At 58.4% G+C, this 57,671-nt stretch carries 41 protein-coding genes and 1 other RNA gene (1 of these 42 only partly in view); 20 read left to right on the forward strand and 22 right to left on the reverse strand.

The annotated features are described in order from the left end of the window. Positions 1 to 2,881 carry the 5' portion of a triple tyrosine motif-containing protein gene (locus DRW39_RS07520; RefSeq protein WP_116106417.1) on the reverse strand. The gene continues 221 nt to the left of window position 1, outside the view, so 2,881 of the gene's 3,102 nt are visible here — the first part of the coding sequence; the start codon lies at positions 2,879 to 2,881; its stop codon lies off the left edge, out of view. A gap of 98 nt (positions 2,882 to 2,979) precedes the next feature. Next, a complete protein-coding gene (locus DRW39_RS07525; protein WP_157975988.1) occupies positions 2,980 to 3,552 on the reverse strand; it encodes a DUF6992 family protein in 573 nt (190 codons plus the stop codon). Positions 3,553 to 3,628: 76 nt separating this feature from the next. Between DRW39_RS07525 and DRW39_RS07530 the strand changes: the two genes are divergently transcribed. The 3 genes from DRW39_RS07530 to wrbA all read left to right on the forward strand — a co-directional run bounded on the left by DRW39_RS07530 (position 3,629) and on the right by wrbA (position 8,704). Continuing rightward, positions 3,629 to 4,558, forward strand: a complete 930-nt coding sequence (locus DRW39_RS07530; protein ID WP_116106419.1) for a YheT family hydrolase — start codon at positions 3,629 to 3,631, stop codon at positions 4,556 to 4,558. Between the two features lie 102 nt (positions 4,559 to 4,660). Beyond that, positions 4,661 to 7,942 (forward strand): hypothetical protein, encoded by a 3,282-nt coding sequence (locus DRW39_RS07535; RefSeq protein WP_116106420.1) that lies wholly within the window; start codon positions 4,661 to 4,663, stop codon positions 7,940 to 7,942. Positions 7,943 to 8,071: 129 nt separating this feature from the next. Next, on the forward strand, positions 8,072 to 8,704 hold the full coding sequence (gene wrbA / locus DRW39_RS07540) for an NAD(P)H:quinone oxidoreductase (protein WP_116106421.1): 633 nt from the start codon (positions 8,072 to 8,074) through the stop codon (positions 8,702 to 8,704). 70 nt (positions 8,705 to 8,774) lie between these two features. Here wrbA and DRW39_RS07545 read toward each other — a convergent pair whose 3' ends face one another. From DRW39_RS07545 to DRW39_RS07560, 4 genes are read right to left on the reverse strand one after another with little or no spacing between them, the layout of a single operon-like run. Continuing rightward, positions 8,775 to 9,686: a WD40 repeat domain-containing protein gene (locus tag DRW39_RS07545; protein ID WP_157975989.1), complete on the reverse strand. Its 912-nt coding sequence runs from the start codon at positions 9,684 to 9,686 to the stop codon at positions 8,775 to 8,777. Beyond that, on the reverse strand, positions 9,658 to 11,670 hold the full coding sequence (gene pulA / locus DRW39_RS07550) for a type I pullulanase (protein ID WP_116106423.1): 2,013 nt from the start codon (positions 11,668 to 11,670) through the stop codon (positions 9,658 to 9,660). Before pulA ends, DRW39_RS07545 begins: the two co-directional genes overlap by 29 nt. A gap of 20 nt (positions 11,671 to 11,690) precedes the next feature. Beyond that, positions 11,691 to 12,476 (reverse strand): alpha/beta hydrolase, encoded by a 786-nt coding sequence (locus tag DRW39_RS07555; protein WP_116106424.1) that lies wholly within the window; start codon positions 12,474 to 12,476, stop codon positions 11,691 to 11,693. Positions 12,477 to 12,498: 22 nt separating this feature from the next. Further along, positions 12,499 to 12,678 carry a hypothetical protein gene (locus tag DRW39_RS07560; RefSeq protein ID WP_116106425.1) on the reverse strand — a complete coding sequence of 60 codons (180 nt, stop codon included), beginning with the start codon at positions 12,676 to 12,678 and terminating at the stop codon, positions 12,499 to 12,501. 85 nt (positions 12,679 to 12,763) lie between these two features. On the opposite strand from DRW39_RS07560, the gene DRW39_RS07565 reads away from it, so the two are divergent. Together DRW39_RS07565 and DRW39_RS07570 are read left to right on the forward strand one after the other, a co-directional pair. Beyond that, the gene (locus tag DRW39_RS07565) at positions 12,764 to 13,984 is read left to right on the forward strand and encodes a sulfite oxidase (RefSeq protein ID WP_116106426.1); all 1,221 of its coding nucleotides are present in this window, start codon (positions 12,764 to 12,766) and stop codon (positions 13,982 to 13,984) included. After that, positions 13,981 to 14,406 (forward strand): hypothetical protein, encoded by a 426-nt coding sequence (locus DRW39_RS07570; protein WP_116106427.1) that lies wholly within the window; start codon positions 13,981 to 13,983, stop codon positions 14,404 to 14,406. The genes DRW39_RS07565 and DRW39_RS07570 overlap by 4 nt, the downstream gene beginning before the upstream one ends. On the opposite strand, the gene ettA is transcribed toward DRW39_RS07570, so the two are convergent. The 3 genes from ettA to yidC are packed head-to-tail and all read right to left on the reverse strand — an operon-like array spanning position 14,396 to position 18,832. After that, complete coding sequence (gene ettA / locus DRW39_RS07575) at positions 14,396 to 16,078, reverse strand: energy-dependent translational throttle protein EttA (protein ID WP_116106428.1); 1,683 nt, start codon at positions 16,076 to 16,078, stop codon at positions 14,396 to 14,398. The two genes, DRW39_RS07570 and ettA, sit on opposite strands and share 11 nt — an antisense overlap. An 18-nt stretch (positions 16,079 to 16,096) precedes the next feature. Further along, positions 16,097 to 16,894, reverse strand: a complete 798-nt coding sequence (locus DRW39_RS07580; protein WP_116106429.1) for a hypothetical protein — start codon at positions 16,892 to 16,894, stop codon at positions 16,097 to 16,099. 54 nt (positions 16,895 to 16,948) lie between these two features. After that, entirely contained in the window at positions 16,949 to 18,832 is a 1,884-nt protein-coding gene (yidC, locus tag DRW39_RS07585; RefSeq protein ID WP_232830094.1) for a membrane protein insertase YidC, read from the reverse strand. A gap of 88 nt (positions 18,833 to 18,920) precedes the next feature. On the opposite strand from yidC, the gene DRW39_RS07590 reads away from it, so the two are divergent. Continuing rightward, entirely contained in the window at positions 18,921 to 19,355 is a 435-nt protein-coding gene (locus DRW39_RS07590) for a DUF3293 domain-containing protein (protein WP_157975990.1), read from the forward strand. Here the strand turns inward: DRW39_RS07590 and DRW39_RS07595 are convergent. Genes DRW39_RS07595 through DRW39_RS07610 form a run of 4 tightly spaced genes read right to left on the reverse strand, consistent with a single transcriptional unit; the run spans position 19,341 to position 23,141 of the window. Next, positions 19,341 to 20,375: a Gfo/Idh/MocA family protein gene (locus DRW39_RS07595; RefSeq protein ID WP_116106430.1), complete on the reverse strand. Its 1,035-nt coding sequence runs from the start codon at positions 20,373 to 20,375 to the stop codon at positions 19,341 to 19,343. The two genes, DRW39_RS07590 and DRW39_RS07595, sit on opposite strands and share 15 nt — an antisense overlap. A 34-nt stretch (positions 20,376 to 20,409) precedes the next feature. Beyond that, the gene (locus tag DRW39_RS07600) at positions 20,410 to 21,003 is read right to left on the reverse strand and encodes an acyltransferase (protein ID WP_116106431.1); all 594 of its coding nucleotides are present in this window, start codon (positions 21,001 to 21,003) and stop codon (positions 20,410 to 20,412) included. After that, complete coding sequence (locus DRW39_RS07605; protein ID WP_116106432.1) at positions 21,004 to 21,936, reverse strand: UbiA family prenyltransferase; 933 nt, start codon at positions 21,934 to 21,936, stop codon at positions 21,004 to 21,006. Positions 21,937 to 21,968: 32 nt separating this feature from the next. Next, positions 21,969 to 23,141, reverse strand: coding sequence for an acyl-CoA dehydrogenase family protein (locus DRW39_RS07610; RefSeq protein ID WP_116106433.1), 1,173 nt, complete (start codon positions 23,139 to 23,141; stop codon positions 21,969 to 21,971). Positions 23,142 to 23,451: 310 nt separating this feature from the next. Here DRW39_RS07610 and DRW39_RS07615 point away from each other — a divergent pair, with 310 nt between their 5' ends. From DRW39_RS07615 to DRW39_RS07655, 9 genes are all read left to right on the forward strand, one after another. Next, positions 23,452 to 24,531 (forward strand): hypothetical protein, encoded by a 1,080-nt coding sequence (locus DRW39_RS07615; protein WP_116106434.1) that lies wholly within the window; start codon positions 23,452 to 23,454, stop codon positions 24,529 to 24,531. A 13-nt stretch (positions 24,532 to 24,544) separates the two neighbouring features. Next, positions 24,545 to 26,248 carry a DUF6909 family protein gene (locus DRW39_RS07620; RefSeq protein ID WP_232830095.1) on the forward strand — a complete coding sequence of 568 codons (1,704 nt, stop codon included), beginning with the start codon at positions 24,545 to 24,547 and terminating at the stop codon, positions 26,246 to 26,248. A gap of 43 nt (positions 26,249 to 26,291) precedes the next feature. Beyond that, positions 26,292 to 27,146, forward strand: coding sequence for a phosphatase PAP2 family protein (locus tag DRW39_RS07625; protein ID WP_116106435.1), 855 nt, complete (start codon positions 26,292 to 26,294; stop codon positions 27,144 to 27,146). A gap of 57 nt (positions 27,147 to 27,203) precedes the next feature. Next, positions 27,204 to 28,058 carry a phosphatase PAP2 family protein gene (locus DRW39_RS07630; protein ID WP_116106436.1) on the forward strand — a complete coding sequence of 285 codons (855 nt, stop codon included), beginning with the start codon at positions 27,204 to 27,206 and terminating at the stop codon, positions 28,056 to 28,058. A gap of 71 nt (positions 28,059 to 28,129) precedes the next feature. After that, on the forward strand, positions 28,130 to 30,088 hold the full coding sequence (gene nagB, locus DRW39_RS07635; RefSeq protein ID WP_116106437.1) for a glucosamine-6-phosphate deaminase: 1,959 nt from the start codon (positions 28,130 to 28,132) through the stop codon (positions 30,086 to 30,088). A gap of 55 nt (positions 30,089 to 30,143) precedes the next feature. Continuing rightward, the gene (locus DRW39_RS07640; protein WP_116106438.1) at positions 30,144 to 32,999 is read left to right on the forward strand and encodes a gliding motility-associated C-terminal domain-containing protein; all 2,856 of its coding nucleotides are present in this window, start codon (positions 30,144 to 30,146) and stop codon (positions 32,997 to 32,999) included. Positions 33,000 to 33,015: 16 nt separating this feature from the next. Beyond that, positions 33,016 to 33,747 carry an SDR family NAD(P)-dependent oxidoreductase gene (locus DRW39_RS07645; RefSeq protein ID WP_116106439.1) on the forward strand — a complete coding sequence of 244 codons (732 nt, stop codon included), beginning with the start codon at positions 33,016 to 33,018 and terminating at the stop codon, positions 33,745 to 33,747. A 136-nt stretch (positions 33,748 to 33,883) separates the two neighbouring features. Then, the gene (locus DRW39_RS07650) at positions 33,884 to 36,748 is read left to right on the forward strand and encodes a gliding motility-associated C-terminal domain-containing protein (protein ID WP_198664819.1); all 2,865 of its coding nucleotides are present in this window, start codon (positions 33,884 to 33,886) and stop codon (positions 36,746 to 36,748) included. A 149-nt stretch (positions 36,749 to 36,897) separates the two neighbouring features. Further along, positions 36,898 to 39,768, forward strand: a complete 2,871-nt coding sequence (locus DRW39_RS07655; protein ID WP_157975991.1) for a gliding motility-associated C-terminal domain-containing protein — start codon at positions 36,898 to 36,900, stop codon at positions 39,766 to 39,768. Here DRW39_RS07655 and uxuA read toward each other — a convergent pair. Next, entirely contained in the window at positions 39,752 to 40,894 is a 1,143-nt protein-coding gene (gene uxuA / locus DRW39_RS07660; RefSeq protein ID WP_116106442.1) for a mannonate dehydratase, read from the reverse strand. The two genes, DRW39_RS07655 and uxuA, sit on opposite strands and share 17 nt — an antisense overlap. Before the next feature lie 308 nt (positions 40,895 to 41,202). Beyond that, positions 41,203 to 42,366 carry a Gfo/Idh/MocA family protein gene (locus DRW39_RS07665; protein ID WP_116106443.1) on the reverse strand — a complete coding sequence of 388 codons (1,164 nt, stop codon included), beginning with the start codon at positions 42,364 to 42,366 and terminating at the stop codon, positions 41,203 to 41,205. A gap of 223 nt (positions 42,367 to 42,589) precedes the next feature. Here DRW39_RS07665 and DRW39_RS07670 point away from each other — a divergent pair, with 223 nt between their 5' ends. Beyond that, positions 42,590 to 43,501, forward strand: coding sequence for a metallophosphoesterase (locus tag DRW39_RS07670; protein ID WP_116106444.1), 912 nt, complete (start codon positions 42,590 to 42,592; stop codon positions 43,499 to 43,501). 131 nt (positions 43,502 to 43,632) lie between these two features. On the opposite strand, the gene DRW39_RS07675 is transcribed toward DRW39_RS07670, so the two are convergent. From DRW39_RS07675 to DRW39_RS07685, 3 genes are all read right to left on the reverse strand, one after another. Continuing rightward, positions 43,633 to 43,818 (reverse strand): hypothetical protein, encoded by a 186-nt coding sequence (locus DRW39_RS07675; protein ID WP_116106445.1) that lies wholly within the window; start codon positions 43,816 to 43,818, stop codon positions 43,633 to 43,635. After that, positions 43,805 to 44,020 carry a hypothetical protein gene (locus DRW39_RS07680; protein ID WP_116106446.1) on the reverse strand — a complete coding sequence of 72 codons (216 nt, stop codon included), beginning with the start codon at positions 44,018 to 44,020 and terminating at the stop codon, positions 43,805 to 43,807. Before DRW39_RS07680 ends, DRW39_RS07675 begins: the two co-directional genes overlap by 14 nt. Positions 44,021 to 44,330: 310 nt before the next feature. Beyond that, positions 44,331 to 45,347, reverse strand: a complete 1,017-nt coding sequence (locus DRW39_RS07685) for a hypothetical protein (protein WP_116106447.1) — start codon at positions 45,345 to 45,347, stop codon at positions 44,331 to 44,333. Positions 45,348 to 45,876: 529 nt separating this feature from the next. Here DRW39_RS07685 and DRW39_RS07690 point away from each other — a divergent pair. The 4 genes from DRW39_RS07690 to DRW39_RS07705 all read left to right on the forward strand — a co-directional run bounded on the left by DRW39_RS07690 (position 45,877) and on the right by DRW39_RS07705 (position 54,078). Beyond that, the gene (locus DRW39_RS07690; protein ID WP_116106448.1) at positions 45,877 to 49,008 is read left to right on the forward strand and encodes a DNA polymerase III subunit alpha; all 3,132 of its coding nucleotides are present in this window, start codon (positions 45,877 to 45,879) and stop codon (positions 49,006 to 49,008) included. Positions 49,009 to 49,073: 65 nt separating this feature from the next. Next, positions 49,074 to 50,210, forward strand: a complete 1,137-nt coding sequence (gene dinB / locus DRW39_RS07695; protein ID WP_116106449.1) for a DNA polymerase IV — start codon at positions 49,074 to 49,076, stop codon at positions 50,208 to 50,210. Positions 50,211 to 50,967: 757 nt separating this feature from the next. Then, the gene (locus tag DRW39_RS07700; protein ID WP_116106450.1) at positions 50,968 to 52,359 is read left to right on the forward strand and encodes a M28 family metallopeptidase; all 1,392 of its coding nucleotides are present in this window, start codon (positions 50,968 to 50,970) and stop codon (positions 52,357 to 52,359) included. A gap of 72 nt (positions 52,360 to 52,431) precedes the next feature. Beyond that, a complete protein-coding gene (locus DRW39_RS07705) occupies positions 52,432 to 54,078 on the forward strand; it encodes an amidase (RefSeq protein WP_116106451.1) in 1,647 nt (548 codons plus the stop codon). Here DRW39_RS07705 and rdgB read toward each other — a convergent pair. From rdgB to DRW39_RS07725, 4 genes are all read right to left on the reverse strand, one after another. Then, on the reverse strand, positions 54,041 to 54,649 hold the full coding sequence (gene rdgB / locus DRW39_RS07710) for an RdgB/HAM1 family non-canonical purine NTP pyrophosphatase (protein ID WP_116106452.1): 609 nt from the start codon (positions 54,647 to 54,649) through the stop codon (positions 54,041 to 54,043). The genes DRW39_RS07705 and rdgB overlap by 38 nt on opposite strands. Positions 54,650 to 54,707: 58 nt before the next feature. After that, an RNA gene (gene ffs, locus DRW39_RS07715) (signal recognition particle sRNA small type) lies at positions 54,708 to 54,804 on the reverse strand. A gap of 89 nt (positions 54,805 to 54,893) precedes the next feature. Then, positions 54,894 to 55,598, reverse strand: coding sequence for a gluconate 2-dehydrogenase subunit 3 family protein (locus tag DRW39_RS07720; protein WP_116106453.1), 705 nt, complete (start codon positions 55,596 to 55,598; stop codon positions 54,894 to 54,896). Next, positions 55,598 to 57,319 (reverse strand): GMC family oxidoreductase, encoded by a 1,722-nt coding sequence (locus DRW39_RS07725; RefSeq protein ID WP_116106454.1) that lies wholly within the window; start codon positions 57,317 to 57,319, stop codon positions 55,598 to 55,600. The genes DRW39_RS07720 and DRW39_RS07725 overlap by 1 nt, the downstream gene beginning before the upstream one ends. Positions 57,320 to 57,671 lie beyond the last annotated feature (352 nt).

The following is a 57,671-nucleotide window of genomic DNA, read 5'->3' on the forward strand; positions in this document are numbered from 1 at the left end:
CGATCTCCACGTAGGTCGCGTCGCTATGCCGGGCAATGTTATTGACCGCTTCCTTATAGATGAAGTACAGATCCTGGCGGATATTCCCGGCTAGTTCTTGCTCGATGACGAATCCGGAAGCGCGAAAGTCATAGCGGATATCCAGTGGAAGCAATACCTCGTCCGCATGTTCCTGCATACGCTGCAGCAGGTTCCCTACGTTGTCGCGCCGACTGTCGATGCTCCAGATGACGTCGCTCATCTTGGACATGGCGTTACGTCCCGCTTCGCCTACGGTCTGCAAGCGCATGCGCAGTTTTTCATCCTCGGTTCGGTGTTGGAGTAGTTCTGCCTGGAGCGTGATCCCCGCCAGCAATCCACTTACCTCGTCGTGAATATCGCTGGAAAGCTGCGTCCGCAATTGCTCGTTACGGAGCCGCTCGCGAAGCTTCGCCTGTAGGACGAAAAAGAAGAGGCCGACGATGACCGTCGCAATCACGAATTGAAACCAGGTTTTCTCGATCAGGTACTGGCGAACGCGGATCGGCAAGCTTAGATAATCCTCCCCGTAGTTTCCGTTCGCTCCCGCCGCCTGCACCATCAACGTGTACTGTCCGGAGGGTAGGTTGTTATACCGTACGGTACGTTCGTTTCGTAATTCCTGCCAGTCTTCGTTAAAACCGTCCAGCTTTACCCGGAACTGGGTCAGGCTGGGATGCTGCCCCACGGGCAGGGCAAAGGATACGGCAATACTCTTCTCACTGGCCAGCACCGTGATGTCTTCCTGCTTGTCGAGATTGCGTACGATCGTCCTGGTCTCGCCACGTCCGTAGATGATGATTTCGGTGAGCATGACGTCCGAGCCCGCACTTTGGGCACTCAGATCGTCGTCGCGGAAAACGGAGAGCCCGTTGTCCCCCCCGAAGAAGTACCGCCCGCTATTATCCCGCAGGGCACAGAAAGGGTTGAAATCGTCGTTGATGAGCCCATCCTCTTCGTAGTAGCGACGGAAAGTACCGTTATCCGGATCTTTGGGTATGTGGACAAGGCCATTTCGGGTGGATAACCAGTAACCCCCGGTGGAATCCGGCACGACTCCCACCACGTCGTTGGAACTCAGTCCATCCTGTCGCTCGTAGCGGTTCAGCGTGCTGTCGATGGAATTGTACACCCGCAGTCCGGAATCCGTACCCAGCCACCAGCGGGCACCGGTGTCCTCGTAAATCGAGTTGATGGTGATGGCGGTAAAAGCTACTTCGGCCGACTCACCCGTAGTCTGAAATATCTTGTACGACTGGGTGGCACCCGTCAACGGATCGTGACCGATCAATCCCTGATTACGTGTTCCCAACAGTAACTCTCCGGTTCGCGAATACACCAGGTAATTGATGCGTACCTGGTCCAGTAAACGCTCCGTCTCGTCAGCATCGTGCAGACGCTCGAAGGCACGTACTTGCGGGTCGAAGGCCAGAAGCTTGCCCCCACCCGAATCCGAAGCGCCGAGATAGAGTTTGCCGTCCGGGGCAATGGTAACACACGACAGGGAAGAAGAAGATGAATAGGTCGTGGTTATCCCGCTAGCCACATCATAGCGGTAGAGCACGTGCCCCCTCGCGTAACCGGTGGGTTCGGCCAGCCCCCATATGGCATTCCGGGGCCGGTCGAAGATCAGCTGCCGGTTATTCCGTAACGCCACCGGCGTACCGGTAGAATCAACAAGGGGCAGCCGCTTAAGAATGTACGCGCCGCGTTCCATCGTATGCACCATACCGTTACTCTGCGAGATGTATACGGTACCATCCGCATCCTCGGTGATGCCGCCTATGGCTGTCTGGTACATATCGCCTTCCTTGTTATCCAGAAAGTTTCGGATGGATTTTACGGGCCGCCCAGTTACCCCCAACCCCTCGCGGAGCCCCAGGTAAACGGTTTCATTGAAGTCCTTGGCGGCTACGCTGCTGACGTAGCGGTCAATCGGGAGTTCGCGTTCGAATAAGCCGAAGTTTCCCGCGGTATCCACCAGGTAGTATTCGTCGGGGTATTTCTTACCGAGGATGTCTTCCGTCCCGACAAACAGTAACTGCCCGAGACCGTCCTTAAAGACGTTCATATAGCGCAGCCCACCATCCAGCTTGTTGACAGGAACGGCCCGCCCCCGCCGGTCGGGATCGTACCGATAGATCGGAAAACCATCGCGGAAGCTGAGGTATACCGTGCCATCATTCGCCTCCTCCATCACGTAGAAGGTACGCTGACTTGAAAGTCGGGGAAACAAGGTATTCAGCAGCTTACCGTGGGCACTGATGTGGCGAAAACCCCGGTCCTCATCGTAGAGGATAAACTGGCCGTTGCTGAGCGGTTTTAGTTCCACCCGCGGCGAAACGCTGTTCCAGACATCGGTTGTATCCCGGAAGACGACCTGAAATCCGGTCGACGTGTATTCATAGAGGACCGTGCCCTGATCTCCTATCGTGACGATGAAGGTCCTGCCCAGTGCATCCGTTTCGATAGCCCGTGGATAACCCTCCACCCCGGTACTGGGCAGCAGGCGTACCTGTTCAATACTGAAATCACGCGGATCGAAGCGATCGAAGACCGCGTAGGATTTGGTATACGTCAGGATAAGCCGACCGTCATTGGCGGCACTAACCGAAGCGATCGATCCGTAACTGAGGCCCGGTTTTTCCCGCGTGGTCTGCCCGAACGACAGGAAGGAATGGCCGTCAAATCGGTTCAGTCCGTCGAGCGTGGCCACCCATAGATAGCCGTCATTACCGATATGTAACTCGCTGATATCACGGGTAGACAAGCCATCCGTCATCGTGAAATACTCGATACGCAAGGCCTGCCCGCTCAGACAGCTACCCCAGGCGGCTAACAGGATGGGTAGCCAGATTTTCACGGTGCGTCTAAGGATTAGGTGATACAAGGAAACGGATTGCACGAGAGACAAGTTATACACAAGGTAATTCTTGTCCGGGGCTACCACCAATTTATGCCTCAGAATGTCAGAAGTAACCCTAATCCGTCGCCCCCGCCACCCAGCAGCAGCCTATAGTCGGCATCGTGCCGTTGCGCGATCAGGTAGTTCGCTACGTCGAAGAGAAAGAGGAAGCCCCCCTGCAGGATAATACTGCGTCCGTGGCCCTTCAACCGGTTCGCATCCGCATCCGGCCGCCGCGACCGTTCCATCAGGTAAAGGCCGCCGAGTACGTAGCCGACATCAAGCCCCGCATTAAAGAGAAGAATTTTCTGGAAGCTGCCATTCTCCTGCAACCCATCAATTGCCGTTCCGGCGGCTTCCCCCAGCGTGAAATAACTCAGCCCGGCGATACTGAGATTGACCACGTTCCAGATCGCATTCATCTCGTGGAAGCGCCGGGTACTCCCCTCCGTCCGGCTCCTCAGGGCCATCCCCAAACCGATATTGCCGACTGCCCAACCGCCAAGCACGAGCATGGCCTTGCGCTGATGCTCCAGGCGCGCGTTTTCTACCTCCGGGAGGCTAAGGGTTTGCGCCGGAGCGCAGGTAGTAAGCAAAATCGTGAAGAGTAAGGTCGCAACGTATTTCATGCTTCGGTCAGTGGTCGGCCCGCTGTCCAAACCCGGGCCGGGCTAATTGGTTGTTAGGGCACGCTTCCCACCATTTATGCTAGAACGATTTCTCGGCCACTACCAAACCATCGTCCCCCACCTGCGGGACGGCCTGCGGGTCGACTACACCCGCGAACGCATTCACACCCCCGACGATGACTTCCTCGATCTCGACTGGCTCTCGGAAGCAGGGTGCAAGAGGCTGGTGATCCTCAGTCACGGCCTGGAAGGCGACAGTAGCCGCCCCTACATCGTGAGCGCCGCCCGCTACTTCGCGCGCCGGGGGTGGGACGTCCTGGCCTGGAATTGCCGCAGTTGCTCGGGTGAGATGAACCGCACCCGTAAGCTTTACAGTCACGGACAGAGTGAGGACCTGGAAACCGTGGTTAACCATGCCCTTGCTTCGCGTGGTTACGACCGGATCGTACTGGTAGGTTACAGTATGGGAGGGAACCTGACCCTCAAATACCTCGGAACCATGGCACGAAACCGTCCGCCGCAGGTCACGCATGGCGTTGCCTTCTCCGCCCCCTGCTTCATCGAACACAGCGTGGATAGCCTGGAACGCCGCGATAACTTCATCTATAAGCGCAAATTTTTTCGCTCGCTGTCGGCCAAAGTCATCGCCAAGGAAAAGCAGTTTCCGGGCATCGTGGACATCGACGCCCTACGCAGCGTGCGCGTGTGGCGCGATTTCGACCGGGCCTTTTCGGCGGTGATCGGCGGATATACCGATCTGCAAGCATATTACGATTACCTCTCGTCCGGAAACTACGTGGCGGAGACGACCGCCCCGGTCCTACTGGTCAATGCGCTCAACGACCCCATTATTCCGGAAGCGTGTACCCCCGTGGACCTAGGGAGGAAACACCCGCTGATTACGGTCGAACAGCCCAACCGGGGCGGGCACGTAGGCTTCCCGCTGCGAGGTAAGGACTACAACGCCATGGACGTCCGGGCTTACGATTTTATCGAACAGGAGTAAGTAGAACCAAGCGGCCGGGAATCCGGTGAGCGTTAAAATTTCCGGCAGCGGGTGCGGTAATATATATTTACTTCTACCCACTCACGCTCCACCGGTTTATTCATGTTGTTCCGCTCGCTTATCCCCGCGCTACTGGCGTGTTTCCCGGCTCACCTTACCGCCCAGGTAAATATTCAGGTCGAAAGCGGCAATATCCTGCCCAGCGTGACGGGCAGGGTGTACGAGGGCGGAAGCTGCGTAGAGTACGAGACGAAGGGCACCGATGGTCGGTCCAGCATCGATTTGCGGGTCACGGTACCCAGTGTCCAGGACATGACCGTCAATTACCTCCTGAACGGAGACAAGCCCGGTCTGAGGGATATTCTGAAGCCCTCGATCACGCCCATTCTGAACTGCGAAACGGAACTGATGAGCGTACGGGGCATCATTAATAGTTACCTCGTCTGGTCGCAACCGCAAAGCATCTTTCGGGAAGCCATAACCGGAAAGCTTGACTTCACCGACGAACTGGAGGTGTATTCTCCGGTAGCGACCACCCTGGAGCTGCCCTTTCACGCCTCCGCCGCGCTGGCGGCCGTGCAGACCTTTTGTGATCCGGGAGATTCCAGGGCCAACGCGCGGGCGCGAGTCAACGTGTCATTGGGCAATTCGAAGGCCTCCACCGGTGGCGAAGTAGAAGTGAGGGGTGCCTTCCTGGACAATGAGTTGTACAGTGGGCAGGCCGTAGCCGTCGTCGATGTAGCGCCCGGGATCAATCGGTTCACGCTCCACGTCACCGGGGAACTTTACGTCGAATCCAAAGTCAAGGGAGTGGGATGGGCCCTGATGTGCGGATCGCACGCGGTAGCGAGTTCCGGTAATTCACTGGTCATCTCACGCTTCACCGGCGCGGAAGGTGGGCCTCTGGCTCGGGGTATGCGCATCACCGGCCTGCGCACGGGCATTGATTATCTAAACATAGGGGCAGCAGAGAATTGCGCCAACCTTCCTACACCGGTACTAAGCACTACTCCAGCCTCCTGCGGATTGGCTAACGGTTCGGCCGTGCTCGATACGAGCGGCACGGGGATTACCGAGCTGAGTTGGAGTACGGGGCAACGGCTGACGACCGCTCGTAACTTGGCGGCGGGCACCTATTCCGTGCTGCTCACCTACGCCGACAGCTGTTCCAGTGTCCTGGATTTCGAGATCGAGGACCCTACCCTGCCGGCGATCAGCCTGCCGACCGACACGCTGCTGGGCGATGGCGATTCCCTCCTGCTGGATGCTTCGGTCAGCGGCCAAAACCTTTCTTACGCCTGGTCTACGGGCGCCACGGAAGCAAAAATCTGGGTGACGACGCCGGGTAAGTATTCGGTAACGGTTACGGACGCCGGGGGCTGCCAGTTTACCTACACAGCGAGGGTCATTTCGGATCGCGCCTACTTCATCGGTCCGCAACGCATTACCTTATCCTCCGGCCAGTTTTACGATGACGGCGGTCCGGAGGACAACTACCGTGATGACCGCAACTACGTGACAACCATCTGCCCGGAGGATCCGAATCAATATATCGAACTTGACTTCTCGGCGGTAGACATCATAAGCCGCGACGATCAGGACGAACTGAGCGTATTCGACGGTGACGGGTCGATCTGCCCTTTGGATGCCTCCGTTACCGGGCCGGGCGTGTATCGGTCCTCCACCCCCGGCGGTTGCCTGACCGTTCGCTTTCGGTCGACCTCTTACAATGGTAGCGCCGCAGGGTGGGACGCCGTTATCAGCAGCGTGGCCCAGCCCGCTACACCGGCGTGCATCCAGCCGATTACGTGTGGCCGGGACTTTACCGACCCCGGGGGAGCCGAACCCTATCAGCCCGGCGAGTACCGGGTGTATTACCTATGCCCGGAAGCGGAAGAAGCGATGGAACTGACGTTTCAAGAATTGGATCTTGGGCGGGAAGACGTGCTCGCGATCTACGACGGTTACGGTACCGATTGTCTCCTGACCACGCAGCCTACTGCGGGTGAGGTATACCGCTCCTCCTCAAACGGGGGCTGCCTGACGGTCATCCTTGACGCGGCGAGCGGAGGCACGGCAACGGCGGCCGGCTGGGTGGCGGACATAAACTGTAGCGAAAGGTCCACCAACTCCGGGGGTAGCTGCCGCTGTGACAACAATCCGGAACCGGGGAATACCTGCTCCGAAGCTCCGCTCATCAATAATCTACAGGCCTTTTGTGGCTCCAGTTCCATCCGGTATACTCCCGACGCCCCGGGCAACCTGGAGGCTGCCTTCACCTGTGGGGTGGTGCATAATAATTCCTTCTTCCGCTTTATACCCACCGCCACTACCGCTACCATCCAGTTCGCCGCGGACGGGGGGAACAGCGTGCTCTGTGAAGGCTTCCAGTTGGCGGTATTTTCCGTGCAGGGCCGCTGCGACAGCCCCGACTCCCGGTGGAATCAGCTGGCCTGCACCAACGCCGAAGACGGCCTGCGCAGTAACGGTTCACTATCGGTGCGGAATCTCGTCCCCGGCCAAACCTACTACCTGATGATCGATGGTTCCTACGGTAGTGAGTGCCGGTATACCCTCAATGCCCTGGATGGAATAGAGACCTGCCCCCTGCGGACGGAACCGGAAACGACCTACTGCACCGACGGCTCTTTCTACGTCGACATTCCCCTGGCAGGTGACGGCGGCGGTCGACAGTACAAGATCTATGAATCGGGTGATTACTTCGGAGAACTGGATACCCTGACCTACGTGGACGATGGTAGCGCACAGGTAATAACGGTCGGTCCTTACCGGCAGAAGGCGGACTACGATATCGCTATTGTTGGTGGGGAAGGAAACGCCGCCTGTCAATTACGGGTAACGGGACGGGGACCATCGTGCGAAGCAAACTGTGAGATCGCGTCGGCCATCATCATAAACTGTTTGGATCCGGTAGCGGGCACCTACCTGCTCGAAGGAGAAATTATGAAGTCGAAGGCACCCGTTTCCGTGTACGCAGAAGCCTACCAGCAATTTTTCCTACCGGGTGAGGCCCTTGTGTTCCGTGATACGCTCCGTGATCTCCCGGCGGGTGGACTGACCTTCGAGGTTACCGACTACAATTATTGTAACCTGAGCGAAACGGTTCCCGTCCCAGATCAGTGCGAGCTCACCTGCGATCGGTTTACATTCAGCCCCAACCCTGTCACCACGTCCCTTCGCGTCGGTGGGCTGTGCCGAACCACGGACTACCGCTTGTATGATGCGGGTGGTCGCCTGATTGGTGAAGGGCGGTTAGATCCAACTTCGGATGAGATAGACGTTCGGCGGATGCCGGTGGGCATCTACTCGATCATATTCCACGGACAAGATGGGGACCAGGTTCTTCGCTTTGCCAAATTTTGACCGTGCCGGATAGGCTTTTTACCTGCGCACCGCCGCCCGAATTACCGGGAATTTCCGGGGGCAGCCTGAACCATTCCGGGTGGGTACCGTAGTATAGACACCACAACAAATAATGTAACTACAAGACCCATGAGCGCCAAGATCCTAATTACCTTCTATTCTACCTACGGACACACCTTCAAACTCGCGCAATCCGTCAAGGCGGGTGCGGAAGCGGCCGGTGCCGAGGTTCGCCTGCGTCGCGTCGCGGAACTCCCGCAGGCAGCCGCGGCCATGAAGAACGACGAGAATTACCAGGCGGCTCAACAGTCGATGGCACACTTGGAAGAGGTGACCCACGATGACCTTCGCTGGGCGGACGGTATTGCCTGGGGCACCCCCACCCGCTACGGGAACATGGCCGCGCAGGTCAAGCAATTTATCGATACGACCAGCTCGCTTTGGTCGAAGGGCGAACTGGAGGACAAAGCCGCGGGTGTATTCGTTTCGACGGCTACCCAGCACGGTGGTCAGGAGTCGACGATTCTGTCGTTCCACATCCCCCTGCTTCACCTCGGGATGATTATCGTAGGATCGCCTTACGGCCAGAATCCGACCCTCTTCAACGTGGAGAACATTCACGGTGGTAGCCCCTACGGTCCGAGCACGATCGCCGGTGGTGACGGATCGCTCCAGCCCATGGATGGCGATCTGACCATGTCCAACAAGCTGGGAGAACGCCTTTCGAAAGTAGCCGACCGACTCAGCGTGCTGCGTTCCTAGTCAGCTTGCCAGAAGGCGGTGGTCTTTAGCCGTCGATTCAGTACTATAGTTTCGCCGTTTCCGGTGGTGGCTACAAGTTGGCTTCCTCCCGGTGACCATGCCATACCCCACACGTAGCGGTCGCGAAGGCCGTGGCGAAGTTCTTTGCCGTCCACCGACCACAGTCGCACCCCATCGCTGGCGGAGGCCAACACCTTACCGTTCGGATCCCAGCTGAGATTCCGATACTCGGCCCGGCTAGTGGTATCCTGCCACAGCAGGGTGTTGTTTGCCGACCAGAATTGCAGTACAGGAGGATGCCGTTTTCCGGTTCCCCGTAATCGCCGGTTGCAAATGAATTTCCGTCCGGATGCCACGCTATGCTGAGCATTAGCGTTGGGAGTTCCCGCGACATGCGGAACCTTGCGGTGTCGGCGGCAATATCGTACGTACCGATACCGGAACCCACCGTGACCAAATGATTGCCGGCAGGGTGCCAATCCAGTCCGGTGATCGCTTTAGGATCGATTTTTCTTCGCCGGTAGAGGACCCCGTCCCGTTTAAATAACAACAGATACCCATCGTTATCGCCGACCGCCAGATAGGTACCGTCCGGGCTCCAGCCCAGCCCGCGGGCCCCGGAGGAAGAGACACTGTCGAGCACGGTTCTCCTTCCGGTATTGAGATCATACACAAAAGGGACCTCCCCACTCTGGGCCGCAGCCGCCAGGTATTCCCCTTTCGGGTCCCACTTGAGATTCGTGATCGTGCCGGCTACCGGTATGGTTAGTTGCGGTTCTAAGTTGCCTCCTGAGAAGGTGGTGATTTCGTGCTGGTTACCTCCGACTATGATTGCATGCTGTGGCCCTGCCCAATCGACGGACCATACGATGCTCTCGTACTCCCCCTTTATCATGGCGGGCGCGACACACCCGGACGATAGGAGCGCCGACAGAACGAATACGCAGGCTAAATTACTCGGAAGGAATTCGGTAGAAGACATTCGCCGAAATTGGGCTCAGGGATACGGTTCCTTCCAACGGACGGTCACTCAGGCCTGCGGGTTGCACGCGTTCACCGTCCACGACCTGTAGCCAGGTACCCTCGGGAAGCTCGTAGGTTTGCGTTCGGGGATGGGCATTTAACGCTACGATGATCTCCGACCAGTCTTCGCCGGGGGCATCCTGAAGTCGATAGGCGATCAGTTGTCCATCCTCCTGATCGTCAAAGACCAGGTGGCGCGCGATCGTATCCGTACCGCGCATGCGGAAAGCCGGATGTTCCTTCCGCAGGGCGATGAGGTCCCGTACGTAGGCCACCGTCTTGGCGTGCCGGCCCTTGTCTTCCCATTTGATGGCATTGACCGCGTCGCTGCTCTGGTAGCTGTTTTCGTCGCCGTCCTTCGTACGGAACATCTCCGTACCGGCGTGCAGGAACGGAATACCCTGGGAGGTCAGCACGGTGGCGAGTGCCAGCCGATGCATACGCTGCCGGGTAGCGATCCCGTCCCGCGGGTTACTTATCGCGAGTCTATCCCAGAGGGTGTGGTTATCGTGACAGCTCACGTAATTGACGCACTGGGCCGGCTCCCGGGCCCAGGGTGCGTGGCTGTAGTTAACGCTGTCGTACGCGATCTGGGGGTGGCGGGTAGCACCGACGATCCCGAAGCGAACCGATTCGGCCATATCCGGCGCTCCGCTGGCAAACCCCTTTTCCTCGTGGTGGAAGACGCTGCCCTTTAACGCGTCGCGCACGTCGTCACTAAAGGCGGCGATACCCTGCAGGCGGGGCGTATTCTTTTTGAGGGCCTGTAGACTGTCGGGGAGCGGGCTGTCCCCCGCCGTCCAGCCTTCGCCGTAGATCAGAATAGAAGGGTCGATACCGTGGATGGTTTCGCTGATGTCGTTCATCGTAGCGATATCATGGATACCCATCAGGTCGAAGCGAAAGCCATCCACGTGGTATTCATCGACCCAGTACTCCACCGATTCGCGGATATACTTACGAACCATTGGGCGTTCGCTTGCAATCTCGTTGCCGCAACCGCTGGCATTGCTGAAGGTGCCATCCTCGTTAAAGCGGTAGAAGTAGTCGGGCACCAGTAATTGGAAATTGCTGTTATCCGTCCGCCCGGTGTGGTTGTACACCACGTCCATCACCACGCGTATGCCCGCTTCGTGCAGGGCCATGACCATTTCCTTGAACTCCCGGATCCGTACCGCACCCCGGGAGGGGTCGGTTGAATAGCTTCCTTCGGGGACATTGTAATTCTGGGGATCGTAGCCCCAGTTGTACTGCGCCGAATCCAGGCGGGCTTCATCCACGCTCATGAAATCGAAGCTAGGCAGAAGGTGGACGTGGGTGATGCCCATCTCAACGAGGTGATCCAGCCCCGTCGTGTCTCCGTCGGGGGTAGTCGTACCGCGCTCCGTTAGCCCGAGAAATTTCCCCTTATGGGTAATGCCGGAATTGGGGTCAACACTTACGTCACGTACATGCAGTTCATAGATCACCGCGTCGGTGGGGGCGCTGAAGGGGGGGCGGCGATCCGCTTCCCAACCCTCGGGGTCCGTAGCCAGGAGATTGACTATTTGGCCACGCATGCCGTTCGTTCCCGCGCTCTTCGCATAGATATCCGTAGCCTCGGCGAGCCAGCGGCCGTCGCGCTTAATCTGTAGGGTGTAGTAAACGCCGTCCAGGTTTTCCTCCACCGCCGCGGTCCAGGCACCATCCAGGATGTCCATATCGTAGGTAGCGTAGGGGTCGCTGGTCGTCGCGTCGTCTTCGTAGAGGTGAACGCGGGCCTCCTGAGCAGCGGGTGACCACAGCTTGAAGGTGGCGCGTTCGGTCGAATAGGTCACCCCTAGGTCGGCGTAGGGGTAAACGGGGTAATCTTCCAGGGTATCGTACTGGGGTCGGGGATCGGAGCAAGTCACGAAGAGCGAACTAAGGGCGGTGAGGAATAGGATTTGGTAGAGGGCGGGCATCAGCGAGTGATGTGAATAAACTATTCGATAAGGCGAAGGATGGTTCGGGCGAAGGTGGGGTCTAATATAGCACCCCGATGGCCCACATCCGGCAAGGGAATCAGTTGAACCCGGTCGGGTGCCACCGCTTTGATCTCTTCGGCCATGTCAAACGGTATAAAATCATCGCGCTGACCGTGAATGACCGTCACCGGACAACGGGACCGGGCCACGTTATCAACGGTATTCAGCGGGTACTTCAGGATGAAGTCGGGCACCATCCACAGCCAGAGATTTTTCATTGCGGTGATGCTGGCGTACGGAGCGGCCAGGACGCAGTATTCCGGATTATTCTCCGCGGCGAGGTAGCTGGCCATGCCCGTTCCCAGCGAATAGCCCGCTACGATGATATGCTCTTCGGAATAGTGATTCAGCAAGGTATCGTACATGGTTTGCGCATCCTCGTACAATTGTTCTTCCGAAGTGATGCTTCCGCCGCTCTTTCCGTACCCCCGGTAATCGAAGAGGTACAGATCGTAGTCCGTATCCATCAGCGCTTCGGTCTGACGGAAGCTCCGACGATTACTCCCCCGGTTGCCGTGTAGAAAAAGAATAGCTCCCCGGGCTTCCGGTTTGCGAAAAGCGACCACGTTAAGTTCCACGCCATCGGAGGTCGGAACGTATAGCTCCTCGCCTCCGGCAAAGACGAAGTCAGCGGGAAGTTGCCGGGGGCGGAAAATCAGGCTTTCCTGATACGCGAAAAGGATGACGCATAACAGGGCATAGGTGACCAGGGCGCCGATAGCGATTCGCCAGATCCAGTTCATACCGGTAAGCTTTTTTCTATCATCATTCCGGCACCGAGCGCAGCAAACCCATGCCGGTCAGGAAAAATATGCCCCCTACGATGGCTACTCCCCAGGCATTCTGGCCGAGGGCGAGTTGACCGGGGTTAAAGATGGCAAGCACACCCGCGGCCAGGGCGATAGCCCCGACAATGGTAAAAACTAAAGCAAGGGTTTTCTTCACGATCGGTAATTTGTCGTAAAGATAGCCCGGCCGCCCAAGTTGCTGAACCGGCCAGTTCCTATCTTGCCGGGGACCAAATTATCGAATGGTGCCGTCCCTCAGCCGAAGAAATTTCCTGTACCTCGCCGGCCTGCCGGTAGTGTTCTCCAGCACCCTACCCGCCGGTGTCCGCCTTCTAGGATTGTCCGGGGCGGACCCACTGCCGGGCAAAGTAGCCGGGCTGACCGTACTGAACGACCGGCCCGTCAATGCCGAAACCCCGCCCCACCTGCTAAACGCCGAGGTGACCCCGGCCGACCACTTGTTTGTCCGCAATAACGGAGTCGTTCCCCAGGGACTCCCGACCGGGCCTACTACCCTGCCCGACGACTGGACCCTACGGATCGCCGGCGAAGCCGTTCCCGAACCGGTCACCTTCACGCTTGCCGAATTGCGGGAACGCTTCGATGAGCATTCCTATCAAATTACGCTGGAATGCGGTGGCAACGGTCGCAGTGAGTTCAATCCGCCGGCCCGCGGCAATCAATGGTCGACTGGGGCGGTTGGCTCCCCTCGGTGGACCGGCGTCCGACTGCGCGACGTGCTCGAAGCTGCCGGTTACGACCGGGAGAAAGCGGTTTACATTGGCTATTACGGCAAAGACACTCACCTGAGCGGCGACCCGGACAAAATACCTATCTCACGTGGGGTGCCCATCGAAAAGGCGCTGGAAGACGAAAGCCTGATCGCGTGGGCGCTCAATGATGCGCCCCTACCGCTTTTAAATGGCTACCCCTTAAGACTTGTCTTCGGAGGCTACCCGGCCAGTTGTTCCGGGAAGTGGCTATCGGAGATCGTGGTGCGCGACCAGGTCCACGACGGCGAAAAAATGGGGGGACAATCGTATCGCGTACCCTGCGAACCGGTGCCCCCGGGAACGACCGTGGAAGATGAGGACATGTGTATCATCCTCGAAATGCCGGTGAAGTCCCTCATCACTTCCCCCCGTACGGGGGCCGTAGTGGAAGCGGCGGACGGACTGGCCATCGCCGGCCACGCCTGGTGCGGTAAGTCGGCCGTTGCCCGGTTGGACTACAGTATTGACTTCGGCAGCACGTGGCGTAGCTGCCGCCTCACCCGCCCGGTCAACCGTTTCGCCTGGCAGCACTTTTCAGCCGACGTGAAGTTTCCCCAGACGGGCTACTACGAAGTCTGGGCCCGGGCTACGGATGAGGACGGGACCGCCCAGCCAATGGTGCTGCCGGGCTGGAATCCCCGTGGCTACCTGAATAATGCCTGTCACCGCATCGCCATCAAAGTCGTATGATCTCCGCTAATTTTCGCGCTGTACTAATATTGATCAGTGGCCTCGTCATTGCGCTGACCATCGGCAATTGCACCGCCGACGAGTCGGAGCCCCGCCCCACCGACGCGAAACCCTCCCGCATTGTCGATGGACTGGATATGGATACCGGACTGGTCGCCGAGGGCGAGTATTTACTGGTGAAGGGAAACTGCATTGCCTGCCACAGCGCCAAGCTGGTCACCCAGAACCGGGCCACCCGCGAGGGCTGGTCCCAGATGCTCGACTGGATGCAGGAAAAGCAGGGCCTGTGGGACCTGGGTCCCCACCGGGAGCCCATACTGGATTACCTGGCTACCTACTACGCCCCGGAGGAAAGCGGGCGACGCCCGCCCCTTCAGGATATAGAATGGTACCGCCTGGAAGACGAATCCCCTACCGATTAATTACGTTCTTGAAGCGGGGCCGCCTTGGCGCTACATCCCCTGATTCCGCTTTCTTGACCGCTTCGTACTGCGAGTAATTCCCTTCGAAGAAACGGATGTTCCCCTCGTCCTCGAAGCTTAAAATATGGGTGGCCAAGCGGTCGATGAACCATCGATCGTGACTGATCACGAGGACGCAACCGGCAAAGCTGTCGAGGGCATCCTCCAACGCGCGCAAGGTATTGATATCGATGTCGTTAGTCGGCTCGTCCAGCAGCAAGACATTGCCGCCTTCACGGAGCGTCATTGCCAGCTGCAAGCGGTTACGCTCACCACCGGAAAGCATACCGACCTTCTTCTGCTGGTCGGCCCCGGCAAAGTTGAACCGGCTCAGGTACGCCCGGGCGTTGACGGACGTGTTGCCCACTTCGATCATATCGTGCCCCTGGCTGACCACGTCGTAGATGGTCTTTTCCTTATCCTGGAGCTGTGTGTGGGCCTGATCTACGTAGCTGATCTCGACGGTATCCCCCACCTTGATTGCTCCCTCATCGGGTTGTTGTTCCTTGACCAACAGGCGGAAAAAGGTCGACTTACCTACTCCGTTCGGTCCCAGAATACCAACAATGGCGTTCTTCGGTATCGTAAAGGTGGCATTGTCAAACAGGATGCGGTCACCAAAGCCTTTCTTAAGGTGCTCCACCTCGATGACTACATCACCGAGCCGGGGTCCGGGCGGAATGTAAATTTCCAAATTCTTCTCCCGTTCACGCCCCTCCTCTCCGACTAGCTTGTCGTAGGCATTCAGACGGGCTTTGCCTTTACTCTGTTTGGCCTTTGGCGCCATGCGGATCCATTCCAACTCGCGCTTGAGCGTCTTTTGCCGCTTGCTTTCCTGCTTTTCTTCCTGGGCAAGCCGCTGTGATTTTTGTTCCAGCCAGCTGGAGTAGTTCCCTTCCCAGGGGATACCCTCGCCGCGGTCGAGTTCCAGAATCCAACCGGCAACGTTATCGAGGAAGTAACGGTCGTGCGTTACGGCAATGACCGTGCCCGGGAAACTTTGCAGGTACTGCTCCAGCCAGTCCACCGATTCCGCGTCGAGGTGGTTGGTCGGCTCGTCCAGCAGTAGAATATCGGGATTACTCAGCAGCAGGCGGGCCAGGGCAACTCGCCGCCGTTCCCCTCCGGAGAGGACATCCACCTTTGCATCGTCGGGCGGGCAGCGCAGTGCTTCCAGTGCGGTATCGATGCGGTTTTCCAGCTCCCAGGCATTGCGGTTTTCGAGCTCTTCCATCAATTCTCCCTGGCGTTCGATGAGCTTGTTCATCTCATCGTCGCTCATCGGTTCGCTGAACTTTAGGTTGACCGCCTCGTATTCCTTCATCAGGTCGACGGTCTCCTGCACCCCTTCCTCGACGATCTCCTTGACGGTCTTATTCGGGTCGAGCTTGGGTTCCTGCTCGAGGTAGCCGATCTTGTAGCTGCCGTCGAAGACCACGTTTCCTTCGTAATTCTTATCGACCCCCGCAATGATCTTCAGCAAGGTGGATTTACCACTTCCGTTGAGTCCCAGGACACCGATTTTGGCGCCGTAGAAGAAACTCAGCCAGATATTGTTGAGTACTTTTTTATTCGCTCCCGGGAAGGTCTTGGAGACCCGTTCCATGGAGAAGATGATCTTGTTGTCTGCCATATAAAAGTGAGGGTTAGGTTATTGGCCGTCAGATTGAGTGTCGCGCTGCCAGGACTGCTCGCCGATCAGTAATTCCAGGCGGTCCATAAAGCGCTGAAGAGCCGGCGGCGCGCCGGAGTAAACTTTGATACTGCGAGGATCGCCATTGGCGTCCGGGATGGTGATCATCCGGTAGGGAATATCCGAAGGGATTGGGCGGTCCACGGGGTAAAGCGGCTCGAAGTCGAACTCCCGGAGACTATCGATGGAGTTATTGAGATCCTCATAGTCTACGGAGTAGAGTTGCCGGTTGTACAGCCCCTGGGCGAGTTCGCTGTTATCGACCAGCAGGGACGACATTCCGCCATCCTGCAGACTGAAGGTATAAGCCTCACAATCCCCGTAGCAATTTGACTTTTGAAAGACCAGCTCGGCGGGTAAGTCGTTCTCCGGAACGTCGTCGCGGTACCCCGAATCGGTTAAAGGAGCCTGTCCTACACTGGCCTGATTCTCGATTTCGGCCGTTTCGTTGCTTTCTATTCGCGGCGAACGGGTCGTGGCCCGCCGGTTGCGCACTTCTTCGCGGCGCTGTGCCTTTACTTCTTCTTCGGAGGGAAGCGAACCGGCGCCGGCACGTTCCGGGGCGCGTGTACCCTGCGCTAATTCCTCATCGGCTCGCAGGGCTTGGGCCTCGTCAATTTCGGGATCCGGGTCGACCGTCCCGTCTTCGATCGGAGCCTGGACCGGCGTATTGGGGGACCCGGCTATACCGATCGGTTGACGGGTACAGGACAGGCTCACTAGGACGATGGCAACCATCGCGAGGTAGTAGTTCATAGCATGCACTTAGGTATCTCTAAAGCACGTGCGGCGGCCGAAGGTTGACTTTAGCTACTTACCCTTTTTCGCCTGCGCGGCGGCTTGCTGCCGCTGTTGCTCCTTCAACGCCTCTTGTAAACGCGCGCTGAATCCAGACTTTTTCTTCGGCTTTCGCTTATTTTCTTCCAGTTTCGCCCGCAGCTTATCGTTGTCGATGATGAAGTTCTTCGTGACCACGGTCTGAATAATATTAAACAGGTTGCTGAAGAACAGGTAGGCGGTCAGTCCCGCGGCAAAGCTGTTAAAGAAACCCAGGAATGCGATCGGCATAATGTACTGGAAGTACTTCATCATGGGCTGGGCGCTGTAGTCCATGTGCCGGCTATTGTAGTAGGCGTAGATCACCGTAGTAACCGCCCACAGAATGGCAAACAGGCTGAGGTGACCCTGCATAAAGGGGATCCACTCCGGTAGCCGCAGGATGCTGTCGTAGGTGCTCAGGTCATTCGCCCACAGAAAGTTCTCCTGACGGAAACTGATGGATGCGGGAAAGAAGCGGTACAAGGCGAACCAGATCGGCATCTGCACCACCATGGGCAAACAACCTCCCAACGGGCTGGCACCGTACTCCTGGTAGAGCTTCATGGTCTCCATCTGCTGGGCCTGGGCGTCATCCTTGTGCTTAGCCTTCAGTTTCTCGATTTCCGGCTTCAGCACCTGCATCTTGGATTGGCTGACCAGCATTTTGTAGGTAAGCGGATAGAGCAACAGCTTAACAAATAGAGTCAGCACCAAAATGGAGATACCCATATTGCCGATAAAGCTGGACAGGAAGTTGAAGAGCGGGCGAATGATCCACCGGTTGATGGAACCGAAGATGGATGATCCGAAACTAACCACGTCAGACAAGTCGTAACCAATGGCGCGCAAGCGTTCGAATTCATTCGGCCCGACGTAGAACGACATGCCAAAAGTCTCGGAGGCACTGCTACCTACCGGCAGGTTAATCTCCGAAATGAGCACTTTGAGTTCATCGTCCGGCAAGCGATCCCGGTCGGCCACCGTAGTGAGGACCGCACTGCTGAAGCGATCGTCCGCGATAAGTGCCGAGGTAAAGAACTGCTGGCTACCGGCCACCCACTTCAGGGGCTGTTCGTCCAGTTCCTCGGTATCGTCACTGGTGCAGGAGCAATAGTCGGTATCGTCGCCGATCGGCTTGTAATAAAGCGTAGAATAATTGCCTTCGTACTGGCTGTTCTTTTCGATCTTATCCAGGTGGTTTTCCCAGTACAACTGGACGATGCCTTCCGAGCTCGCCATGATGTTATTCATGCCCTCGAACCGTACGTCGTAGTCGATTAGATAGGATCCGTCCTCCAACGAATACTTCTGCTCCAAGTATCCACCGCCCGTTACCGGCGCGCGTAGAAAGACCGTGTTACCTTCTACCGTCGGCTCGAAAAACAGATTGCTGGAACGGACGCCATCTCCTGCCACGCCGTTGACCGGAATGATGTATTCGAACTTATTCTGTTCGTCATTCAGCAGAAGTAGCGGCAGCTTGGTCTCCTGATTATCGTCCTGCTCCACCACCTTGGCGTAGTTCTTGAGTTCCGCCCGGCGGATAGTGCCCCCTTTCGTACTGAAGGTGAGCTGGATAAGGTCATTTTCCAGCACGACTTCCCGGTTCTCCCCGGTGGCGGCGGGGGCGAAAGCGCCGAATCGCGTCCGGTACTGCGCCTGCTGTAACGAATCGATTCCAACCACCGAATCACCGGCGGCAACGGTTACCGGCGGATCGTTTTCTTCGCGCAACTCGGCGTCCGAAAGCGCGGCAATGGAGTCTTGGTAACGTTGCTCCATCTCGATCTCTTCGGCCGTTGGCGCGGTCACGTACTGCCAAGTCACGAAGAGGATCATGATGAGGACGATACCAACGATGGAAGTTCTGTCCATCTCCATAGGTAATTCTTTTAATTTACGGCCAACCCCGGGGCGGGTCGCCGGTTCCATTTGGGGCCGCAAAGGTACGCAGCATTCAATTATGTCCCTACCCCACAAAGATGAACATCAGACTTTAGCTGACGAACGGTTGGCCAGAGCTTATCGTAACGCCACCTATCACGTTAACGACCTGACCCTCAAAATAGACGAGCCGCACCCGGCATTTGATGACTTACTTGACCGTCACGATGCGGATTATTACATCATTCTGACCGCCTATAACCCCTTCAGCAAACCCCTGCCCCGGCCAGTGAACGAGGAACGCCACCACACGCTGTTGCAATTTCTTGACCAACTGGACTGGTCTTACCTGCCGGCAAGTGGAGCGGACCCCTCCAATGAATGGGAGGAAGAAATAGGGGTCTGTTTGCTGGATCCGCCTCGTACCCAAGCCTACGAAATTGCCCGCATCTACGAGCAGCATGCGATCGTGGAAGGCGTTCGCCGGGGTAAGCCCGCCCTAGTGTGGCTCTGATTTTTCGTGGATCGCCGTGATTAACCGAACCACCTCCCTACCCTCTTCCGCGGTGGTAGCAACGGCCTCCAGCCCCTTCAGCACGTTTACTACGTTGTCGATCACGAAGTGGTGATTGGCCGCCGATCCCTGGTACGGGCCGTAGTTGTTTGGCGGCGCACTGGGTGGTAAGGAAGGCTTTTCAATCCCCTCTACGTGGCAGTATCGAAGTTCGTTCATGTACTGTCCGCCCAGTTTGACGGTTCCCCGACTACCCAGTACCGAAAGCGTTGATTCGAAATTTTGGTCCCAAACTACCGTGCTGTAGTTCAGGCTGCCGACGGCGTCGCCGGCCAGTTTGAATTGAACCATTCCCGTATCCGGAAAGGGGTGTAGGTCCGCATGGGTTTGATTGACGGCGTAGGCGGTCAGCACCTCCAGTTTTCCAAACGTCCAGCAGAGCAAGTCGATGAAGTGGGCAAATTGCGTAAACAAGACGCCACCGTCTAATGCTGGATCACCGTGCCAGGCGTGCTGCCCCTTTTCGCTAGAATGGTAGTATCGCTCGTCGCGGTTCCAAAAGCAGTCCACGTGCACCTGTAGCACGCGACCGAAGCGCCCCTCGTCGACCAGCTCTTTCAACCAGGCGGAGGCCGGACTGTAGCGATTCTGCATCACCCCGAATACCTCCCTTCCGTGTTGGTGAGAGGCCGCGATAAGCTCGTCACATTCGGCCACCGACAGCGCGATGGGTTTTTCAATGACCACATGACGCCCGGCGGCGAGGCAGCGGATGGCCTGCCGGGCGTGCAGACCGTTAGGGGTACAGATACAGGCCACGTCAAAATCAACCCCTAGTAGGCTGTCCAGTCCCTGGTAATATATGTCTTTAAGGGTCGCATCTTCCGGGCCGATCAAGTCGTCAATGGGAAGCGCGTCACAGACCGCCACCAGTTGCGCCTCGGGGTGGGCGGCAATCAGCGCAGCGTGCCGACGGCCGATGTGACCGAATCCCACGACGGCAAAGCGAATGGCTTTCATCTGAGGGCGAAGGTAACGGAGCGTGGGAAATTACCTAATTGGAATGCCTGGCTCCATCCTCGTCTATGCGGGATACTTCCCCTCCGCGTAGTTGGTAACTCCCGCTATCCGGGCACTCCGCCCGACCGTTTCCGTCAAATGTCAGCCGGTGCCCCGCTTCGCTCATCCAGCCTACGGGCCGGGCGGGTACGCCCATCATCAGGGCATAGGCGGGTACGTCACCGGTCACGACCGCTCCGGCGGCTACGAATGCGTAACGGTGCAGACGAACGCCACAAACGATGGTCGCATTAGCCCCTATGGTTACGCCATCTTCCAGGTGGGTGGAGGCGTACTCTCCGCGTCGATTGATGTGGGCACGGGGATTATTGATATTCGTGAATACGGCGGAGGGTCCGATAAATACGTGATCGTCCACCTGCAATCCATCGTACAGGCTGACGTTATTCTGCACTTTACATCCGGATCCCAGTTTGACTCCCCCGGCCACGTATACGTTCTGCCCCAGGTTACAATTCTCACCAATTTCGCAGCCGGCCGTCAGATGGCAAAAATGCCAGATCCGGCAACCCGATCCGATCTTCGCACCGTCGTCAATAACCGCGGTGGGGTGAGCGAGATAGTCCATTTAGAAGAAAATGAGTAAGCCTAAGCCACCAACCAGGAGGAACTTAATCTGCCGACTCAACTTGTGGTAATCGACCTGGTGGCTGGCCCGGGCGAGTTGGATAAGGATGGTGAGCACCGCAAGCAGCAACAAAGAAATGCAGATCAGCATCGGAGGCTGCATAAAGGCGGGCCATCCCAAAAAAACCGGGCTTAGAATAGAGATAATCACCATTACGCCGAGCACGATGGCCAGGCGACGACTCGTATTCACTCCAAACATCACCGGCAGCGTCCGCCTCCCCTCTTGCTTATCTCCCCGAATATCTTCCAGGTCCTTCACCAATTCGCGGAGCAAAGTGGCCACGAAGGCGAAAATCATGAAGAGAATGCACACCCGCACGGTGTCGACGCCCAAATCAGAATTAATGCTGACCAGTCGCGATAGCGCTCGGCGCTCGGTCAATACGAGGATACCGGGCACTCCCGCGCAGTATAGCGCAACGAAGAAGTTACCGACGAAGGGTAGTTTCTTCAGTGCGACGCTGTACAGTGCCAGGATACCGATTGCGGTGGGGAAGATGAAGAGAAGTTGCCGCTCGTCCAGCCGCAGCGCCAGCAGCAGCGCGAACAGGTAGCCAACAAAAACGATAGCCGCGAATAACCACTGCACGTTGTGGCGCCCCATCTTCAACACCAGGTTCTTCCCGGGATGATTGATCGCATCGATGCGTACGTCTCGCAGATCGTTGATGAGGTATCCACAGGCCGTTATGGCCAGCGTTACCAGGCACAACTCGAAAAACTTCCAGGGCCGCAATACGCCCTGCAGGCCTTCCGCATCAATAGCCGGCAGGATGATCCGGTAGTACACCAGCACCTGAGTAAGCGCGACTACCACTAAATTCGGAAAGCGGACGAGCCGCAGAAAGTCCAGTATCGGCACACTTGACATGGCCACAAGATACGCCGAAAGCCGATTGTGTATTAATCCTTCAGCAGTTCGCGGCCGATGACGAGACGCTGAATCTCGGAAGTTCCTTCTCCAATCGTGCACAATTTGCAATCGCGGTAATACTTCTCCACCGGATATTCCTTGGTGAACCCATAGCCTCCGAAGATCTGAACCGCTTCATTGGCAACCCGCACGCTGGCTTCCGAGGCATACAACTTGGCCATCGCGGATTGTCGGGTTACGGATTCTCCCGCGTCCTTCAGGATACCGGCATTGCGGGTTAGTAACTCGGCGGCCTCGATGTCCGTTGCCATATCCGCGAGCTTGAACGATATGGCCTGAAACCGGCTTATCGCTTTACCAAACTGTTCCCGTTCCTTACTGTAGGCCAGCGCGGCTTGCATGGCACCTTTTGCAATACCCAGACTCAGGGCGGCGATGCTGATCCGCCCGCCGTCCAGAATCTTCATACTCTGGATGAAGCCCTCGCCGACCTCGCCGAGGATACGGTCGGCCGGTAAATAGCAATTCTCGAAGATGATTTCCGCCGTCTCGCTGGCACGCATGCCGAGTTTATCTTCTTTTTTACCCCCGCGAAATCCTTCGTCACCCCGTTCCACGATAAAGGCGGTCATACCATGGCTGTCCAGTAATTCGCCGGTCCGGGCGATGACGACGCAGATGTCTCCGCTGATGCCGTGCGTAATAAAGTTCTTGGCACCATTCAGTACGTAGCCGCCATCGTCCTGCTTTTCGGCAACCGTACGCATACGGCCGGCGTCGGATCCGGTATTCGGTTCGGTCAGCCCCCAGGCCCCCAGGTGTTCACCCGTGGCCAGCTTGGGCAGGTACTTTTGCTTCTGCTCTTCGTTGGCAAACGACAGGATATGATTCGTGCAGAGCGAATTATGGGCCGCGACGCTCAATCCGATGCTTCCGCAGACCTGGGCGATCTCGTCGATGATGGTGATGTATTCCGCATAGGATAATCCACTTCCTCCGTAAGCTTCTGGCACCAGGACGCCCAGAAAACCGTACTCCCCCATCTTGGTAAACAGCTCCCGGGGGAAAAACTGTTTCTCGTCCCACTCCATCACGTGCGGGCGGATGTGGCTTTGGGCAAAATCGCGGGCGCTTTGCCGGATAAGCTCAAGTTGTTCTTCGCTGGCTGCAGTGGTGGTAGGCGAAGTGGTAAATGCGGTCATTTGCTCAATATTGATGATAGGGCGTGTAACTAAAATGTTAAAGTTGCCGAAATGTTAGCCGCGGCGATGTCAAAAGGCCGACGGCAGCGATTTGGCCGGGTTGATTGGCGGCATATTCTCGTAGGTCGCTTTCAGATGTTCACAGAAGTTAATTCCTACAAATCTCGTGAAACCAACATTCCTTTTACAGGAACGCCGTGAAGGTAAATAAAACCAAAAGTAATTCGGTTTTTAACACGCAACAAGCCTCTTCGCCGACCGTTGAATCGATAACACCGCCGGACACTTATCCGGCCCAGATTTGACCTGTATGCGTACGCTACTGATTCCCGTATTTCTCTTTTGCACCACCGCCCTGACTGCACAGTCCGTCTTTGATCTGCTCTACACGTCCGCTGCTTCCCACGCGGTGGCTATGGAAGTGACCATTCCGCTCGACAGTATCGACGCGCATACCAAGAATGAGTTACCCGGCACCGTTGCTTTCACCGACGTCGATGGCACCGAACGCCACCTCGGGGTGGAAATCAGTCTCCGTGGCAAGTTCCGGCGTACCCGCTGTAGTACTCCCCCGCTGAAATTGAACTTTTCCAAGAAGGAATTGCGGGGCATGGGACTGTCCGAACACGATAAGTACAAGCTCGTCAATAGCTGCTACGAAGACAGCACCGCCACTAGCCTCCTTTTAAAAGAATATTTAGCCTACCGCGCCTATGCCCTGCTTAGCCCGGACGCCCATTTCCGTACCCAGCTGTTGATAATCACCTTCCGCGACGCCGCCGGGCAACTACCCGATCGAACGGAATACGCTTTCCTGATCGAGGATCCGGATGAAATGGCCGCCCGATTTGACGGTCGGGAACTGGAAGACGCCGACGGCCTGGACGCCAACCGCTATTCCCCGCACGGGGAGGCCACCCATGCCCTATTCCAATATTTCATCGGCAATGCGGACTGGAGCCTGGCACTGCAGCGGAATGTGAAACTCATCGAAGGATATGACGGTATGCTGACCCCCGTAGCCTACGACTTCGATTTCAGCGGATGGGTCGGCGCTCCCTACGCCTCCCCCAGCCGCCAAACCGGCCAGGAGAGTATTTACCAGCGCGTCTATCTTGGCTACCACCAGCGCGACCGCACACTACGGGAGGTGAGCCGCGAATTCCGCAGCCACCGGCGCGAAGTGTTGCAATTGATTAAAAATTTCGATCTACTGAGTAACCGCGATCGGGATATCCTGACCCGCTTCGTTCTCCTCTTTTACGACTCCATGGCCGAAAAGACGCAGAATATGGGCACCCTGCTCTACGACCAGCTGCGCGGCGAAACGGCAACCATCATTCCACCGGGGTCGAAAGCCGAACACTACCGCACCAGCGCCCGCCCTTAGTACCTTTGTGGCCATGATGCAGCCAAGCCAGCAACGCACGCGCGCCCAGGAAAGTCGGGCGGCCGTTCAACGTCTTTATATCGCCATGCGCCATCTCCTGCTCCGGGGCAGCTATAAGCCCGGCGGCATGAGCGGTAAGACACTGGTCGACAACCTGATGATCCTACGGCCGGAAATATACGGTTCCATTACGGACAACGAACGGGTTGAACTGCACGGACTGCATTACGTTTTTCAGCGTCTTCCCAAGGGTACGGAGGAATGCCGTTTCATTCGGCTGATTACGCGCGAAGGCTACGAAAACAGCCACTTCGAGCCGATCGTCCCACCTAAGCGCCGGCGCAACGCCTATCGCATCGACACCGAGGAGATGTACATCGAGATGACCCGTGGGCGGAGCGATATCTACGATATCCTCACCCACCTGACCTTCCTCTACGCCGAGGCCAATAAGATTTACCGCAACAGTCTGGATAGCAAGGGCCAACAAAAGCGGGAGTGGCGTATGCTGGCCGAGATCGTCGACCGGGAGCGCCGCGGCGAAGAGTTCAAGCTGGAAACCGCATACACCTATCTAAGCACCCTGCTGGGCCGTACCTACGAGGAGATTACCCACGCTTGTCGCCGGTTCGCCGAGGAAGACATGGTCAATTCCCTTTTCCACGTCACCTACTGGCTGGGGAAGCTGGCCAAGGAAGAAATTGAAGAAGACAAAGGCCGCGAGGTTTCCTTCTCCAGTTCCCTGCGCGAAAAAACGGGGCACCATTATTACGGGGAAATCTGGGCGGACGCGATCAAGGAAGTCCTCATCGACAAGGACCTGATACACCGGCCCCTTCATATCGTAAGTGCGAACCTGCACAGCGTAATGAATGCCATTTTCGCTCCCGCGGCCACCGTCCAGAAGTTACGCGCCGGCAAATCGGTGTATGATGTAGCCCGTTCGCTTTCCCAACCGGAGGGCCGCCCCCTCCGCCAACTGGTGACCAAGATGGCCCTCAAGAACGGCATGGTGGAGCTCCACGACACCAGCGGAAGCAATATTGGCGTCCAACTCTTTGATACCGCGCTCTTCGACCCGAAACTGGTGAGTCCGGAACTGGGCTTTAAGTCGGCTAAGAAAGGAGAAGATGCGCCGGTGATCCTGGTCATGGATTACGCCTTTGGCGAACAGGCTTACGAAAGCCTGGACGAATTGCTTCGCCCGTACCATTCGCCCACCAGCGATGAGGTTTACGAGATGCAGGTACACAGCATCAACATCATGGGCAAGGCCGGCATTCTCGAAGGCATCAAGGGCGATCTCATGATACCCAACGCGCATATCTTTGAGGGAACGGCCGACAACTACCCCCTGCAGAATGACTTCACCGGGGAGCAATTCGAAGGCCAGGGCCTGGGCGTCTACAGCGGTCCGATGGTTACCGTGCTGGGTACGAGCCTGCAAAACCGGGAGATTCTCGAGTATTTCGTACAGAGCAGCTGGCGGGCGGTAGGCCTCGAAATGGAGGGCGCGCACTACCAGAAAGCCATCCAGGCGGCAACCCACATCCGCAAAAGCGTTAACCCGGACCTCAAGCTGCGTTATGCCTATTACGCCAGTGATAATCCCCTGGTCACCGGACATACGCTGGCCAGCGGCAGCCTAGGGGTGGACGGGGTCAAACCTACCTACCTGATTACCGTCGAGATACTTAAAAGCATCTTCACGGCGTAATACCCTTCGGCTGCCCGGCCCGGCAACTCAATCATGCTCCTGTATGCTGAAGACTTTACCTTTTTTACTGTTATTGATCAGCGGTACGCTCTCCGCCCAGTTTTCACTGGATTCGATCTTCCGTTCCTCCGAGCGCTACGCGGTCAATCCTTTGATCAGCCTTCCGGCCATCGCGTTGGGTGCATACGGGAGCCAGCAGCGCCTGCAATTCCTGCAGGATAAACCCCGCATTTCCGCGGAGGAACTGGCCGGCCTCAATCCCGATGACGTCAACGGCTTCGACCGCTACGCTTTGCGGCAGGATGTGGACAAGCACAAGCAGGCAATCATTCAGAGCGACTACTTTTTCAATACCGGACAAGTCCTCCCGTTTGGACTGTTCATTTGGAAAAAATACCGGCGGGACTGGTTTGATATTACCATGATGTACCTTGAAGGGCAGGTCGCGCAGGGGCTCTTTTACGGCTTTGCGCCCTTCGGTCCGACTGCCGTAGACCGCTACCGCCCGCGGGTTTACTACCAGGAATTAAGCGTGGACAGCCGCAGCGATGGCAACGAGCGCAATAGCATGTTCAGCGGCCACGTATCTACTTCCGCTACGGGCTTTTATTTTTTCGCGCGGATGGTTGATGACTACAATCCCCAGCTGACGGGTACCCAGCGCGCCTTGCTTTACACCGGCGCCACGGTGCCCTCCCTCATAGCCGGTTGGCTTCGGATCAGGGGCCTCAAACACTATCCGACGGATGTAGCCGTAGGGCTGGGAGTTGGCGCCATCAGTGGCATTGGCGTACCGAGCCTGCACAAATGGTGGAAAAAACGGCACCGTAGCCGGCTTGCCCTCCAACCCGTTTACGGCGGGGGAGCCGGAGGCTTCGTACTGCAATTGCGATACTGACGGCTTGAACAATGCCCCGGTAGTTGAGAGTTGCTATGGACAAATTACCCTAACTGAATGTACCGTCGTTTACTCTTCCTGTTCCTTTGCCTATCCACCCTCTTACCCGCCCAGAAATTTCCTGACCTCGACCCCGACAACGAATCGGTGTACCGCGTTCGCACGCTCTGGGAGGGAATCGGCGGATTGGGCGTCATGGTCGGCGCTACTTCCGGCATCGATGCCCTACGGGATAAGCCGTCGATTTCCGACGAAACCCTTACCCGCCTGCAAAACATGGAGGTCGGTCGTCTCGATCGCTGGGGCCTGGAGCAGGACGCGCTCAAGCGGTTCAAGAGCGAAGAGGTAAGCGACTATTTCTTCAACGGATCCGTCCTGCTGCCCATCACGCTGTTCATCGATAAGAAGTTCCGCAAGGACTGGCTCGACATCGGCGTCCTTTACCTGCAGGCCCATGCCCTCTCGGCATTTACGTATGCCTTCAGTCCGCTGGGGCCGCGCTTTATAGATCGCTACCGCCCGGTTGCCTACTACGACGAGCTGAGTTTTGATGACCGCCGCTTCGGCAATAATCGCAACAGTTTCTTCAGCGGCCACGTGAGTACGACCGCGGTGGGCACCTTTTTTTTCACTAAGGTTCTTTCCGACTACAATCCACAGTGGACGGCCGGCCACCGCGCCATCGCCTTCACCCTCGCTTCCCTGCCGCCGGCCTTCGTCGCGGTACAACGCGTACGCGCGCTCAAGCACTTTCCCACGGACACCGTCGTCGGGCTGGGCGTAGGAGCCTTCTTCGGTATTATGGTTCCCCATGTCCATAAGGTCTGGGCTCGTAACCACCGCACGAGTTTGTCGCTGGGCGGCGGTTTCCACGACGGGGCCGGCGGCGCGGGCCTGGTGCTTACTTTTTAGTAGGGCGGCGGAGCGCAGGTAGAACGAATTTCCACAAACGCCTATCTTTCGCGGTAGCTAAAGTCTACCGCATGCTCGATCTTTCCATCCATAGTTCCTCCGATGTCGACATCTCATACCGCCACGTCGGCAGCACCGATGTTACGCGCTATGAAAAAATGCACGTTGAAGTATTTCGCGACTCCGGACAGGCATCCATCGCCGTAGCCCACGAGATCGCCGACCTGATCCGCGAAAAAGCCGGTCGGGGAGAACCCTGCGTCCTCGGCCTGGCTACCGGATCCTCCCCCATCCGCGTCTACGCCGAACTGGTGCGCCTCCATCGGGAGGAAGGGCTGGACTTCTCGCAGGTCATCTCCTTCAATCTGGACGAGTACTTCGAGCTGCCCCGCGGAAGCCGCCATTCCTACTGGTACTTCATGCACCAGCACCTGTTCAACCACGTCAATATCAAGCCGAAGAACATACACATACCCCGTGGCAATCTTGCCCTGGAAGACGTGTACGAGCAGTGTATGGCCTACGAAAAAATGATCAAGGAGGCGGGAGGGCTGGACTTCCAGTTGCTCGGTATCGGCCGTACCGGCCACGTCGGCTTCAACGAGCCGGGTTCCCACCGCAGGTCGCTTACCCGCCTGATCACCCTCGACCACCTGACGAGGGTAGACGCCGCGGCTGATTTCCAGGGGCTATCCAATGTTCCCACCCGGGCGATCACTATGGGTATCCAGACCATTAACCAGGCCCGCCGCATCGTTCTGCTGGCCTGGGGGCACAAGAAGGCCGAAATCATCCAGAAAACCATTGAGGGCGAACGCACCCCCGAGATCCCGGCAACCTACCTGCAGGATCACCCTAACGTTACCATTCTGCTCGATGAGGAATCCAGCGCCGACCTGCGTCGCTTCAATACGCCCTGGCTGGTTGGCCCGTGCGAATGGACCGACACCCTCGAACGAAAGGCCATCATCTGGCTAAGCCGGCACGTCGACAAGCCGATTCTTAAGCTGACGGAACGCGATTACAACAGCAACGGCATGTCGGACCTCCTGGCCCTCCATGGTTCGGCCTACGATCTGAACATCCGCATGTTCAATCAGCTGCAGCGCACGATCACCGGATGGCCGGGGGGCAAGCCGGACGTTGACGACAGCCAGCGGCCGGAAAGAAAAAGCCCCGCCCGCAAACGCGTTATCCTCTTCAGCCCCCACCCCGATGACGATGTCATCTCCATGGGCGGCACTTTCGCCCGCCTCGTCAACCAGGGGCACGACGTACACGTGGCCTACCAGACCAGCGGTAACATTGCCGTCAGCGACCGGGATGCCCGCCGTTTCGCCGAATTCGCCCGTGACCTTAACGAGCAATACGGCTCCGGCAATGCCCGCCTCGATTTTGTTATTCAGGAATTGAGCGGGGAACGGGAAAAGGGGGAAGTCGACTCCCTGGACGTACGTACCATCAAAGGGCTGATTCGTCGCGGTGAGGCGATGGCCGGCGCTCGGTTTGTCGGGCTGGAAGACGACCACATCCACTTTCTCGATATGCCCTTTTACGAGACGGGTATGCACCGCAAGGATGAGCTTGGTCCGGAAGACATCGCGCTGGTGCGTGAGCTCATCGAGAAGGTTCGCCCCCACCAGATCTTCGCGGCCGGCGACCTCGCGGATCCCCACGGTACCCATAAGGTTTGTTTGGACAGCATCTTCATGGCCCTCGGTCAGCTAAAGGATAGCAATCCCGAATCGGTCGCGGATACCTGGTTGTGGCTGTACCGAGGCGCCTGGCAGGAATGGCCCATCCACGAGATCGAAATGGCGGTACCCCTTAGCCCCGCCCAGGTTGAAGCAAAGCGAAACGCTATATTCTTTCACCAGAGCCAGAAAGACGGCGTAATGTTTCAGGGCGAAGACGAACGGGAGTTCTGGCAGCGCGCCGAGCAACGCAACCGGGAAACCGCGCGTCTCTACAACCAACTAGGTCTTACGGAATACGAAGCTATCGAAGCGTTCAGACGCTGGAAGTTTTAACTTAGCGGCTAGTAAAGACCGGGGCTTAACACCACCCCGGGCATAAACACCGCTTATGTTGGCCCATCGCTTGTTGCTCGTTACCCTGCTGCTATCTAGCAGCATCGTATTATCGGCCCAGGAAGACTGCAGCAACGGCATCGATGACGATGGCGATGGGCTGATTGACCTCAATGACACCACTGACTGTGGCTGTGGTTTAGCTCCTTCGGTACCCTCCCTCCTCCCCAATCCTTCCCTGGAAGAATTCGCTGCGGACCAGGAGGGCTGTGAATCCATTCAGCCGGGTGGCCTCCCCGATGCCACCAATCAGGCCAATTGCCTGGTCGGCTGGCAACGCGCATCTCTCGGTACTACCGATTCGTGGAATGCCTTCACCCTTTCCGGTGCCCCGCCCTTCTTCCCTACCGAACTTCCCCAACCCCTGCCTAGCGGCACCGGGGTGGCTGGATTCTGGGTCGGTGTCAGGGATAGTGAGGATACGGAATTCTTCAACCGGGATGGCACGTCGACTACCCAGTATCGGGAATACCTCGCCGCCTGCCTGGAAGGAGACGAAGCCATTTTGGCCGGTAATGACTACCGTCTCAAATTTTCGCTTGGTTTCATGCTCCCCTCGTCCTTCGAAAATGACATCGGCGACCAGGTCGATCTAGCCTCTCCCTCTCCTATTGAGCTGGCGATATATGGCATCCGGGAGTGTAGCCAGCTTTACTTTGGCGACTTCTATAACTGCCCCGAGGGAGCGGATGCCGAAGGGTACGAGTTAATTCAAACGGTCACCATTCGCGGAACGGCCGGAGCATGGACCCCCGTCGACATCAGGTTTACCGCCGCCAATGAATACGCGGCCTTCGCCATTGGTGGATCGTGCGGGGCCGATCCAGACCAGCCCGACTCCGAATTTTATCGCAATTATTATTTCATCGATGACGTGATTCTAAACCGGCCCGAAGTATTCGAGCAGCCGGTAGCGGGTCCCGTATCCGTAGAGGGCCAGACGATCTGTGCCGATCAAATCACACTCACCGGACAGGCCGCAAACGGGGCCGCTTATCAATGGTACAAAGATGGTGTCGCTCTGGTGGGTCAAACCACTAACGTGCTCAATCTGACTCCCAGCCAGACCATCGACGGAGCATACGTCATGCGGGTGACTACGGCGGCAGGCTGTGCCATCACCGAGGAGGTTGTTATTCAGCGACCGATAATTGCCGACGTCGTACCGGATTCCGTAGCCCTGTGCCCGGGCTTGGATACGCTTTACCTTCAGCCCCGACAGCCTAACGGAGCCACCTTTTCGTGGAGCGACGGTAGTAACCAACCTTACTTCCTCGTTACCGAGCCGGGCAACTACAGCGTTACCGTGAGTACCGTCTGCGAACAGCAAATAGAGGAGTTCGTCGCGGTAGAAACGGACAACATCACCGCCCGCATTAATATCGAGCCGGCCGTATACTGCGTAGGGGATACCGTAACCTTCTCCGTAACCTCCGACTACTACATCCAGGGGTCGATAGTTTCTCCCCCATCCGGAGAAGTGATTTTCCTTGAACCAGATCAGCGCTATGATCTTGCCGTCGGCCAAGACGATACGATTCTGTTTGACATCATCCATCCCTGCGGCTCCTTGCTGGAAACCGCGGTTCTCACTCCGGACGCGGACTTTGAGGTCGATGCGACCATCACCGATTTGAGCTGCGAGAATCCCGTTGGCGGCATCGATCTGGCGGTCGATGATTCCGATCAGGTAGAGTTTTCCTGGTCCGATCCGCTGGGTAATCCGGTCGGAGAATCTTCTCCCCGCCTGGATGTGAGCATCCCCGGCACCTACCGGGTCGAACTGGTGGATGGTGTACGCTGCCCGGCTGCCTACAGCTATGATGTGGTATACGCGGATTCTTTTCGGGTCAACCTTACGCTGGATTCCCTGAGCTGTGGCCTGGACGGTATAGCTACCGTATCCCCTGCCGGCGGCAGTTCCCCTTACGTGGTAGATTGGTACCGGGGGACCGCGAGCGCTCCCTTCGCTACGGATACGAACCGGGTAGAATCACTAGGCGTCGGCGATTATCGGGTCACGGCCACCGACACTACCGGTTGCGAACGCACGGAGGTTTTCACCCTTACCGAACCGGATTCCCTGCTTATTTCAGCCGCTTCCTCCTTTGCCGATTGTGGCATTCTGGAATCCGGGATCGTGACCGTAACGGCCCAGGGTGGTGTCCCCCCATACTCGTATCAACTCGACAATGGCAGTCCCGTGGCCAGCGGTCTGTTTACGGATCTCGAACCGGGCACCTATACCGTAGCGGTCCAAGACAGCCGCGGTTGCGATCCGGTGACCACGGAGGTTGAAATCATTCCGCCAATCCCCTTTACCCTGGACCTGGCTGATGAACAGGTGATCAATCTAGGCGACAGCACACTGCTGGAATTACAGGTCATCGGCCTTCCCACCGAGTCCGGCGTCGCGGTCTGGACACCCACCGACAGCCTGAGTTATCCCTTCGGGGAAGGTTCCGTGAGGGTGGTTGCCAGCCCGGCACGAAGCACCCGGTACCAGGTGACCTATACCTCCGCCCAGGGTTGCAGCCAAACGGATGATATCCTCGTCGTAGTCGACGAAGCGGTCCGCTTATACGTTCCCTCCGCTTTCAGTCCGAACGGTGACACCAACAACGATGAATTCCGGGTCTATCCCGGCCCTTCGGTTCGGCGGATCGTGTCCTTCCGTGTCCACGACCGGTGGGGCGGCATGGTTTACGAATGGAGTGGTGAGGAAGGAGGATGGGACGGCCGCCTGGACGGTGAATTTCTTAACCCCGGCGTATACTTTTACCTTGTCGACGTGGAACTAATCAACGGGCGGAGCTTCCGCACCGCCGGGTCCGTTAATCTTATTCGCTAGCATCCAAAACAGCTTTATGCGCTATTCTCTCCGAAACAAACGCGCCATCGTTACCGGTGGCAGCAGCGGAATCGGCCGGGCCATCGCCTCGGCCCTGGAGGAACAGGGCGCCGAGGTACACATCCTGGACCTGAAGGGCGAGGGTGACACCTTTCATAAATGCGACATCAGTGACCAGCAAGCGGTCAGGGACTGCATCGATCAGATCGCGGGGGAACGGCCGTTGCATATCCTTATTAATAATGCCGGTATCGGATTCGTCGGAAACCTGGAGGGCACCGCGGAGGCGGACCTGGATCGGCTGTATGCCATCAATATCAAGGGCGTATATAACTGTGCTCTGGCTTGCATGAAGTATTTGAAGATGTCCGGCGGGGTCATCCTCAATATGGCTTCCGTAGCCGCCTCGGTGGCCGTCGCCGACCGATTTGCCTACAGCATGACTAAGGGAGCGGTACTGACGATGACGTACTCCATCGCCAAGGACTATCTCCCGTACGGCGTACGCTGCAATAGTATTTCCCCGGCCCGCGTCCACACCCCCTTCGTCGACGATTACCTGGCGAAGAATTATCCCGGCCGGGAAAAGGAGATGTTCGAGCAGCTTTCGAAGACGCAGCCTATTGGCCGCATGGGAAAGCCACGGGAAGTAGCTGATCTGGCGGTCTACCTATGCTCCGACGAAGCGGCCTTCATTACCGGCACCGATTTCCCGATCGACGGTGGATTCATCAAGTTGAATGGGTAAAAGGAAGCAACCTTAACGTCCGAAGTATAATTTTCTACGACTTTAATTAGTTAATAGGGTAAGTTTTCTGCCGGTCATGGTATCCAATTTGGATCCGATGGCCGGGTTTTCCGTGTCTCTCATAGTAACGAAAGTGTTGTCCCAAACCCTAAACCTGCTACGCGTATGCGTAAGCCTAAGCTTTCTATTGTTCCCTCTGTTGCTTTCCGCCCAGGAAATTTGCGACAACGGGATCGATGACGATGCCGACGGGCTCATTGACCTCAATGACCGGGCCGACTGCACCTGCCAGATTGAATCCCAAACGCCATCCCTGCTACCCAATCCCTCGCTGGAAGAATTTTCCGCCGATCAGCCCGGCTGCAAATCTTCCCAGCCCGGAGGATTACCCGATGGAACCAACCAGGCAAACTGCCTCGTGGGTTGGCAGCGCGCCAGCCTGGGTACGACCGATGCCTGGAACGCCTTCACCCTCGCCGGCTCCGAACCGGATTACCCCAGTGAATTACCGCTTCCACTTCCCAGCGGATCCGGAGTGGCCGGTTTCTGGGTAGGCATCAAGGACACCGACGGCATCCAGTTCGCCAACGGCGACGGATCTTATGTCACCCGCTACCGGGAGTACCTTGCCGCCTGCTTTGAAGAGGGAAAAGGGATCGAAGCCGGCGAGGATTATCAACTTACTTTCTCCCTCGGCTTTATGGAGCCCCAAACCTATAACAACCGCGGAAAGCTGGTCGATTTGGACTCTCCCTCCGGCGTCGAACTCAGCATCTATGGCATCCGGGAATGCGGCCAACTTGACTTCGGAAACTACCAAAACTGCCCCGAAGAGGCCGGGGCCGAAGGGTACGAACTCCTGGCCAACATCACCGTCGAAGGAAGTGGCGGCACCTGGACCGAGTCCACTGTAAATTTCACCGCGTCAAACGATTACGCCGCCTTCGCCATTGGCGGATCCTGCGGTTCTGACCTGAAGCGGGAAGACAGTAAGTATTACCGGAACTACTATTTCATCGACAACCTGATCCTCAACCGGACGTCGCTGTTCCAGGCCCCCGCGGCGGGTCCCATCCGCGTAGAGGGCGAAAGCATATGCGACGATGAGATTGTCCTGACCGGTCACTACGACTCCGAGGCTGCCTACCAGTGGTACCGCGACGGCATCGCCATCACGGGAGCCAATCAATACACGCTCACCCTGAACGAGCAGACCGGCAAGGAAGGCAACTACCAATTACGGGCCATCTACCCACGTGGGTGCTCCACCTCGGAGCCGGTACGGATTCAGCGCCCCGTCATTCCGGAGCAATTCCCTGATTCCGTCGCCCTGTGCGCGGATAATGCAAAGGTCCGCCTCTACGCTACCCAGGTGATCGGGGCCCAGTATGCCTGGTCGGACGGTACCAGCAAGAGTTCCGTGACCATCACCGAACCGGGAACCTATTCCGTTACCGTCACCGTCAACTGTCAGGAACGCGTAGAGGAGATTACCGCGGTTGAGGACGCTGCTTTCTCCTATCGCTACCGCCTGTCGCCGGAGAAGCCCTGTATGGGCGATACGGTCGAAATCACCGTCGAGTCGGATTGGTACACCGACGGAGTGATGTACATCCCGGATAACGGTGGCTTTTTCTACCAGGGCAGCAGCGAGCCACTCCGCGTTATCGCCGGTGAAACATCGTCTCTGAATGCCATGCTGTTTACCCCCTGCAATATGTACGCCGATATCATTACGATTCCCGCCTACGAACCCTTCACCGCGGAAGCAGCTATCACGGACGTGAACTGCCAGGGAGCAGAAGGGAGCATCGCCCTGAGTATTACCGGAGGTTCGCCCACCTCTTTTGACTGGTCGAACTCGGCGCAAAAGTCGTTCGAGGGCCATACGAGTGAAATCGCCGTTCAACGTGCCGGACACTACTCCGTAACCGTATACGGCGAAGACCGGTGTGAGACCCAGTTTGATTATAAGGTCGGCGATCGAAAGTTCGCGCTGGATCTCATTCCCACCGACGTGAGCTGTGGAGATGACGGCAAGGTAAGTGCCTTCCCTTCCGGGGGCACACCACCCTACCGGATCGAATGGCGTACGGCGGCCGATAATCCGCCCCTCACCGCCTCGTCAACCGAACTGAATAACCTCTCCAAAGGAACCTACTTCACTAAAGTCACGGATGCCGGCGATTGCTTCACCGAGGCGAGCTTCACCATCGACGGCCCCGAACCCATGTCCGTCACCACCACCGAAAACGTCTCCGGATGTTTTCCAGATCACGCCGGCCAGATTGAAGTAGCCGTGCAGGGGGGTACCGGACCCTTCACTTACCATTTGCTCGGCACCGCCGAACAGTCCTCACCCCTCTTCAGCGGGCTGACCGGGGAAAACTACCAACTGGAAGTACGGGATGCGTTGGACTGCCACACCGAGACAATCCCGGTTACCCTCTCCTACCCTGATCCCGTTACGCTCGACCTCGGTGAGGACCTACTGCTTGACCTGGGCGAAACCATCACGCTGCAAGCCGAGACTAATGAAGTCCTGGTTGGGGACGTTTCGGTAGACTGGTCCTTTACGGCCGGTGGCATTCTCCCGGATGGCGATTTCTTCAATTTGATCGCTACGCTAACCCCCGAAAGGTCGGGTACGGTGACCGCATCGCTGCTTACTCCGGATGGCTGTACGTATACCGATGACGTATTCCTAACGGTGCAGAACACCGTTAACATTTATGTCCCGACGGCATTCAGCCCCAATGGCGACGGCGTGAACGACGTGCTGACCGTTTATTCCAACGTGGGGGTTACCCGGATCGAGAACTTTCAGGTTTTCGATCGCTGGGGCGGCCAGGTATTCACAACGGAAGCCCGCGAAGTAGTATGGGATGGCACGCGTGGCGGAGATCCCCTCGATCCGGGCTCTTATCTGTACTCGGGGGTCGCCCGGCTGCGCAATGGCCAGACGAAGACGATTCGCGGATCCGTCCTGTTGATGCGCTGATCGGGGACCTCCATAAAATAGTTGGGCCACGGCGCGAAAATGTTAAACCGCCGCGAACATCGGGTTAAAGTGTGTGTTTATTGTGCGTAAGTAGAAGATATATTTATCTTTACTTCGCTTTACGACACTATTGAATTAAACACACACACGTGACAACCGCCCAGCTTGTCCTCCTCATGAGGACGTGGGCGTTGCTACTAACCTTCTTATTAGTTGGTTACCCTTTATTTTCCCAAGAGAACTGCGCTAATGGTATCGACGACGATGCTGATGGTTTGGTTGACTTGAACGATAAAGCGGACTGTAGCTGCGCTCTTCCATCGACTTTAACATCCCTGCTGCCTAATCCCTCGCTAGAGGAATTCAACGACCGGCAGATTGGCTGTACCTCCGAGCAACCCGGCGGACGCCCCGACGCCGTCAACCAGGCAAACTGCCTGACCGGTTGGCAGCGGGTATCCATGGGTACTACCGACAGCTGGAATGCCTTCACCTTTACCGGTGCGGGCCCCTATTTTCCCTCCAAACTCCCCCTACCGCTACCCAGTGGTACCGGCGTGGCGGGCTTTTGGGTGGGCGTCCGGGATACGCCAAATAGCCAGTTTCTCAACGGAGACGGTTCCGTTGCCGAACGGTACCGCGAATACCTGGCCGCGAATTTCATCAACGGACAGCGCCTGGTAGCGGGATCAGCCTACCGTCTGGCCTTTTCGCTGGGCTTCATGGAGCCGCAAATCGCTTCCGAAGAGGGAGTGGAGGTGAGCGTGGCTTCTCCGGATGCCATCGAACTCAGCGTTTACGGCATTCGCGAAGCCCACCAGCTTAACTTCGGCCCCTACTACGATTGCCCGGAAACCGCCGGCGCCGAAGGCTACGAACTGATCGGGAACATCACCGTCTCCGGCCGGCCCGGTAGCTGGACCGGCGCCCAACTCGACTTCGTACCCACCGAGGCTTACGCCGGCTTCGCGATCGGAGGGTCCTGCGCGCCCGACCACGGTCGGCCCGACAACGGCAACTACCGAAACTACTACTTCATCGACGATCTGATTCTCAACAAGACCTCGGCCTTCGAGGACTTCGCCGCCGGCTCGGTGAGCGTCGATGGCCTTACGGTGTGTGACGAGCAAATCGTGCTTACGGGACAGGATCACCCCGGTGCTACCTACCAGTGGTACCGCAATGGCGTCGCCCTGCCGGAAGCAAAATCTCCCGTACTGACGCTTCGGGGCGGGCCCGCCGTAGACGGCAGCTACGTGCTGCGCGTGACTACTCCCGCGGGGTGCGCGCTTACGGAAGCCGTACACATTCAGCGCCCGGTCATCACCAACCATTTCGTCGATACCATCGCGCTGTGCAACGATTTGGAGGAAGCGCGCATCAGTGCCCGTCGCTTTACCGGTGCCACGTACCGCTGGGCCAACGGCAGCACCGAATCTCACCTCACGGTTACGGAACCGGGAACGTACTCGGTCACCGTCAACGAGCTTTGCGTCGAGCACGTCGAAAAGATCGTCGTGATGGAAAACGCACCGTTTACTTACAGCCTGACCGCAAAACCGGAGCTTCCCTGCGTAGGCGACACGATCACGATCGAATTTCAAACGCCCGTACCAAACACTCGCTTTTACCTCCGTTCGCTGGCGACCGGAAAGAACCTGAATCCGCAGGGGGGAAAGCTCCGGGTCATCGCCGGAGAGGAAGATGCCCTGTTAGCCTTCATGAGTACCGATTGCGGTACGCAGATCGATACCATCTTTTTACCCGTTTCCGAGGCCTTTCAAATTGAGGATGTATTTATCCAGGACATCTACTGCAACGGTGGGGACGGCCGCATCGAAGTAACCGTCGATCGCCCCGATCAGGTCATGTATGAGTGGCGCAACGCATCCGGTGAGCTTGTTGGTGACGATGCCCCCGTCCTCGACGTCGACCTCCCGGGTACGTATTCCCTCACGCTAATGGACGGTGTACGCTGTCCGATGACGGAGACCTATACCGTCCGCAACCAAAATTCCTTCACGGCCGATATCGCCGTCGAACCGGCCGACTGTTCCGGCGGGGGCACCATCGCCATCAACGCCCTCACGGGGAAGTATCCCTACACCGTCAAGTGGTTCAAGGATGGCAAACCGGACAACGAGGAAGGAAACCCCTCCACCCGTCGCAACCTCCCGGCCGGCAACTACGCGCTCCTGATCACGGATGCGGCGGGCTGTACCATAGAGCGCCAGGTACCGATCGGTGGTACGCCTCCGCTGACGGCTGCCGTCGTTTCCGGCTTCGACGACTGCGGGGATGGTACGACGGGCTTTATCACTGTCAGCGGCGAGGGCGGCACCCCACCCTATTCCTACTTCCTCTCCACGGGGCAGGAACAGGTATCGCCCCGCTTTGAAGGACTGAGCAGCGGTACGTACGACGCCTGGATCGAGGATGCCAACGGCTGTGCCTCGCAAATCGAAACGATCGTTCTGGACGAGCCGTCTCTTCCCTCCATCGACCTGGGGCCCGACCGGTATATCAACCTCGGCGATTCGGTCCGGTTGGACGGCGCCGAAGAGGAATTGGCCGGAGGAACGGGAGCGATCTCCTGGACGCCCGCCGGATCGCTGAGCTGTTCCGATTGTACCGCGCCCTTCGCCGCTCCCTTCACCAATACCGCTTATACCGTTTCCTACGTGACCCCCGAGATGTGTACGGTCACCGATAGCGTATTCGTTCTCGTAGACCGCAGCCCGCGTATTTACGTACCAAACGCCTTCAGTCCGAATGACGACGGTAACAACGATGTATTCCGCATTTTCATCCCGGACCGCGTAGCGACCCTGACCGAATTCATGATCTTCGATCGCTGGGGGGAGCTGATCTGGGAAAAGGACAATCGGCGCGATGGTGCCTGGGACGGTACCTTCCGCGGTAAACCGCTCTCCGTGGGCGTATACGTCTACGCGGCCAAGGTGCGCCTGGCCGACGATACGATCTTACCGCTGAAAGGATCGGTTACCCTCGTGCGGTAGCCGACAGGCCGGCGCGCAAACCCTCGAGCTCGGCCAAACCCCGCATGCGTCCGTACAGACTGTATCCCGGGTAGGTTTCCCGCTTGCGGTCGTCGAAGAGCGTGAAGCCGTGGTCCGGGCGGTAGGGTACGTCGACCTTGGCCTTCAGCAGTTCGCCCATGACATCTGCCATGTTGACGTCTCCCTGCAGGTGACCGCTCTCCCGGAAGCTCTCGTGCGGCGCACGCGCCACGTTGCGCAGGTGCACGAAGTGGATGCGGTCGAGGAACTCCCTGGCCATGCCCGGTAAGTCGTTATCCGCACGCGACCCCAGGGAACCCGTACACAGACAGATGCCGCTGGCTTGGTCATCGACCATCGCCAGAATGTCCTTGAGATCGTCACGCGTCGATACGATGCGGGGCAGCCCTACCACCGGCCAGGGCGGATCGTCGGGGTGAACCGTCAGTTTGATACCCTCCTTGGCGGCGGTCGGTACGATCGCTTCGAGGAAACGCTGCAGGTTTTCCTTGAACTCCACCGAACTGATGTGGCGGTAGGGTTCGATAGCTTGCTTGAAGGTGGCCAGTTCGAAACTCTCCTCCGATCCCGGTAGCCCCTTGAGCATATTGTCGGTCACTTCCTGCTTATCGGCTTCGCTCATATCCTCGAAGTGGTCGGTAGCGAGCTCTACCAGTTCGGCGGGGTAATCCTCCGCCGCGTGCGGCCGGTTGAGGATGAATAGATCGAACGCCAGCAGGTCGAGTCCGCGCAGGGCCACCGTAGTTCCCCCGGGCACCGGCACCGCCAGGCGGGTCCGCGTCCAGTCGAGGACCGGCATAAAGTTGTAGCACACCGTCGTGATACCCTCCGCGGCCAGATTTTGCAGCGATTGCCGGTAGTTCTCCAGTAGCTTCGGCGCCGCCTCGGAGTTCTGCTTGATGCCCTCGTGTACCGGTACGCTCTCCACGACCGACCAGGGCATCTCCTTCAGTTCTTTCTTCCGCTGCCGAATCTCCTCCCGGCTCCATACCGCCCCGTTTTCTATATGGTGAAGGGCGGTCACCACCCCGCGAATGTCGAGGGCGGAAACTTCGTCAATGGTAATGGGATCTTTCGGGCCGTACCAGCGCCAGGTAGGATACATAGGATTTCGATTTTCGGTCGCCAAAGTACGACTTCCGATTTATCCACTCCCTACCCTTGTTTCACTCCCGCTTCCTCCGATCTTCATCCCCCCGGTTTTGGATAATCCTCTACCCGTCCTCTTCCAAGCACCCGTCGGCGGACGAGCTACCGCTCGGCAGACGACGGCTACTAGCGCAGCGAGCATCCCCCTGCGGCAGCCCAAATCGTAAATCGTAAATCGTAAATCAGCTATCGTAAATCTCCATTCACTCCCCCACCCGTCGGCGGACGAGCTACCGCTCGGCAGACGACGGGTCGCGACGACGGCTACCCCTGATGCTGAATGGCCACTTCCTGGCCGGACTCCGCACTTTCGATGATGGCCCGGATCACGGCGATGTCCTTAAGTCCCAGCTCTCCGGGGGCAATGAATTCGGTATCGTTCATGATCGCGAGTGCGTCGTCGTCCATCTGGATGGATTGCTGATTCGGTACCGGAGGGCCCAATATTTTACCGTCGCTGGTCTCGCCCTTGACGCCGGTGTAGGGTTGCATCGGATCGATTTCGTACCAGCCTTCTTCGGCCTCGATGTGCAGTTCGTTGTAGTTGGTGACCACGCTCGTTTTGCCTTCGGCGGTGATGCCGCCGGGATAACGGAGGGTGTACTCGGTGGTGAGGTCGACGGCGTTGTCGTGGTCCTGCCGGGTCTGGGTGGCCTTTACCACGGCTTCGGGGGCCATCTGGGTACCGTAGCGCAGCCCATTGACGGAGTAGACGCCCATATCGTACAGCGCCCCGCCGCCCATATCGCGTTGTCCGCGCCAGTAGTCCGTGGCGGGAGGCGAGCCGCCGTAGCCGGCGTAGGCATGCGCTCCGGTCACGGCACCGTAGGCATTTTCTTTGGTCAGTTGGATCAGGTCGCGGGTATTGGGCTCGTGCATCATGCGGTAGCCGATGGCCAGGCGCACCCCGTTTTCGTTGCAGGCGTCGATCATTTCCTGGCATTCCGCCACGTCCATGGCCATGGGCTTCTCGCACCATACGTGCTTGCCGGTACTGGCGGCGCGCACGGCGAAATCGCGGTGGGTAGCCGTCGGCGTGATCACGTAGATGACGTCGATCTCGTCGTTGTCGGCGATCTCGTCCATCGTATCGTAGGTGTAGCTGTTTTCTTCCTTGATGCCGTGCTTGCTCTGCCACTCGGGCAGCTTTTCGGGGCTACCGGTAATGAGCCCCCGCAGTTCGCAGTGTTCGGTCAACTTGAGGGCGGGGGCAATCTGCCCGGAGGCATAGCCGCCCAGCCCCAGGATGGCGATGCCCAGTTTCCGATCTTCATTTGGGCGGCGGGGCGCAGGATTAGCGCTTTCACTGGCAGCCGGGCTGTTTCCGGACGAGCAGCCAATCAAACCCGGCACGAATAAGAAGCCCGTCGCGGCGGCGGACTGGCGCAGGAATCGGCGGCGGGTGGAAATGGATTTTTTGGAAGACATGGGCAAGCGGGTTAATGATGGTCGTTTTGGTAATACGCAATCCGGCTTCTTGTTCATCTTTTTACCTGCGCTCCGCCGCCCAAACACTTCCGCCGTTGAATCGTATAGCCTACACGGTACGGTAGCACACCTGGCCCGAAAATCGTAAATCACGCCTTCCCCTCCGTCGGCGGACGAGCTACCGCTCGGCAGACGACGGTAAATCGTAAATTCAACTCCTTCCATGCACCTAGACTTCATAGGCGATATCCACGGCCACGCCGACGAGCTGGAACGGCTGCTGCGGCGCCTGGATTACCGGCCCGACGGTGACGGCTATCGTCACCCCTCCCGGCAAGCCTTCTTTATCGGGGATTTCATCGACCGGGGGCCGGACAGTCCGAAGGTGCTGCGTATCGTCCGGGATATGGTCGAGCGCGGCGCGGCCCTGGCCGTGATGGGCAACCACGAGTATAACGCCATCCTGTACAATACTCCCCTGGCCGACGGGGAAGGCTACCTGCGGCCGCACTCCGAAAAGAACTGGCGGCAGCACGGCACGACCTTGGAGCAGTTCCGCGACCGGCAGCACGAATACGACGCCTACATCCGGTGGTTCCGTACGCTCCCCCTCTACTACGAAGGAGAGAACTTCCGGGCCGTCCACGCCTGCTGGAATCCCCTGAGCATCGGCCTGCTCCGCGAAGAACTGACCGACGACCGCCTGCCCGACCCCGTTCCGCAGGAGCTACAGGCGCTGGAAACACCCCTGGCGCGCGCCATCGACCGAGTCCTGAAGGGCCCCGAATTCGACCTGCCCGAAGGAAAGTACTTCCTCGACAAGGACGGCAATCCGCGCGGCGCCCTGCGGCATAAATGGTGGAAGGATCCGCGCGGCGCCACCTACGGCGAACTCAGCGTACACGGCACCGACCCGGAACTGGAAAGCCTACTTTATACCGGCGAGAATACCGACTACTACGGGGTGACCGAGAAGCACGTTTTCTTCGGCCACTACTGGCTGCGGGGAACGCCGCTCCTCTTCCGCCACAATGTTTGCTGCCTCGACTACAGCGTGGCCCGTGACGGGCAGCTCGTGGCCTACCGATTTGACGGGGAGAAGGAGCTTACGGTGGATAAGATCGTGGCGGTGTAGGGGTTAGGATTTACGATTTCTGATTTACGATCTACGATTTTACGCTACCGCAGGGGGATGCTTACCATAACTACCCGTCGGCGGACTAACTATCGCTCGGCAGACGACGGGTAATTGTGGCGGGCCCTTCCCTACTTCCCGCGGTTCCGTAGCCATAGGGCCAGGCCCAGGCATACGACGATGAGGACCAGGTTAAAATACCAAGGCATCGCACCACCGAAGACGCCGTACTTGAGGCCGAAGTAACTGGCGAAGTAAACGGCCGTCATCAGTAGAAACAGGCCGGGGCTGGGCTTATCGTTTTCAATCGGTTCCATCCGGGGCGTCTTTTTTTAGTTGCGTCCGCCGGTACTGCCACAGCGCGATCTCGGCCAGTATGACGGCGGCGATAAGAATGAACCACTGGTTGCGGGCCATATCATTGCCAAAGATCAGATACTTCGTCACAAAGTAAACCAGGACGGGAATCCACGCTAGGGCGGCATGAAACTTCGCTTTATTTTCGGGGCTCCGGGCCATAGGAGGCAAAATAAAGAGACCCGGGCAAAATGCCCGGGTCCTTGTTATACGACTGTGTTGTCCACAGCGTCTCTCATGAAAAATAAACCTAATCTTGAACTTAACTTTGGGTAAAAGTTAAATCTACCGCTAAGATACGGCATTTCGTTGTTATGATATTTGGCAATTTATGCTGTTCCAGATATATAGCATTATCGAATATCAATACGCGGGTCCATCTACCGGCGCACCATAAATACGCCCCTCCTTTTGAAATAGTTCGTGGCTTAGTATTTTTCTTACTTTTTTAACACATTTTCTGTTTTAGGCGTCAAAAAATGTTTTGCCCGGCGCGCAATCGCTCCCTGTACTGCCTGATTTGGGTCTTTAAGTACCCGAAATAGTGGGCGGCGTATTTTCCCGATTCCGCGTGCAGGGCGTTACCGTGTTCCACCAGGTTATCAAACCACTGCTGTACTTCCCGGCAAAGTTCGGCATTGGAGGTAGCTACGTAGTTGGGCGTAACGAGGGTGGTGAAGAGAAAGGGGCGGATGTCAGACTTCACTAATACCACGTTGCTGGTATTGGAAAGCTCGTTGTGGTAGACGCGAAAATCCGAGCTGCTTTCCGTTGGCTGCTGCCCGATGGGAAACCGTTTACCGGTACGGACCATTTGCTCCAGATGATCGACAATAAGGAAGAGTTCCTCAAAGATTTGCTCGACGTGTTCGGAACGCTCGAATTTCCCGATCTGCGCCATATAATTTAGCTGACGCAGGGTTACGTCGAGTACGCCGACCGACCAGAGTTCCCGGGCCGCCACGCTATAGTGCTGCCGGATGGTTTCTTCTACTATGAGATGCAGCTCGTCGTCAATCAGCGACGGGGAAAAACGCAGCCCCTTCCACTTTTCCAGGTTCCAGGTCGTCAGGCCGAACATGAAGATCTTGAAGCTCCGCAGCATCGGCAGGGAAAGCTCGTAGTACATCGGCAACTCCGGGGAGGCAAAATCGAAACTCGCGCCGGGCAACTGTTGGAGGACTTCCCACCGGCGGTGTAGCTGCAGGAAATGATCGAACTCGTTCCGGATGGGGTAACGATCGTCGGGGTAGCGAAGGGAAGGGACGTCTTTCTCCCGTTCCATGCCCACCTTTAGCTGGTAGGTTTCGGCGAGCAACATCATTTCATCGGCCGTCAGGGCCGTATCACCGCGCAAACGCCGGTACACCGCGTCCTTTCCAACGTGCAACACCCCCGCCACTTTCTGCACCAATTCGCTGCGGGAGGGAAACCGCTGGCTCAGCCGGTCAAAAAAAATCTGCTGGTAGCTGCCTGTCTGTTTGTTCATAGCCTACGCTTATCCAGCACCGGGCCGAAACCCTTGTCGGTACTTGAATCATCAACTAAACGCAAGCTACCCGCCCGATGCTCACTCACCGCCAGAAGGAGCGGAAGAGAATGCTTTATCTTTTTGTTTTGTTGTTTTTATAAAACAAATAATTTGTTTTAAAGTTATCCATCGTGTTACTTTGCTCCTGAGAGCTTACCGTAGCGAACCGCAGGACCGGGCGGTTACTATCCGTCCGGAGATTGAATGTAAGGGGCCTTTTGCCCCGCTTTGTTTTAACGAATACTCACAGAAACATGTACCCAACTTCCCTGTCGGGAGGTGAAGCCCTTTTGGCCTTCCCCTACCCGACCCTGCCGTCCCGTACCCCTTACCCAGCGATGTCGCGCCGCGCGCGTTCGACCGTGCCGCGTGACATGCACCGGTACGCAGGGTGGATCCCGTGGTGAAAAGCGAAGCCGGCCGTACGAAACGTGCGGCAGCCCAATCGTAGATCGTAAATCAGAAATCGTAGATCCCCCCCAGCTCCGTGCATCTCAACTGCCACACCTCCTTCAGCCTCCGTTACGGAGTGCTTCCACCACGCCGCCTCGTCGAAAAGGCCGCCGCCTGGGGCGTGGGGTGCCTGGCACTGACCGACAACAACAATACCAGTTGTACGGTGGAATTCGTCAATGCCTGCCACGAATTCGGCATCAAACCGATCCTGGGGATCTGCTTCCGGAGTGAAGACGATCAGTGGCTCTATACCGGCCTGGCCCGCAACGCCGAGGGCTGGCACAACCTCTGCCGCTTCCTCAGCGATCACTCCCTCGACGACCGTCCGCTGCCCACCGTGCCGCCGCGAATGGAGCACGTCTGGATCGTCTACCCCCGACTTTGCAAGCCGATCCGCGACTTCCGCGACAACGAACTGCTCGGCATCCGCCCCCAGCACGTCAACCGCCTGTTCAGTCACGAGCTGCGCCACCACCAGAATAAACTAATCGTACTGGCCCCGGTAGTCGCCATCACCGAGGAAGACTACGACCTGCACCGCACGTTGCGGGCCATCGACCGGAATACCGTCCACACCAAGCTCACCCCCCGCGACCTGGCCAAGCGCGGCGACCGCCTCCTGCCCCCGGATACCCTGGAGCAGTTCTACCGCCCCTACCCCGCCATCGTCCGCAATACGCAGCGCATCATCGACTCCTGCTCCGCCGAACTGGAGACGGGGCTGCACATCAACCGGCAGACCTTTACCGGCTCCGAACCCGGCGACTACCAGCTGCTGGAGAAACTGGCCCTGGCCGGCGTGGCCCGCCGCTACCCCGCCGGCCCCCGCTTCCAGAAGGCCCGTCTGCGTACCGAGCGCGAGCTGGCCGTGATCCGCAAGCAGCAATTTTGCCCCTACTTCCTGATCACCTACGACATCGTCCGCTACGCCCGCATGGCCGGTTACCAGCACGTGGGGCGGGGCTCGGGCGCCAACTCCATCGTGGCCTACAACATCGGCATCAGCGACGTCGACCCCCTGGAACTGGACCTCTACTTCGAGCGCTTCATCAATCCCTACCGGGCCAGTCCGCCCGACTTCGATATCGACTTCAGCTGGGACGAGCGCGACGACGTTACCGATTACGTCTTCAAGCGTTACGGCCGCGAGTACACGGCCCTGCTGGCCACCTACTCCACCTTTCAGGGCCGCGCCGCCCTGCGGGAAGTGGCCAAGGTGCACGGCCTGCCCAAAGAGGAGATCGACCAGCTGGTGCGCGACCCCCATGGCCGTGCCGACGAGGACCCGAAGGCCCGTACCGTAGTCGACATCGCCCGCCGGCTGGTGGGTTTGCCGAATCACCTCAGCATCCACGCCGGCGGTATCCTGATTACCGAGAAACCGATCTACTACCATACCGCCCAGCGCCTCATGCCCAAGGGCTTTCCGGTAGCCCACTGCGATATGTACCACGCCGAGGATATGGGGCTGCATAAATACGACGTCCTGAGCCAGCGGGGCCTGGGCCACCTGCGCTCCGCCGCCGACCTCGTACGTCGCAACCACGGTAAGACCGTGGACCTGCAGGCCCTGGATACCATCAAGAGCGACCCCCGGGTGCGGGCCATGCTCAAGGGCGGACGGGCACTGGGCTGCTTCTACATCGAGTCGCCGGCCATGCGCGGTCTGCTTACCAAACTGGGCTGCGACAATTACGTCCACCTCGTGGCCGCCTCCAGCATCATTCGCCCCGGCGTGGCGAAGTCGGGGATGATGAAGGAATACATCCGCCGCTACCACCACCGACACAGCTTCGAGTACATCGACCCCGTTTTCGAGGAGCACCTGGGGGAGACCTTCGGCATCATGGTGTATCAGGAGGACGTGATGAAGATCGTCCACCACTTCGCCGGCCTGGACCTGGACGAGAGCGACGTGCTGCGGCGCATCATGTCGGGGAAGAAGCACAACGGCGACACCTTCGAGGTGCTGCGGCAGAAGTTTTTCGTCGGAGCGCAGGAAAAGGGCCATTCCCCGGAGACCGCCGCGGAAGTCTGGCGGCAGGTGGAGAGCTTTTCGGGCTATTCCTTCTGTAAGGCGCACTCGGCGAGCTTCGCGGTGGAAAGCTTCCAGAGCCTGTACCTGAAAGCCTACTACCCCGTGGAATTCATCGTGGGCGTGATCAACAACTTCGGGGGCTTTTACAAGACCGAATTCTACGTCCACGAGGCACGCATGGAGGGCGCCGATATCCACGCCCCCTGCATCAACCGCAGCATCTACCTGACCGACCTGCAGGGCAACGACCTTTACCTCGGCTTCATCCACGTCAAGGGGGCGTCGGAGCAACTCGTCCACCGACTGCTCATCGAGCGCGGCCAGCACGGCCCCTTCCGGGATCTCACCGATTTCTGTGCCCGCGTCGACGTGGAGAGCAGCCAGCTGGAACTGCTGATCCGCATCGGTGCCTTCCGCTTTACCGGTAAGCGCAAGTCGGAACTGCTGTGGGAGAAGAACGCCGTTTTCAATCCGCGGCTGAAGAAGGAGTCCTCCCTCGACCTCTTCGCCCGCATGGTGCCCGACCACGACTTCCACCTCGACGAGACGCCCAACCAGCGCCCGGGCCACCGCCTCAGTTCCCGGCAGTTCGACCAGGCCTTCGACGAACTGGAGCTGCTGGGATTCCCGCTGTGCTCGCCGTTCTGGCTGGTGGAGACGCCGGACCCCGTCTGCCGACCGAGGAATGAGGCTCGACCGGCAAATCCTAGCTCCTGGGATCTGCACCTTACCTGCGCTCCGACGCAAAAAAGAGACGTCCACCCCCTGGCGCACGTACGGAGTAACGACCGGACGGAACTGCTGGGCTACTTCGTCTGCGACAAGGTGGTCCCCACCGTCAAGGGCGAGCGGATGAGCTTCGGCTGCTGGCTCGACGAGTACGGCCGCTACTTCGACAGCGTCCACTTCCCGGATGCCTACCTGCGCTTCCCCTTCCGCGGCGCCGGCGTCTACCAGCTTTCGGGCAAGGTGACCCGCGAGTTCGACTTCCCCTGCATCGAAGTGGACCGCATGGAACGCCTGCCCTACCTGCGCGACCTCCGCTTCACCGACGACCGGGGCTCGCCCGCGGAAGCTCCGCCACCCACCCGCCGGGAGAGTTTGATTCCTAAAGTGCCGAAGTAAGCAACCAGTAACCAGCAACCAGCCACCAGCAACCAGCACCTAGCAACCAGCCACCAGCCCCCACCATGTACCAACGAGCCATCCTCCACCTAGACATGGACGCCTTCTTCGCCTCCGTGGAAATCAAGAAAAACGCGGCCCTGGCCGGCATTCCGCTGATCGTGGGCGGTACCGGGGGGCGCGGCGTGGTGACCTCCTGCAGCTACGAGGCGCGGCGCTTCGGCATTCACGCGGGCATGCCCATGGCGATCGCGCTGCGTAGGTGTCCGGACGCGCGGACCGTGCGGGGTGACTACGAGGATTACGAAAAGCACTCGGGGATGGTGACGGAAATCATCGCCGAGGAGGGGCCGGTATTCGAGAAGGCCTCGATCGATGAGTTCTACGTCGACATGACGGGCATGGACCGCCACGTGGGCTGCGTGAAGTGGAGCGGGGAGCTGCGGCAGCGCATCATCCGGGAAACGGGCCTGCCGATCTCGGCCGGGTTGGCGGTGAACAAGTTGGTATCGAAGGTGCGCGCCGGCGAGGCTAAGCCCAACGGATCCGGCTGGGTGGCCGAGGGGGCCGAGCGGGCCTTCCTCTCGCCCCTCCCCGTCCGCAAGATCCCGAGCATCGGCTCCGTGACGGCCCGGAAGATGAGCCTGATGGGCATCCGCAAGGCGGGGACTCTGAGCCAGGTACCGGTATCGCTGCTGGAGCGGGAATTCGGCAGCATGGGCCGGGAGTACCACCGTCGGGCCAACGGCATCGATCACCGGCAGGTGGTGCCGTATACGGAGCGGAAGTCTTTCTCCTCCGAGTCCACCTTCCAGACGGACACGATCGACATGGAGTTCCTGCTGCGCAAGCTCCGCCACCAGACGGCCCAGCTGGCCTTCGATCTGCGCAAGGCCGGCCGCCTCACCGCCCGCGTGACGGTCAAGATCCGCTATACCGACTTCAACACCTATACCCGCGCCCGTCGCATCAACTACACCGCCCACGACCAGCAACTCGTCCCGCTGGCGGAAACCCTCTTCCGGGAGTTATTTACCCGCCGGCAGTGCATCCGCCTCATCGGCGTCCGCTTCGACCTGCTGGCCAGCGGCCACACCCAGCTCGATCTCTTCAACGATACCGAGGAAAACAGCCGCCTGCTGCTGGCCCTGGACAAGGTGCGGGGGCGGTTTGGGAAGGCGGCGGTGGCGGTGGGGGGGTAGGGATTTACGATTTACGATTCTTGATTTACGATATACGATTTGGCTGCCGCAGGGGGGGTGCTCGCTTCGCTCGTTTTGGGCGGCTGCGCCGCCTCGGGTTTTTAAACACAGATCACGCAGATTTTGGCACGGATAGCCACGGATTTTCGGGGTATCAAAGGCATATCAAATCGCCCCGTGAGGAACGGCCCTGGAAGGGACGTCTACCCCAAGCGAGGTCTGGCCGAGCGACAGCGAGGAGAGGGCCTCGCGAAAGTTCGGTCGGCTACGCCGCCTCGATATTTAAAACACGGATGGCCACGGATTTTGGCACGGATAGCCACGGATTTTTCCCTGGCATCTCCGCGACGCTACGATAAGGGGCGGTGATGGAGAGCGCGGAAATGCAAGGCCGGCAACGAACGGCCCTGGAAGGGACGTCTGCCCCAAGCGAGGTCTGTCCGAGCGACAGCAAGGAGAGGGCCTCGCGAAAGTTCGGTCGGCTACGCCGCCTCGATATTTAAAACACGGACCACGCAGATTTTGGCACAAATAGCCACGGATTTTTCCCTGGCATCTCCGCGACGCTACGATAAGGGGCGGTGATGGAGAGCGCGGAAATGCAAGGCCGACAACGAACGGCCCTGGAAGGGACGTCTGCCCCAAGCGAGGTCTGGCCGAGCGACAGCGAGGAGAGGGCCTCGCGAAAAATTAACCCGCATTCCCCACAGCCTCCCCCAGTCCGTATCTTACCACCCCCCCAACCAAAAACTACCCCATGCGCTTTTCGCTACCCGCCCTCCTTATCCTTTTCGTCAGTACGCTCTCCGCCCAACAATCCGATCCGGTAAGTCCGCCACCCGCGACGGACCCGAGGATGTACGCCATCGCCAACGCCCCGCAGGCCGACCGGATCGAGGCTGACGTCACTACCCTCGTCAACTTCGGCACCCGCCACACCCTGAGCGACACTACCAGCGACACCCGCGGCATCGGTGCCGCCCGCCGGTGGATCCACGATGAATTTCAGCGGATCGGGGAAGCCTGCGGCGGTTGCCTGGAGGTCATGTACCAGCGCAATCTCGTAGAGGGCGACCCCGAGAGCCGCATTAAGGAAGACACCTGGGTGGTCAACGTCATCGCCGTGCAGCGCGGCACGCAGGACCCGAACCGCTTCATCATGATGAGCGGCGACATCGACAGCCGCGTCAGCGACGCCCTCGACGGCACCAGCGACAGCCCCGGCGCAAATGACAACGCCAGCGGTATGGCCGGCGCCCTGGAAGCGGCACGCGTACTGACGCAGTACGAATTTCCCGGCTCCATCCTCTACGTGGGGCTCAGCGGCGAGGAGCAGGGGCTCTTCGGCGGCAAGGGCATGGCCGACTGGGTACAGGAGCAGGGCTGGAACCTCACCGCCGTACTCAACAACGACATGATCGGCAACATCACCGGCGTGGACGGCGTGACCGATAACACCAGCTTCCGCATCTTCTCCGAACCTTATTACCCCAGCGACGCCAACGACGAGCGCGCCAATACCTACCGGCGGTTCTTCGGCGGGGAAGTCGACGGACCCAGCCGGCAGCTGGCCCGCTACATCGACCGCGTCACCCGCCAGTACACCACCAACCTGGAGCCCATGATGATCTACCGCCTGGACCGCTTCGGCCGCGGCGGCCACCACCGCCCCTTCAACGACGCCGGCTTCCCCGGGGTGCGCATCATGGAAACCCACGAAAACTACACCCAGCAACACCAGGACATCCGCACCGAAGACGGCATCGAATACGGCGACAAACTCGAACACGTCAACTTCCCCTACGCGGCCAAACTGACCGGCGTGAACGCCATCACCCTGGCCGGCCTGGCCGCCGCGCCACCGGCCCCGCCCCTGGTCATGATCGGCGGCACCGTCGAGCCCAGTACCCGCCTGCGGTGGGAAGCCCCGGAAACCGACACCCCCATCGCCGGTTACTACGTCCACTGGCGGCTGACCACCTCCCCGCGGTGGGAAAAGAAGGTCTTCGTTCCCGCCGGTACCCTCAACCACACTCTCGAAAACATCGTCGTCGACAACTACTTCTTCGGCGTCTCCTCCGTTAGCGAAGACGGCAACGAGAGCGTAGTCGTATTCCCCAGTACCCTCATCCCCCGCGGTACCCGCTAAATCGCGCATCCGCACGCAAGCGAAGCAAGCGACCCAGCAATGCCAAATCGTAAATCGTAAATCGTACTTCAGATGCGCCGCTACCTCCCCCTAGCCCTGCTCCTCCTCACCGCCACCGCCGCCGTCACTAACCTGGCCCCGAGTCCCGACCAGGTGAAGGCCGCCGCCGCCGTGCTCGGCATCGACTTCCTCGACGACGAGGAGATCGAGCTGATGATGGACGATCTGGAAGAGAATCTGGAAGCCTTCGATACCATCGGCAAGATGGACATTCCGAACGGCCTCTCCCCCGCCCTGGTGTTCAGTCCCGTACTCCGGCCGGATCAGCTCCCCGCCGATACGAGCGTGACCGCCCCCACCACCCCACCGGAAGTACTCTCGGTAGACGGAGGCAACATCAATGGACTGGAATGGGCCACCGTCGAGCAGCTCGCCGGACTGATCTACAACCGCAAGATCACCAGCCGGGAACTGACGGAGTTCTTCCTGGCCCGACTGAAGGAACACGACCCCACCCTACACTGCGTCATTACCCTCACCGAAGAACGCGCCCTGGCGAAGGCCGACGAGATGGACGCCGAACTGGCCGCTGGCAACTACCGGGGCTACCTGCACGGCATTCCCTACGGTGCCAAGGACTTACTGGCCGCCGAGGGCTACCTCACCACCTGGGGCGCCAAGCCCTACGAAGGGCAGACCATCGACGCGGACGCCGCCGTCGTCGAACAGCTCGACGCGGCCGGCGCCGTGCTCTGCGCCAAACTCAGTATGGGGGCCCTGGCCTGGGGTGACGTCTGGTTTGGGGAGAAGACCCGTAACCCCTGGAATACCGAACAGGGCAGCAGCGGTTCGTCCGCCGGATCCGCCAGCGCGGTGGCGGCCGGACTATTACCCTTCGCCATCGGCACCGAAACGCTGGGCAGCATTGTCAGCCCGAGCACCGTTTGCGGCACCACCGGACTGCGGCCCACCTTCGGCCGTGTCTCCCGCTACGGCGCTATGGCCCTGAGCTGGTCAATGGATAAGATCGGCCCCATCACGCGGTCGGCCACCGACGCCGGATTGGTGTTGGCCGCCATCGCGCACTACGACCCCCGGGACGCCCATGCGATCCGGGCCGGATTTCAGTTCGAACTGCCGGAAAACAGCGGGCAACCGACCCGGATCGGCTATCTGAAAAGCAATTTTGACGGCGATTACGATTTCGCCGCCAACGACTCCACATCCCTGGCCGCGCTCCGCGACTTGGGCTACGAACTGGTCGAAATTGAGCTGCCGGACGCTCCGGACATCGGTTTTATCCTGAACGTGGAAGCCGCCGCCGCCTTCGAATCCCTTACGCGCAGCGGCGACGACGACCTGCTCACCCGCCAGGTCCGCAACGCCTGGCCGAATGCCTTCCGTACCGCCCACTTCGTACCGGCGGTCGCGTACGTACAGGCTAACCGGCTACGCCGCGACCTGATGGAGAACATGGACGCGCTATTCACCGAGCACGACATCGACGTCTACGTCAACCCGAGTTGGAACTCAAGCAGCCTCTTCATTACCAATATGACGGGCCACCCCTCGATTACCGTCCCTAACGGCATGCACGAGGGCACGCCGACCAGCATCACCTTCACCGGGCGCCTATTCGACGAGCAAAACTTAGTGAACGTAGCCAGCAGCTACCAGGGCGCTACGCCGTGGGACGAGCGGCATCCGGCTGCATTTTAAGAAAGGCTTCCAGCTGGGCGATCGCACGCGCCCGGTGGCTCATGCCGATCTTCTCATCGGCGGTCATCTGGGCGAAGCTGCGGCCATCGCCCTCCGTGGGAATGAAAATCGGATCGTAGCCGAATCCCTCGTGACCGGTGGGGAAAGTAGCAATTCGACCTTCACACTTCCCCTCAAAAAGGTGCTCCTGCCCGTCCTTAAGCAAACAGATAACGGTGCGAAAACAGGCGAGGCGGTCTTTACGGTCACCGAGGTCGGAGAGCAGTTTGGTATTATTGGTTTCCGCGTCGCGCTGGGGCCCGCCGTAGTGGGCGGTATCCACTCCCGGGGCACCGTTCAGCGCTAGAACCTCCAGGCCGGTATCCTCGCTGAAGCAGTCCTGGCAGTGATTGTCCAGTACGAAGCGCGCCTTCATTCGCGCGTTATCCTCCAGGGTACGACCGGTTTCCGGAATTTCAGCGGTACAACCAATGTCCGCAAGGCTGCGGAAGGTGTAGCGATCCCCCAGTTGCTTCTGGATTTCGGCAATCTTATGGGGATTGTTGGTTGCGAAAACGAGCTGCTGCTTCATAATCACAATATAACCATGGCGGCGGGGCGCAGGTGCTGCGGCCTTCAAAAAAAGGCAAAAAAAATGGGCAAGCACACCAGTCGCTCAACCTCCTATCCTTGCTGCATTTCTGCCCTGGGGAGATTCAGAAGGAGCTGACCGTGTGCCGCCCAAGCCACAAAGGTAAGGGCTGGACGCGGGAATCAAAACTTTCCTTTACTTATTTTCAAATCCGTCCGCAGCTGAGGTCAATTGACCGTCCGGCTTACGTATTGATGATGTTTCCCTGCTCGTCCCACTGTACCTGCTCCGCCCGCTTGGACTGATCGACGTACAGGGGAAGCCACTTCGGGTCGTACGCCAGTCCGTGCTTGTCCAGTACTTCCTGCGGAGGGCCGTCCCATACGTTCGCCTGGTTGCCTACGTAGCCCAGATCGTTGATACCCTGCCGGCTGGTGTAGTAACAGGTCATGGCCATGTACCGGGCGAAGTTGAAAAAGCGGACGCCCGCAGACTGTGTTTTCGCTTCCGGATCCGGGTAGGCAATCTCGTCCACTAACTCGATGCGCTGGTCGTCGTCCAGTTCGGTGAAGGGCTTACCCTCGAAGCGACGGCTACTCTCCGCATTCAACCAGGCCAGTCCGCCCCGCAAGCGGGTAGCGTGTGCCGCCGGCTGATCCTTAGCCATGAACTCACAGAGTTCACTGAATCCGCTCTCCTCGACGTCGGGGATAATGATGTTACCCAGCACGACGAGCGTTTCCGTCTCGTGATCGGAAAAGAAGCGCTCGCTGCGCAGTTGTTCTTCGCGTTCGGCCTCGTAGGCCGTACGTAATCCGTACCCCTCGGTTTCGGCTTCGGTGGCGGATACCGGGGCCGGGTTATCCGGGTTACATCCGACGCTGCCGCCGATAAATGCCGTTCCGACGGCACCCCCGAGAATGGTTTTTAGCGTTTTACGACGATCCATCAGATATTCATTTTTTTGAGTTCTTCGACAATGTGTTCTCCCTGCCGCCAGGCAAGCGCCAGGATGGTCCAGGTGGGGTTCTTGTCAGCCTGGCTGGAGAACACCGCCGCATCGGAAATAAAGACGTTAGGCGATTCGTGCAGTTTGCCCCACTTATCGGTGACGCTCGTCTTCGGATCGTCACCCATCCGGGCGGTTCCGACCTCGTGGATGATCTGGCCGGGTGCCAGCAGGCCGTACTCCTGCTCCTTGCCGGGCTCGGGAGAGATCAGTTCCGCTCCCATATCGTCCATGATCCCCCGCAGGGTCTGCTGTGCGTGCTGCGCCTGCTTGTACTCGTAGTCGGTCCACTTGTAATTAAACCGGAGAATGGGGATTCCCCATTCATCCACCTGTCCGCTCGGATCGATTTCGCAGTGGTTCTCGTACATCGCCACCGACTCGCCGCGCATCGCCATACCGACGTGGGCGCCGTAGTAGCGATTCATGTCATCGAGCATCTTACGGCCGTAACCGCCGACCCGCTCCCCGACCGCGCGCTGCATTTCCAACAGGCTGCCGCCGAATCCGTAGCTGGGCATACCCAACCCACCCCATACTTCGATGTGGTAACCGCGGGGGAAGTCCAGCTTACGGTTATCCAGCCACCAGGGAGCGTAAACGTGCAGCCCCCCTACCCCGTCTTCGTTGTAGCGCTGGCGATCCATCAGGCTGGGCACGAAGCCGCTGACATTGAGGCCGGTACTGTCGTGGAGGTACCGCCCGACTACTCCGCTGCCGTTACCCAGTCCTTGCTCCTGTCCGGGAGCGCGGCTGTTGAGTAGCAGACGGGCCGTTTCACAGGCACCGGCGGCCAGCACGACGACCTTCCCTTTGATGGTGTATTCCCGCCGGTCTTCCTTGCTGACGTAGCTCACGCCGGTGGCACGCCCCGTACTGTCGGTAATGACTTCCCGGGCCATGGAATCGGTGTAAAGATCCACGTGGCCGGCGCTGTTCATGGCGGGGATGACCAGCGCACTGCTGGAGCTGAAGTCCGCCTTAACCATACAACTGCGGCTACACTGTCCGCAATAGAAACACAGGCCACGCTCGTCGTTCACCTTTTTGGTAACGATGCTGAGCCGGCTGGGAACGAAAGGTACCCCTACGTTCTTGGCGTGCTTCGCGACGAGCATTTCGTGGAGCCGCGGCTTCGGCGGGGGCAGGAAAAATCCATCCGGGTCGTTCGGCAGGCCTTCATTCGTTCCGAAAATTCCGATCAGCTTGTCGACCTTGTCGTACCAGGGCTTGACCTCATCGTAAGTGATGGGCCAGTTCGCCCCGATGCCGTCCTTATCGTAATGCTTGAAGTCGTCCGGTCCGAAGCGGAGGCTGATGCGCCCCCAGTGATTGGTGCGCCCCCCGAGCATGCGACTGCGAAACCACTGAAAATCGGTTCCGGGAAAGGTGGTGTACGGTTCTCCCGGAATGTCCCAACCCCCAAAAGCCGCGTTGAAATCACCGAAGGGCCGGGTGGTGGAGGCACCGCGGCGGGGGCTCTCCCAGGGCCAGCGCAACTGCGTGGCCATTTCCTTGTCGGTCGGATCGAAAAACGGCCCGGCTTCGATGATGGCGATATTGAGTCCATTTTCAGCCAGCCTCCGGGCGGTCATGCCACCACCGGCACCGCTACCGACTATGATGGCATCGTATTCTTTCGCGTTTTCTTTTATCTGCACGGATCACTATTGGATTAGGGGTAAGATAGCATTAAGTTCATTCGTTCCCCTCCGTCTCAACATCGGCTCTTGCCCTAAAATCAAGGCCTCGTTGACGCTTGCTTAGGTGAAATAGATAACAAGTATCCAAATAACCGCGCCCGTGAGAAAAGTAGGTAAAACGATTTACTTCCCGCTAAGGTATACCTCGCGGGCGGTGTATGCAAGAACTCAGAAAGGTAATCGCATGTCCACTGGTTTCGCCTTTAGCGGCGAAACCGTGACAGCTGCGGCAGAAGAATATTTGAATTGGATTTACCCGTTTAGGACACCACTGCCGGGACTGACGCGGATTTTACGGGCGGCGGTGCGC

It is taken from the genome of Lewinella sp. IMCC34191 (genome assembly GCF_003390935.1).
Classification (GTDB): domain Bacteria; phylum Bacteroidota; class Bacteroidia; order Chitinophagales; family Saprospiraceae; genus Neolewinella.

Coding starts and splice junctions, on each gene's coding strand:
- wrbA (WP_116106421.1), top strand. CDS start 8,072: ATGAGCGCCAAGATCCTAATTACCTTCTATTCTACCTACGGACACACC.
- DRW39_RS07525 (WP_157975988.1), bottom strand. CDS start 3,552: ATGAAATACGTTGCGACCTTACTCTTCACGATTTTGCTTACTACCTGC.
- DRW39_RS07680 (WP_116106446.1), bottom strand. CDS start 44,020: ATGGCCCGGAGCCCCGAAAATAAAGCGAAGTTTCATGCCGCCCTAGCG.
- DRW39_RS07605 (WP_116106432.1), bottom strand. CDS start 21,936: ATGTCAAGTGTGCCGATACTGGACTTTCTGCGGCTCGTCCGCTTTCCG.
- DRW39_RS07700 (WP_116106450.1), top strand. CDS start 50,968: ATGCGCTTTTCGCTACCCGCCCTCCTTATCCTTTTCGTCAGTACGCTC.
- pulA (WP_116106423.1), bottom strand. CDS start 11,670: ATGCCCGCCCTCTACCAAATCCTATTCCTCACCGCCCTTAGTTCGCTC.
- DRW39_RS07555 (WP_116106424.1), bottom strand. CDS start 12,476: ATGAACTGGATCTGGCGAATCGCTATCGGCGCCCTGGTCACCTATGCC.
- ettA (WP_116106428.1), bottom strand. CDS start 16,078: ATGGCAGACAACAAGATCATCTTCTCCATGGAACGGGTCTCCAAGACC.
- DRW39_RS07535 (WP_116106420.1), top strand. CDS start 4,661: ATGTTGTTCCGCTCGCTTATCCCCGCGCTACTGGCGTGTTTCCCGGCT.
- rdgB (WP_116106452.1), bottom strand. CDS start 54,649: ATGAAGCAGCAGCTCGTTTTCGCAACCAACAATCCCCATAAGATTGCC.
- DRW39_RS07580 (WP_116106429.1), bottom strand. CDS start 16,894: ATGAACTACTACCTCGCGATGGTTGCCATCGTCCTAGTGAGCCTGTCC.
- DRW39_RS07670 (WP_116106444.1), top strand. CDS start 42,590: ATGCACCTAGACTTCATAGGCGATATCCACGGCCACGCCGACGAGCTG.
- nagB (WP_116106437.1), top strand. CDS start 28,130: ATGCTCGATCTTTCCATCCATAGTTCCTCCGATGTCGACATCTCATAC.
- dinB (WP_116106449.1), top strand. CDS start 49,074: ATGTACCAACGAGCCATCCTCCACCTAGACATGGACGCCTTCTTCGCC.
- DRW39_RS07620 (WP_232830095.1), top strand. CDS start 24,545: ATGATGCAGCCAAGCCAGCAACGCACGCGCGCCCAGGAAAGTCGGGCG.
- DRW39_RS07645 (WP_116106439.1), top strand. CDS start 33,016: ATGCGCTATTCTCTCCGAAACAAACGCGCCATCGTTACCGGTGGCAGC.
- DRW39_RS07685 (WP_116106447.1), bottom strand. CDS start 45,347: ATGAACAAACAGACAGGCAGCTACCAGCAGATTTTTTTTGACCGGCTG.
- DRW39_RS07705 (WP_116106451.1), top strand. CDS start 52,432: ATGCGCCGCTACCTCCCCCTAGCCCTGCTCCTCCTCACCGCCACCGCC.
- DRW39_RS07600 (WP_116106431.1), bottom strand. CDS start 21,003: ATGGACTATCTCGCTCACCCCACCGCGGTTATTGACGACGGTGCGAAG.
- DRW39_RS07610 (WP_116106433.1), bottom strand. CDS start 23,141: ATGACCGCATTTACCACTTCGCCTACCACCACTGCAGCCAGCGAAGAA.
- uxuA (WP_116106442.1), bottom strand. CDS start 40,894: ATGTATCCTACCTGGCGCTGGTACGGCCCGAAAGATCCCATTACCATT.
- DRW39_RS07530 (WP_116106419.1), top strand. CDS start 3,629: ATGCTAGAACGATTTCTCGGCCACTACCAAACCATCGTCCCCCACCTG.
- DRW39_RS07675 (WP_116106445.1), bottom strand. CDS start 43,818: ATGGAACCGATTGAAAACGATAAGCCCAGCCCCGGCCTGTTTCTACTG.
- DRW39_RS07625 (WP_116106435.1), top strand. CDS start 26,292: ATGCTGAAGACTTTACCTTTTTTACTGTTATTGATCAGCGGTACGCTC.
- DRW39_RS07640 (WP_116106438.1), top strand. CDS start 30,144: ATGTTGGCCCATCGCTTGTTGCTCGTTACCCTGCTGCTATCTAGCAGC.
- DRW39_RS07615 (WP_116106434.1), top strand. CDS start 23,452: ATGCGTACGCTACTGATTCCCGTATTTCTCTTTTGCACCACCGCCCTG.
- DRW39_RS07570 (WP_116106427.1), top strand. CDS start 13,981: ATGATCTCCGCTAATTTTCGCGCTGTACTAATATTGATCAGTGGCCTC.
- DRW39_RS07590 (WP_157975990.1), top strand. CDS start 18,921: ATGTCCCTACCCCACAAAGATGAACATCAGACTTTAGCTGACGAACGG.
- DRW39_RS07565 (WP_116106426.1), top strand. CDS start 12,764: ATGGTGCCGTCCCTCAGCCGAAGAAATTTCCTGTACCTCGCCGGCCTG.
- DRW39_RS07545 (WP_157975989.1), bottom strand. CDS start 9,686: ATGTCTTCTACCGAATTCCTTCCGAGTAATTTAGCCTGCGTATTCGTT.
- DRW39_RS07665 (WP_116106443.1), bottom strand. CDS start 42,366: ATGTCTTCCAAAAAATCCATTTCCACCCGCCGCCGATTCCTGCGCCAG.
- DRW39_RS07630 (WP_116106436.1), top strand. CDS start 27,204: ATGTACCGTCGTTTACTCTTCCTGTTCCTTTGCCTATCCACCCTCTTA.
- DRW39_RS07595 (WP_116106430.1), bottom strand. CDS start 20,375: ATGAAAGCCATTCGCTTTGCCGTCGTGGGATTCGGTCACATCGGCCGT.
- yidC (WP_232830094.1), bottom strand. CDS start 18,832: ATGGACAGAACTTCCATCGTTGGTATCGTCCTCATCATGATCCTCTTC.
- DRW39_RS07720 (WP_116106453.1), bottom strand. CDS start 55,598: ATGGATCGTCGTAAAACGCTAAAAACCATTCTCGGGGGTGCCGTCGGA.